The organism is Paraburkholderia sp. FW306-2-2C-D06C, assembly GCF_058781505.1.
Genome location: NZ_JBYSWU010000012.1, coordinates 115,344 through 164,608, shown reverse-complemented (window position 1 = coordinate 164,608; position 49,265 = coordinate 115,344). Strand labels below are relative to the sequence as shown.

Sequence of the window (49,265 nt, the reverse complement as noted above, 5' to 3'; positions counted from 1 at the left end):
GCTGGAAAACTCGACTTCTCACGCTTTAATGAGCATGCCCGATGAGCCCCGTTACCCACTCCGTTTTCAAAAGAGCCAGAAAAGCTCGCGTCCCTCCACGGGGGCCACGCCGTCGCGATTCCACTGCACCAATGCAAGAAAACCGCGTGCCGTTCCGTCGACGGTATAGCAGTCCCGGTAGTCCAGCGCGAATTCCTTCCTGAGAAATCCATACTGCAGCGCCTGATAGAACTCCAGTCCGCGCTCAGCGCGTTCAGACAGTTCTGGCGTATATAGATGGCACGCGCTGATATCCTTGCCTTTACCAACTGCTTTGGCCGCATACATCGCGAGGTCAGCACGTGTAAGAAGATCGAATGCGTTGTCTCCGTGCTGCACGTGCTCGACCACTCCAATGCTTGCCCGCATCCGATAGCTATTCGCGCGCAGCACGTAGGCGAGATCAAAGTCTTCTATGACGCGGTTTGCCAGTTCCTGCGCTGTGAAGCGGGCAAAGTCACCGCTAACGACGATCACGAATTCGTCGCCGCTAACGCGAATGACCTGCGGCTCATCTCCGGCGACGCGCTGCAGGCGTTTCGCCACCTGCTTGAGCAGTTGATCCCCGTCCCTGTGCCCGAGGGAGTCATTGATTCGCTTGAAGTTGTCGAGATCGATAAAGAGAAGCGCGAGTCGACCAACGCATTTCGGACTCGCCATCAGATGGTCGAGGCGGTCCATTAGGTAGTTCCGATTCCTCAAACCGGTCAACGTATCGGTATTCGCCAACTCGGCCAGGCGATCGCGAGCCTGTCGTTCTTCTGTGATGTCGATGCCCGAACAGATCAGAAACGTCTCGTCAGGGCGATCTCCCGTTCTGGCGAACTTGTTGCGGAACTGGAACAGTCGCGGACCCCTGATCGTTTTTACCGTCCGTTCCACCTCGTACGCCTCGCCGCGCAGGAAAAAACTTTCTATGTTCTGACGGGACTCACTTCCGTCCTCGTGGGACATGAACAGGTCCCACGCATTTTTCCCGATTACGTCAGCTTCCCTGAGGCCGGAAAGTTCTTCGGCGAACCGGTTGAACCGTTGAATAGAGCCGTCGCGATTCAGGATCACAACCAGTGAATTGACTTCCGACAGGACCGTCTCTGCAAATGACAGCCCGCGCGCCAGATCACCCGCGACAGCTTCAGCATTGATGCTCGGAGAGGCCGTTCCGGCCCACCTCGTTCGATCGATTTTCCGTCCGACCAGGTGAAGACGAAACTTCTTTTCAAACAGCAGCGCGTCGACAGTCACGCTCGAGGTGACACCGGCAAGTGTGCGGATCTGTGTGGCCTGCTCGGATGACAGCTTCACAGCTGCGGCGACCGGCCCGGTAATCGGGCTCAGTTCGAGGGCATTGCTATCGTGAGATAACTGCCAGCGGGGACTCAGCGTTTCAAACGTTGCCCGGAACAGATCTATCGCTTCGTGTTCGTACATGTCCATCCGAAGAACCATAAATCGTCTAACGAATCGGACAGGACGTTTTTACAAAACGTTACATGCTAGGCAATCATTTTTATGCGGCTCGCATGCGGAAAAAGGTGATGTGTGCTTCATCGCCGTTGCGGGCATGCGTCTCCGAACGAACCGACGTGCAATGCTTTCCGAAGCTCTCCTACAGAAAGGATCGCTTCTGAACGCATCGCGGACAGCTAACGTGCGAGATTTGCAGGGACATAGTGGCTGGCGAGTTTTTCGCGCATCGCTGCATGAGGTCCGCGACGCCATTGACTGATTTCGGGCCGAGCACCATAACGATCAAGATCGCTGTCGATGATTCGCCCGACTTGAACTCCGACACGTGCTTACAGATCTCCTACTGTTGTTTGGAATCCTTATTATATACGAGATGATCGACGGCACCGATATTGCCTGCGACCCAATGACCTTCTCGAGATCGGAGCCCCGGTCGACCAGAAGGTGTTTGCTCTGCGGAAAGGAACAACACCGCTTTCTCTCGACCGGCAGACAAAAGTGGCCGGCAGATCAGGCGCTGAATTAGCGAGGATGCCGGCATTCCCAATTCGGCGTGGACGCTGCTTTGCGATGCGGCTGGGCTTGGCCGAATATCGCGGATGCGTAACCACATCTGTCGCGAAAGAAAATGGAAGACCGGCTTGGCACCTCAGAGTTGGGTTCCTTCCCAGACGGACTTTTTTCTTTATCGAACTACCTTGACCAGCGCTCCCCCGTCGTTTACACGGAGCACATTGCCTTCGGGCGTCATTATTCGGGGAAGGTCTGCCGCGCGCGGCACCGCAACCTTCTTAAGGCCATTCCCCGCGTGCTTGTTCGCTAACGATTTCACTACCGGGTCTGCGCCCTGGCGCGGTGTAGCGTTGGATGTGTGACGTGAGAGAACCGCAACCTTGCCTAGTTTCGGCTTGCCGTTTCCGGACGGCTGCATCCGCGCCTCAGGCGGGTTCCAGATTTCAACGTAGTGTTCGCCTGCGACTCCGGTCGATGCAACAGCAAGCAGCATTACCCCCGCGCTCAAAAATCGAAACATGTTCTCTCCGTATGTTCTGGTGCCGTTCACGCCCGGCACGATTTCGCGGTGCCCACACATAAACCGTCGCAGCCAGCACAGTAATGACGGTTACGCACCGCCCCGTCAACACGCCAGACGTTGGTTTGCGTCGGCGTAGGGGTGCCAACAGTACGGCCATTTTCGCACGCGTAAAACGTCGGTTCCCCCGCCTTGCTGCGGCGGATGGCTTCATCGATTTCCTGCTCGCCGAACACTGCTTTCATGTCTGCAACAAACGCCGCGATTTCCGGCATCGGATGGCTGGCGGCCTTGCGAACGCCTGTATCCATCTAGCCTCTCCCCAAAAAAGTGTCCGTTCGTCGCCACGAATTTCCGTGTAGGATACTGTACATCCATACAGGTATTTGCGCAATTCAATGACCGTCCCGTCCCCCATTCCGGAAGCAATCCACCCGTCCCTATGGCGCGCTTCGCAGCTGGCCGCCGGCTTCGATCGGGTGGTGTCGTGCGGCCACGTCGCGCTGGCCGCCGAACTGCCGGGCAGCGGCTGGCCCGCGGGCGCGCTCACCGAACTACTCACGCCGCAGGCTGGCTGCGGTGAACTGCGTCTGCTGCAGCCCGCACTGGCGACCGTCGGATCCCGCCCCTTGCTCCTGCTGCAGCCGCCGCATCGGCTACAACCCGCCGGACTGGCGTGGCTGGGCGTTCCCGCAGGACAGGCCTGCGTGTTGCGCGCACCACGCACGGCTGATGCGCTGTGGGCCGCCGAGCAGATCCTGCGTGCCGGCACCTGCGGCGCCCTGCTCTTCTGGCAGGCCGAAGTGCGGCAGGAAGCGCTCCGGCGCCTGCATCTGGCCGCACAGGCCTCGGACACGCTGCTGTTCCTGTTTCGCCCACTCGCGGCCGCCCAGGCGACGTCGCCAGCGCCGCTGAGGCTTGCGCTGCGAGCCGCCAGGGGCGGTATTGAAGTGACCTTCGTCAAGCGCCGCGGACCGCAGCGCGACGAACCCGTTTTCGTTCCTCTCGTACCTTCACCTGCCCTGTTGAGCCGATATGCAACTCTGGATCGGCGTACATCTGCCGCACCTCGCCCTCGAGTCGTTTCTCCCGCGCTGGTCGATGCCACGCCATGAGGCCGGGTTTGTCGTGCTGGAGAAGGACCGCGTTGTCGCGCTCGACCGCACGGCGCACTCGGCCGGCATCGTGCCCGGCATGCGCCGCGGTGGCGTATTGACGCTCGTCCCCGACGCGGTCATCCGGGAACGTGATCTCACCCGTGAAGCGGAGCTGGTTCGTGGCGTGGCGTTCGCCCTGCTGCAGTTCACCCCCCACGTGGTGCTGGCGGAGGAATCGGTCGTACTGGCCGACGTCTCGGCGAGCCTGCGCCTCTTCGGCGGCATCCGGGCACTGCGCCGGCGGGCGGGTGAAACGGTGAGCGCGTTCGGCGTGACCGCGACACTTGCCATTGCCCCTACGGGGCAGGCCGCGTGGCTCTTCGCCCGGTCATCGGCTGGCATCGCGCTCACGTTGCGCTCCGTCGACCGTACGCTGCGTCGCGTGCCGTTACCTGCCCTGCCGCCGGCGCGCCCCTACGCCGAATGGTTCGACGGACTGGGATGCGAAACGGTCGACGACATCCGGCGACTACCCCGCGCAGGCCTCAAGAAACGCTGCGGCACGGCCCTGCTGGATGCGCTTGATCGCGCGACGGGCGCGGCGCCGGAAGTGTACGAATGGCTGGAGTTGCCCCCCGCCTTCAGCGCGCGGCTCGAGCTGCCCGACCGGATCGAGCATGCGGAAGCCGTGCTGTTCGCGGCGCGGCGGCTGATCCTGCAGATGACCGGCTGGCTGTCGGCGCGACAGCTGGCGATCGCGCGGTTTGTACTTGAGCTCGAGCATGAACGCGGCCGCGCGGCGGTGCCGCCGACGGCAATCGAAATCGCGCTTGGCGAACCGACGTCACGCGAGGAACACCTCGTGCGCCTGCTGAAAGAACGGCTGGGCCGCGTCGAACTGGCCGCGCCGGTCATCGCCGTTGGCCTCGATGCAAAGGACGTTCGCGAAGCGGACGCACCCAGCGAGTCACTGTTTCCGGAGCCCGGCGGCTCGCCGCAGGATCACGCGCGCCTGATGGAGCTGCTCGTCGCCCGGCTCGGCGCGCAGAACGTGCTCAAGGCGGCGCCGGTTGCCGACCACCGCCCGGAAGTCGCCGCACGCTGGCTTCCCATCGGCGAGACCGTCAGGTCCACGCTGCTGCCGCCGAACCTTCCGCGGCCCACGTGGCTGCTCGACAAGCCGGTGCAGCTCATCATGCGTGGCCACCGCCCGTTCTACGGCACGCCGCTGCGCATGGTCTCGCCGGGCGAACGGATCGAGGTCGGCTGGCAGGATGGGCACCCGGTGACGCGAGACTATTTTGTCGCGGAGTCCGAAGACGCGCTGCACTACTGGGTCTTCCGGGAGCGCGTAAGCGCCGTCGAGGAACGCGAGCCGCGCTGGTTCCTGCACGGCCTGTTCGGGTGATCGCCCATGGCGCCGACCTACGGCGCACTGCCCGACTATGCGGAGCTGCAGTGCGCGTCCAACTTTTCCTTTCTGCACGGCGCATCGCACGCCGAGGATCTCGCCGCTCGCGCCGCACAGCTCGGGTATGCCGCGCTGGCCGTGACGGACGAATGCTCGCTTGCCGGCGTCGTGCGCGCACACGTCGAGGCGAAGAAGGCCGGGCTGCCTTTCATCGTCGGGTCGCACTTCCACCTGAGCAGTGCCGACGGCTCGCCGGCCCTGTCATTCACCGCCCTGGCGATGACGCGCGAAGGCTATGGCAACCTGTCCGAGCTGATTACGCTCGGCCGCATGCGCGCGCACAAGGGCAGTTACCGGCTCGCGCCGCTGGATCTCGCACACCCGGAGAAGCCCTTTGGACACCTGCGGGGACTGCCCGAATGCGTCGCGATCCTGTCACCGGACTACCCCGCCGATGAAGACAGACTGGATACGCAGGTCGAGTGGTTCGTCCAGACCTTCGGCGATCGCGCATGGGTCGCACTGACATTGCACGCGCGTGCAATGGACGATATTCACCGCGGCGCCGTCGAACACGTCGCGGCGCGCCACGGCGTTCCCGTCGTCGCGACCGGTGCGCCCGTCATGCACGTGCGTTCGCGCAAACCGCTGCAGGATGTGCTGACGGCGATCCGGGTCGGCAGACCGGTCGCCGAATGCGGCTATGATCTCGCGCCCAACGCTGAGCGGCACCTGCGATCGCGTCTGCGGCTCGCCAACCTGTATTCGCAGCGCACGCTCGAGGAGACGCTGCGGATTGCGCGACTGTGCACGTTTTCACTCGACGAGCTGCGCTATGAGTATCCCGACGAGCTGGTGCCTGCCGGCCATACGCCGACCAGCTACCTGAGACAGGAGACCTACATCGGCGCACATCGCCGCTGGCCGGAAGGCGTCCCGCATCAGGTGCAACTGCAGATCGAACACGAGCTCGCGCTGATCGGGGATCTGCGCTACGAGCCGTACTTTCTGACGGTCTACGACATTGTCCGGTTCGCGCGCAGCGAAGGCATCCTGTGCCAGGGGCGCGGCTCGGCGGCCAACTCGGCCGTTTGCTTTGCGCTTGGCGTGACCGAGGTGGATCCCGCGCGCTCGTCGATGCTGTTCGAACGGTTCATCAGCAAGGAGCGCGGTGAGCCGCCCGATATCGACGTGGATTTCGAGCATCAGCGCCGCGAGGAAGTCGTCCAGTACATCTATCGCAAGTACGGGCGCGATCGCGCGGCGCTGACGGCCGCCGTGACGACGTACCGCCCACGCAGCGCGCTTCGCGAATCGGGCAAGGCACTCGGCGTGGATCCGGCAATCGTTGATCGCGTCGCGAAGGCCTATCAGTGGTTCGATTCGAGCGGCGATCTGCTCAACCGCTTCGCCGAGGCGGGGCTCGACGCCGGGTCTCCGCTGATCATGCAGTGGGCAAATTTCGCGGCGCTGCTGGTGGGCTTTCCACGACATCTGTCGCAGCACAGCGGTGGCTTCGTGATCAGTCGCGGCAAGCTGTCGAGGCTGGTGCCAATCGAGAACGCCGCGATGGCCGACCGCTCGATCATCCAGTGGGACAAGGACGACATCGAGGCACTTGGCCTGCTGAAGATCGACGTGCTCGCACTCGGTATGCTGTCGGCCATCCGCCGCGCGCTCGACGTCATTTCGGAAAAGCGTGGCGAGCCGTTCGAACTGCAGGACATTCCTGCCGAAGATTCCGAGACCTACAAGATGATCTGTCGAGCCGATACCGTTGGCGTATTCCAGATCGAGTCGCGCGCGCAGATGAGCATGCTGCCCCGCCTGCAACCGCGCTGCTTTTACGATCTCGTGATTGAGGTGGCGATCGTACGTCCGGGCCCGGTACAGGGCGGCATGGTGCATCCCTACCTGCGCCGGCGGCAGGGACTGGAGCCCGTCAGCTATCCAAGCCCGCAGATGGAGCAGGCGCTCTCGCGCACACTCGGTGTGCCGATCTTCCAGGAGCAGGTGATGCAGGTCGCGATGCTCGCGGCCGGTTTTACCGCCGGCGAGGCCGACCAGTTGCGTCGCGCGATGGCTGCATGGCGTCGCAAGGGCGGACTCGAAGCCTACTACGACCGCATCGTGAACGGGATGCTCGAGCGCGGTTACGACCGCGAGTTTGCCGAGGCCATCTTTGCGCAGATTCAGGGCTTCGGCGAATACGGCTTTCCGGAGAGCCACGCGGCCAGCTTCGCGCTGCTGGTCTATGCGAGTGCTTGGCTGAAGCGTCATGAGCCGGTCGCGTTCCTCGTCGCGATGCTCAACAGCCAGCCGATGGGATTCTATTCACCCTCACAGCTCGTGCAGGATGCGAAGCGCCACGGCGTAAAGGTGCTGCCCGTCGACGTGACGCTGAGCAACTGGGATTCGGAGGTTGAAGGCCAGACAACTTCTTCCCCGGTACGCCTCGGCATGTCGCTCGTGCGTGGCCTGAAGGAGGAGGCCGCTGCGCGCATCGAGCTCGCGCGCGCCGTGCGACCCTTTACCGATGTCTCCGATCTTGCACGACGCGCGCAGCTCGATCGCAAGGATCTGCAGGCGCTCGCGGCGGCCGACGCGTTACGCTCGCTCGCCGGCGACCGGCGCGCGGCACTCTGGCATGCGGTGGCTGCGGTACCTGACCGGGATCTGCTGCGCGGCGCGACTGATGACGACGCGACGCCGGTCCTCGCGCCGATGACGGAAGGCCAGCAGATCGCCAGTGATTACCGGACCCTCGGTCTGACACTCGGCCGGCACCCGCTGGAACTGCTGCGCCCTCGCCTGCTTGCCCAGCGCCTGCTGCCGGCGTCGACGCTGGCCGGATTCCGGAACGGGCAGCTCGCACGTGCCTGCGGCATCGTGACGGTCCGGCAGCGGCCGGGCACGGCCAAGGGTGTGATGTTTGTCACGCTGGAGGATGAGACCGGGCAGGTCAACGTCATCATCTGGCCGTCCCTGCTCGAAAAGCAGCGACGCGAAGCGCTTGGCTCGTCACTACTTGCAGTGTACGGCGTCTGGCAGCGTGAGGGTGAAGTGCGCCACCTCGTCGCGCACCGACTGGTCGACGTGTCCCCGCTGCTCGGCTCGCTCGTCACGTCGACGCGAAATTTCCACTAGGAACCGGCGTACCATATTGGCGCACCGTCCTTCAAGGAGAGCGAGCATGTGCTATTCAGCCCAGATCCAGGCGGACTACCGCAAGTACGTCAGGATGTTTGGCGCGCACATGAGCATCCGGGAATTCGCCCAGCTGTACTGGGAACGCGCCGAGGGCAGCAACATCAAGATTCCGAAGGCGATGGACGCCGCGTTTTCGGTTCCCCAGACGGATGAGGAACGCCGGATCAGGGAAGCGATCGACCGGTTCAACGGCGACCAGGCCACAAAGCTGGAGCAGGAACTGTTCAAGCAGCGCGCGCGACTCGCCGACGCGGAACGCACCCTTCAAAGCAAAACGACGAAAGCGGCCACCGAAAGCAAGCGGATCGCAACCAGCAAGATCGAGTCGGCGCTGCGCGGGCTCGACGATCTCCGGCGCACCGAACTGGAAGATCGCGATTCGCGAATTTTCCCCGGTAACTATGCTCCGGTGATGGTCATGGAAGACGGCAAGCGCGTCATCAAGCCGATGCGATATCACTGTCGCCCGGCTGGCAAGCCTGCGTTCTACGACAAGAAATATCCCGGACTATACAATGCCAGGTTTGACAACCTTGAAGGCTTCTGGAAGGGAGTTTTTGGGTATTCGCACGGACTTATCGTCGCGAATGCCTTCTATGAAAACGTCAAACGACATCGCCTTGAAGGGCGAGACCTCGCTGAAGGCGAACTGGAGGAAAACATGGTCCTGGAGTTCAAGCCACAGCCCGCTCAGGACATGCTCGTCGCCTGCCTGTGGTCGCACTGGCAAAGCCCTGGCGAGCCCAATCTGCTCTCGTTCGCGGCCATCACTGATGAGCCACCGCCTGAAGTTGCCGCCGCCGGCCACGATCGCTGCATCATCCCGATCAAGCCGGAGCATATCGACGCGTGGCTCAATCCCGATCCGCGCGATCTTGCGGCACAGTACGCGATCCTCGACGACCGCCAGCGCCCGTACTACGAGCATCGGATGGCCGCATGAACCGTAGGGCCGGCGTCCGAATGCCGAAATAAATCGTTATCTACGGCGAACGTCGCAACCCACTTTCGACTGCGTCGCAAGCGAAGTAAAGATAGCGGCACCTATCGCCGACGTCGGCGGCGACGTCCTGCGGTCGGTTTGAACGGCCGTTATCGGGCGGATCGAAAGTCCCATGAGGTCGCGTGCTGCCGTTCGTGGCAAGGCACAAGTCGATCGCACGACGATCGGCAAGGTTCGGCCAGGAGGAGACTGTCGACGTAGCGATTCGAATCGTCAACAATGCCATTTTTCGATTTCGGGCATGCTGGAAGTCCGGTAGCTTTTCGAGGTAATACGATAAACGAAGTTTTGACATGATTGTCTGAAATCAGTCCGCTAGCCTTGGTGGCCAACACGCCCTATCAAGCCAGGGGCTGTTCCTGTAGATTGCCACCTGCCAACCTGACGCACAGCCCAGCTAAAATACCTGGAACGCAAAAAACACACGATCGGGGCTCCCCCATGACACCATCAGACGCGTCGGACTGGCAGAAATTGCCCGTCCGGATCCAACACGCATTGTTAGCAGGGTGGAATGCTGGCGCAATGCCCGCCTCAGCTTCAGCGCTGTACAGCCGCTGGTGGCAGCTGGAAACGTGGCTGCGCTCGCTGATCTACGTGGAATTGCGCAGCGCGCTTGGTGCCAAGTGGGCGGACCTTTTGCCGTCTAATTCGGCGAATCGTCAGCAGCAGGACGAAGCGTACCACTACATGCAAACGCCCGATGCGCAGGATCAACTCGCGTATTTGGATGCATCGCTGCTTCTGCAACTGACACACGATCAGTGGCAGTTGTTCGGTTTGTATTTGCCGGCTCAAAAAATCTGGGCAGGCCGAATCGAGGAGCTCAAACAGATCAGAAATCGTATTGGCCATTGTCGACGGCCCCACGACGACGATCTTGATCGCGTGGAGCAGACACTGCGTGATCTCGACCGCGGCGCCGTCCGAGCAACGTCATCCTTCAACGATCAATCACGGCCAAACGTGGCATGGTCGGATGTCCTGGTCCGGGATTGGGTGCACAAAGGCCACCCCTACGCGCATCTGATTGACCATGCGACTAGACAGTACGACACGAGCTTCCGCCTCGCGGTCTCAACCCGTCCATGGGCACAGTCTCCTGCAACCCACGACACTCAGCTTGGCGCCCGGGCGGGCTTTGTGTGGCACGCCTGTTGGTATTTCCGGGGGGGACGCTTCTTCGATCTTAACCAGTTCTGGCGTGAGATCGAAGACGATAAGGACTGCATCATGCTCGTTTGCGCCGATTCCCCGTCGAGTCTTCAGGTTTCGTTTTCGGCAGTTGAAGATCAGAGTCAGGTCAGCGATGTAATCGGCCGAAGCTTCGATTCTGCGCTGGCAAACCTCCGCTTCACTCACTACGACGAGGATCCCGTCACATGGGCGAAGCGGTTCGCCAATATTGATCCGCGTGTGCACGCGGGGACGCCTTGGGCGGCAATGGATCCCGCGATGCGAGGCGTCAGCCTATTTTCCGCTTGAGCGAATGCTCAGCATAGCGACCGTTCGGCGATAGCAGACTTAATGGAGGCGCTCGGCGGCCTTGTGTTCTGAACGTCCGTTTTGAAGGAGCTCGACCGGCCGCTTCACGCCATGAAGCGGCCTATCGCAGTCGAGAATTTTGCTTTTCACCGTGCTACTTCCACATCTTTAAATTTAGCCCGCATCAGACGAGGGGAGAATTAACTCGTAGCCTCACTATAATCAGCCATCTGGATCATTTGTGTTATCCAGTCGTTAAAGGATCGTCGGAGTATGGCAAGAAATAACCGTGACGACTTCACCCTTGCCACTAAGCACGCGTTATGTCTGCGCGTAGGCACCCATTGTTCAAATCCAGAGTGTAGGAAGCCGACGACCGGTCCGACGACAGTCAAAACCAAAGTCAACAACATTGGTCAGGCCGCGCACATCGCTGCAGCAGCTTCGGGACCCGGAGCCGCGCGCTACGACCCAGCTATGACATCGGCTGAGCGCAAAAGCATCGATAACGGAATTTGGCTTTGTCAGAACTGCGCGACAAAGATCGATCGCGACCCTGAGCGCTATCCGGTTACGCTGCTGAAAGAGTGGAAACGCCAAGCTGAAGAAGCCGCTGACGCAGAGCATGGACAGCCTCCCGTCTCCAAAGCGGAATTCGAACTCATGAAAGCGGCAGTTTTCAAGACGCCGCTGAGTCGTACCGTTTCAACCGCTGTCGCAGAGATCACACGTTTGGCGAAGGAGGAGCTGGAAAGGGCGGATCCTAGATTCGCCGTCCAGGTGAACAAGTTTGGAAACACTACGCAGATAATTTTTAGCGCGAAGGAGCCGGTCCAGTTTCGGGCCAAGGTCGCCCCGGACGCTCAGACCGAGTTTCGAACGAAGATGCGGGCATTAGCCGAACATGGATTGCCAGTTGAAATGGATGCTTCAACCATTCGGTTGGAGGGTTCGGCGCTGCTGGACATAATTCCACAGGGAACAGGAACGATCAAGATCGACACGCAGCTTCGCAAAAAAGCCGTGCAAAAAATGCTGTTACACGATCCCGCAACCAACGCAGTGTTCGTAATGGATGATTTCGTAGGCGAAATTGTCGCTGGCACTCAGTCGCTTACCTTCGAAGGGCACGCATTCGATGGTCTATATGGTCTGCGCTATCGGTTTGAACACGCGTCCGGACCTGTGCAGCAGGATCAATCCGTAGACTTCACGTTCAGCTACAACAGTTGGAGAGGGAGAACGGTCCGTGGGCTCCCGTATTTTGACAAGCTGTATCGATACTTCGATGCCCTACATAAGGGATGGACAGTCTCCTGGGCTTTGGAGGTGGAGGGAGTCGAGCTACTAACCGGAAGTAGCCCAAGGCTTACGACGCCAGAATTCATCAAAGAGGAACACTTGATGCTGACGTACATTAAGTGTGCGCGAGAGCTCCTCGTATTGTGGAACTTCGACGTGCCGTTCAATGACACGCCGATTTCGTCGGCGCACATTGACGACGTCTACGCGCTTTGGTCCCTACTGTGCAAAGCCCCGAAACAACCGAGCGCGGAACTTGGTCGGGTGCATTGTCGAATCGTGCCTCAAAATGAGGAAGAAGCGACGGCTTTGCGAAATTCGGTGTTGGCTGGTCAACCCCTAGCAACCGCGTTTAGCCGGGAATTTCCTGAAGCGTTCAACTTGGTGGGGAGCTTTATAGCGGTTAATCCAGTTCGTCTTAATTACTCTCAAGTCTACTTGAGGAAAGGCGTCCGAACGAACGACATCAAAGCGGGGAAATCTCTTCGATTGGAGATTGTGCCAACCAAAGATTGCATCTTCTCGATTGAACAGCAGGAGCCCGCATGTGTAAGTGTGGTCGGCCCAGGAAAGAAAGTTGATCACACGGGTGAAATCGAGACGACCGCGCGGTAAGCACCTTCTTCTGAGCACACGTGTTTCTGAAACGGTCGCGGTTTCTCGTACTGAACGGCCGCTAAATCCAGAAAATCGGTCGTTCTGGGTCCTGCAGCAAAGGTCGGCGTCCTATGGAATGATCATCGGCCACCACGCCGGCATGTTTTCGTGTTGGGCCAGCACCGCACCATTCTTTACGATGGCTACGGGACGATGAGTATTCTGCCCGTCGTCCCGATCCCGTGAGTTATCGAAGAACATTGCAAGCGGTACGATCTGTAGGGCCTTTTGTGCGTTGGCAAAGACGCGCGGGAACCGAGTGTGCTGCACGTCGGAGGGCACATCATGCCCTCCCGACGCAACCCGACCGTGGACGCGCTCTTGGGCAAGATCGACGTCATTGAGCCCAACGAACAACATCACAACGTAGTAGCCTGCTTCCACTCCACGTTGCAACTCCGCGAGCTTGTAACCATAGGGGTCGGAAAAGACGGTCTCGAAGACGAAATGACATTGAGCGCCAGAGGACGCGGACAACATCAGTTCACGACGACGCGTTGCTTCGGATTGCGCCTGAAGGGCAGTCTCCTGAGTCTGCGGCGCGTCCGGATATTCCTGAGCCGCCTCGTTCAGCTCACGCTCAATCTCGTCGGCGTTGATGTACTCAGCCCCCAACGCATCCTCGAGCATCGGTTCGAGCAATTGACGCCATAGCGTGCTCTTGCCCGCCCCATTGGGGCCGGCGATCATGACCATCAGGGATTTGTTCCCCGCGCCTGCGCCGAGCTCGTCAAGGAACGCGTCGAAAAGCTGCTCACCTGTCAATCCAGATCCATCCCGAACTTGTTCGCGTTCTTCCGCAGGTTTCCGATGCCCTTCTTCAATGCGACGTGCTGCTCAGTGCGATGTCGTTGGGTACGCGCAGTCGGGCTGGTGGCTCTCGCCAGCAGCTCATATACCTGCGCGAACTCGCCAGGATCCAGCTGCGGTGCGCAGAGTATCTGTAAAAGCGTCGTGCTTCGCTCTGGGACGGGTTCGACCAGGTATTTCCCGGCAAGCGGCGCGTAACTGCCCCATTGCTTGGCCAACTGATACAAGCGCCACAAGCGGTTGCGGTTGGACAGATTGAGTTTTTCCATCCGTTCGGTACGTAACCATGCGTACACCGTGATGCGCTCGATGTGCAAGACTTGTGCGAGCTGCGTGACGTTGAGTCCGAATGCCTCGCGCAATTCTTCCACCATCTCTGCTGGCGTAGTCAGCTTCGGTTCGGACTGACGCTGCGACGAACCGAGTTTGAAGGGTAGCGGCACCGCAGTGTTGACGCTCGTCCCAAGGTATTGCCAGAGGTCGCTAAGGCCGATCACTATTGTCGGCACGGCCGTGCCACAGTCGACCGACTCGGCCGTCACCGGCCGAACACTGGTGGCTCCGGATTGACGCCACATTGCATTTGATCCGATCGTCCAGCCCAACTTCGCATCACGCTCGGAAGCGTAGATCATGTGTTGTCTCCTGTTGCTGCTTCGGGATCCCATTCGCGCCGCGCCAGCGGAGTAATCATGGTGCGAAACGCCGACGATACGTCGGTGTGCATTTGGGTGAACAGTTGGCTCAGTGTCGCACGATCGGCGCGGTGCTCGCCGTCTACCCATCGGTCGCTGTCGATTACGCCGCACTCTCCAGGCGAAGCTTGTGCTGACTGTTGGCGAGGACTCAGCATTCCCTGGAGGTCCATCGGCAACGAGGGCACGCCGAATCCACGCATGAATTGCAGGCGCATCCTGCCAACGTGATAAGCGACATCCACCATGGAGACGTGTAGATCTGGTCCACGCATGGCGCCGGGCAGCGTTGGCATGCCGGTTAGGTTCCACGGTGCGTTGACATAGTCCTCTGGCCGCCGGCCATGCGGAGGCACCAAGAAATCGACATAGCGTAGGCCAAGTCGCGTTACGGTAGTGACGTGCACATCCGCGAGTGCTTCGCTGATGTCGAGCCAGGCCTCCCGGAAGTGAGACGAGTCGACGTACGACGTAACGGCATACGTGAGAGCCCCTTGCTGGACACGCACCATTGCGTTGACGTCGTTGTTGACAAGGTCATAAGCAACCGCAGGGGTAGTCCGTGGCGCGTTAGGAGCGGCGTCAAGATTAATCTCAATGCTCACGCTATTGGTCTGACTAATTGTCGGAAACCGCGCTCCGAGTCTCGTCACGATGGCGTCGCGCAGATGCTCCGGAGCTGCTGTCGCACTCGGCAGAAATCGAACCTGGGCGAGTACAAAAACCAAGGGCGCGTGCGCCCACTGCCCCCTCTGGGGGACGGTATCCCTAGTCAAGCAACCTCCTTTCTCAATTGTCCATAAAAAGATTTTACACCAGACTTTACACCTTACACAAAATCTGACACACTGATTCCATCTTACACAAGATCTAACAGTTGATCTGTTGATAGGAGTCGACACCATGTCTAATGCCGCGCAACCCACGACGAAAATCGTCCTCAATCTCGACGAGATCGAGGTGCACCAAGAGAAGCTGACGTATGCGCAGCTCGTGCACCTGGCCTACCCGCAGGACCCGCCAGCGGATACATCGGATTTCATCTACACAATCACGATCACCTACCCGGACGGGGAAAGCCTCTCGCTGGCGCGGGGGGATAAGCCGGTGCCGGTCAAGGAAGGGATGGTGTGCCATGTCCGCAAAACCGGCCGTTCTTGATTCAGTGCTCGCCCCGTTCCTTGCGGCGGGGCTGCGAGTAACGGTGCAGGGGGCCCACCTGCTTCTGCACGACGTGCCCGTGGTCGACAACCAGAGGCAACTGCGGCTAGGCACCCTCGTCGCCACGCTCGTCTATACCGACAGCCAGGTGACACCACCGGCGACCCATCAAGCGTGGTTCGATGGCCCGTTCCCCTGCTTCGCGAACGGTTCCATGATGGAGCAGTTGCGACACACGGACGTGGCGGGGGGAATAGTGGCTCCTGGCGTTCCGGCCACGTTCTTCTTCTCAAACAAGGATGACGGCTGGACGGGTTACGCCACCCACTTCGACCAACTGATGCACTACTGGCGGATCATTACGGACCAGGCGCGAGTAATTGATCCAAACTGCACCCGGGCCTTGGGTCCTGGATCGTCGCTGGTGGCACCTCGAACTGACCCATTCCGCTATCCGGACGCCTGCTCAGCGCGCGGAAACTTCGTGATGGTCTCAGAGCGGTTAGCGAATCTCCGCATTGCAATCGTGGGACTAGGCGGGACCGGGTCCTATGTGCTCGACCAAGTAGCCAAGACACCGGTTCGCGAGATCCATCTGTTCGACGGCGACATCTTCGAGGTCCACAACGCCTTCCGGGCGCCCGCGGCAGCCAGTGAATCTGATTTCGGCAAGACCAAGGTCGCGCACTTCTCCGCTCTGTATGAACCGATGCGGACAGGCATCATCGAACATCCGGCGTACGTGACGGAAGTCAACGTCGGACTGCTCGGGCAGTTTGACTTCGTCTTCGTCTGTGTAGACAAGGGGCCCGCGCGGAGATTGATTTGCTCCCATCTCATCGACCAGGGCGTGCCCTTTATCGACTGTGGCATGGACATGTCGCTTTCCACCGCACAGCAGATCTTTGGCACGTGTCGGGTCACGATAGCTACGCCGGCCAAGAGCAAGCATTTCTTCGATCGAGCCCCAACGATGGAAGATGCTGGCGATGCTCTATATGAACAGAATATTCAGATCGCCGATGCAAATGCCCTCAACGCCATCCTCGCCGTCATGCGCTGGAAGCAGCACTTCGGCTTCTATGCGATGAATTGGGACTGGCATCACCTCGAATTTGCTATCAGTGCGATGGCTCTGGCGAGGGCCGAAAGATCGGAGGGAACGGATGCGAATTGACCGGATCACGCCGGAACTGGTCGAACTTGCTCCCCGCGTGTTGCAGCCGGGGCGACTCTACATCAGTGAGAAATATCGTGCGGTCGTGCACCTTTGCTGTTGCGGATGCGGGGAAAAGGTAGTGACACCCCTCTCCCCTGCAGAATGGCAAATTCAGTTGGCGCAGGGGCGCGCTACGCTACATCCCTCGATCGGGAATTGGTCGATGGCCTGCCAGTCGCATTACTTAATTCGCGACAACCGAGTGATCTGGAGCGGGCAACTGTCGAAGAGGCAGATCAAGGCTGTCTTCGAGCGCGACCAGCGGGATCTGCAGGCGATGCATCGCGGCACCCAAGAGCAGCCGACGGTGGAGCAGAGTACCCCAAGTCCCTCCCCATCTGGAGGGGAACGAGCGGACGCAGGTTGGCGCGCACGGCTGAAAGCGTTCTGGCAATGGCTGACTCGCTGACCTCTTGGGGACGCAGCGTAAACTAGCGACGGGACAACTGACAGTGATGGCGAAAAATTGCCATTTTCCGAAGCCTGTTCACGTCCGTGCGTATGTCCGCTTCCGTCAAGGCCGCCTTGAGACGGTTTGAGAACATTGCCGGTCGTGGCCGTCCGCTTAACAGCGGAGTTGTTTAGAAAAGCTGGAGTACATATTGCCCCAGCTTGTTTTCCACATCGCAATACGGAAGTAGGGAAGAAAATCCATGAGCACAAGCAACACGACGTTCAAATGCGTGGCCAGAAGGATGGAAGGGGGACAGGGCCATGAGCACATTACCTTTCTGTGGTGGATTAAAGTAATTGACGGCAAGGAAACCACGGAGCAGGGCCACTCAACCCGAGAACAAATGGTGGCATTCATCGAAGCACAAGGTAACAACTCGGTTTGGTGCCCTGACCGGAATCCGAACGTCACGGGAGCCTGGGTGCACACGCATAGCAATGGGCGGATTAAATACGTCCAGACAGTTGCGGACAGCCGTAAGACCGATAACCTGCTTTCGCTTCCACTTCGATAGTCAGGCCCGCGGTCTGGGTGACATCAGCAGCGCCGGCATCTTGCCCACCACGCCCGTACCGCCTTGGCTTCATCGAGCGTGCGGCACAGTGAAAATGCCTTGCTCATCGCGAGCGCGTGATCGGCGAAGCGCTTCTTGCCATCCCTCTCGCCAAGCACGAAGTTTGCCGCGTCGCTCCTATGCGGGGGAGTACCATTTTCATTACGCTCTACAACGGCCACGCCGAGTCGACATGCGCTCATGGCTTTCTGCCTGCGAAAGTTATTCAGCAGCTTCGTTGCCAGTAACAGAAGTGATGAGGCGCACGCTCAGGATGCAGAAGTCCCTGTGGAGCGCCTCATCGGACACAGCACATGGCTCCCGTGTTGACGTAATAGAAGTGATCTCCGCTATACAGGTGCGGCCGGTATACCTCGACATCGAAAACTCGTACTCCCGCAGTTCAAGCAGATCCCCGACCTGAAAATCGCGATCATTTCGGCGCAATTCGTGGGTCCGCGTGCCGAGTCGAATAGCATCAAAGAAACGAGGCCAACTCTTAAGGACGTGTGTTGTTTTCGACATCAGTCTTCCTGAACGACGAATTCGGAGTAATCAAAATTCAGTTGAAACGGACCGGCTGTGACGGGAGGCTCCACCGTACCAACCTCCTCAAGGACCTCACGGGCGGCGGCGTCGAAGGGGTCGCGCTCGATAGATGAAGTCTCCACCTGGCTGGAGGATCGGACAGGTGGCGCCAAGTTGCTTAAACGTTCAAGCGGTGTTTTTCCGAGTGCCTGAAGACCATCCAAGAAGCCCTTCGCCATCCACACGATGCCCTTAAGGCTTCCATCATCTATAAAAAAATCGTCCGCTTCGCTATCGATATAGATCACGCCTGCGACCGCGCTTGGGGGGCTGTGTAGCCCGGGATCCGTGGGCTCAAGAATTGGAATCGCAATGACGAATCTGACCTTCGTCGACATCAAGCGTGTTGACTCCCTTAGCCGTCTTGACGGCGAAGACATATAGGCGTGGAGCTTCCCAGGGTCAACAGACGGCAAGGAGCGGATAACTCGCCTAGTATAAAACGCTAAGCCAATGGTCCCCATATGGATGGGGAAGGTTCTTCCAATCCCAGACTCGTCTTTCCTCTCTAAGGCGACACCCTGATAGTTACACGCTTGCTGTAAAACTTCCTGGCCGCCAAACGACGCAACTCGATGCAATGTCACTCGTAGCCGCCGGCTTGGGTTGTGACCGTGACGCAACGCGCCCGCAAGACTCGCGCAAAATGCCGTTGCCATAAGAGCGGTTGGGCCCGGCAAGTATTCCTTTTTCCAAGCGGATTTGGTGCCTTCAGGCAGCCGCTTGGCGTCGTCAGCCCGACCCGGAAAGCCGAAATAGCCTCCGGTCCAATTTGGTATGTGCGGTTGAAGGAAATACCCTCCATCATGCTTCGCCTGCATTTGTTCTATTACGTCATACAGGTGCGGTGACAAGACGCTTTTCAGAACTTCGTCTCGCCGGGTCCCATGGCGACGCACCACACGTTCTTCGCTGACCTCGTTCTCTTTCTCGAGGCAATCGGTGCCGCGCGATGACGGGAAGAAGCCGCCGCATTTATAAAGGAGGTACACAAGCACCCGGTTTTGGAATGAGATTCTTCGGGTCGCCGGGTCAAAAAGCTCGGAGAATTTCTTTACCTGCAAGCTTAAAATTACCTCTGTGTCTCGCCTCAATCGCTGCGACATGCGCGCGCGCACCGCCTCAAACGCGACTCGGTGGCTAGAACTGACAGTTTCGAGCGCATCGAATAAGCCCTGTTTGGCATCGGGGCCAGTATGCTCGCTCTGAACTCTTCTGAGTTCATCGATCAACGCACGCTCGCCAGAAAAGAGCTCGCCCAAGATGCGATCCTGGCGAAACTGGGAAACACGGAGGCGCAACAGATCCATCATGGCGCCATCGCCTTGCCCGGAAACGACAAATGTATGTCGTTGGCTATCTAGACTGGGTTGAGCGTAAGTCTCGTTTCGCCAGTAGGACTGTGGCGTGTCACGCTCGGTACCAAAACCAACGGCGAGAATGACGATGTCGAATGACTCTGAGCTGCCAGTGTTGACCGATTGATGCCTAGGGACGCCGTGTCTCGCGTCAGGAGCGTAGGCCGCAATGCCATCTTGCGGATCGCGTTGCTCGCCGACCCATTCAATGCGTAGGCCGTCCCTGTCGCTACCGATTTCATGCACTTGGACGTGCCGCGCATTGCAGTACAAACGCAACTTACGCTTCGACTGCTCATGCCAGTCGTGATATGCCTTTTTCCACTCACCGAGGATCTGAACGACCACATCGGAGGCGCGCGCCGCAGTCCAGTTAAGCACTGGGAGCAGAGCTGCACCCGATAGGCTGCCAACTGCAGGCCAATCGTAGATGTGTGGATGCAGCCATCGCGAATCACTGCCTTGCTGTAGCGGTAGCAACGTATCGCGCTGCTCAAAAATAGTTATGTCCGCTTCAACATCCTTTCGAAGAAGACCTGCAGCAGCAGTAAGGCCAGCGAAGCCGCCGCCGATGATGGCAATTCGTTCCGCACGTGGCTTCGCCAAATCCTTGCGTGGTGCGACTCGCGAGAGGACCGTACGCTCTTCAACAAGAGACCATATTAAATTCAACGCCCTCGCCTGCTGGTCCAACACCGTCACGCCCGCATCGAACGTACCGAGAACATAAATCTGGTGACCCGGAACCTTGTAGCGCGCAAGCAACTCTTTGGAAGTAGAATTTTTAACGCTCACTGGTCCTCCCGCGAAGCCAGTGTTCAAACAAATTCCGAATGTTCACAAGGTCTGCGTCGTCTTCCACGCGCATTACCTTTGCACTGGGTAGTTGCTGTACAAGCTCGTCCAAGCGATCGGCTGCATCGCTTATTTCAGCTGTTGAAATATTTTCGCCCGCTCGATTGCGCAGTCGGAGTCGCTCCGCGATCGTGCGCTCTGGCGGCCGCAAATGGATGTATCCAAGCGGAGGCCCGACCGACTTCAACAACGCGCTGTGCACCGTTCGATAAGCGTCAAGGTCATCGTCATTTAGACGCATAGATGCCCAGAGGTCATCAGACGCAAATGACCAATCGCATAAGGCGACGCCATTGTGCGAAGCCGAAGGGCACGATGCTGCCAAATAGTGGTGCTGTAGCAAGAACGACAAGTCGTACGCCAAAAAGCCCGTGGCAGCGTTTGCCCCAGGAGTATTCCAGTAGACGTTATGCTCGTGCCGCTCTAGCATCAGCGGCTCGCGGCCATTAGATAAGTGCTGTGCGAGGGTCGTCTTTCCCGAACCGAACACGCCGAGAATTTCGATTCGCGAGCACAGCATTGCTTGCCTCTGCGGATGTCGCAGCAGTGTCACCATTTGAGATCGAACCTTCTAGGCTGCATGCGCAGTAAGTTGCGGGTGCGTTTAAGTTGACGCCGTCGCGACAATCAGCCCGCTGTTGAAGGCCGCCTTAGTGGCTGACTGACGCTATGTGCCATGGTACCAAATAGATCACCAACCCCAAGGCGGTGCCGAGATGATCCGGCGGGTTTTCCAATGGCACCCAGCTCAAACCGCGCGTTTTCAATGGGCCGCCTGATGTTTTACCGTCGAGAGGCCGCGAGCCCATAGTTTGACTGTCGGTTGCTCGAGCAAACGGTTGACTCTGTGGATGTAGGCCGCGACTTCGTTGCGCGGCGGCGCCGAACGATTGGTTTGTCTGGCGATGAGGCCGTCCGCCGCGGCGCGGACGTAGGATGCCTCGGGGATAGTCCGGATATGGTGTGTTAATTCCGCTTCGATGAACGGCCCTCAGTGAAGCGAAATACAAGCGGGAGCCGTTCAGCACCAGCGTCGACAGCCCTAACCTTCAAGCGTCCGAAGTTGTCCGGTCGACTACGCTCGCCATCGCGTCAAGAAAGTGTTAGAGAGCTGAGTTGACGACGACAGCAGCCGGGCGACGACTGCTGATGACGCTGCGCTACCAATCTAACATTCTTGCCTTGGCCCATATAAGCAGCGCAATTTCTTCTGGATTCGGATCCATCAAGCCGGCGGTGGCGCCTGCCGAACCAGTCACCCTGTTCACGCCCCAGATTCTCTGATGGGTCACAGTCGTCGAAACAACTGGTCAGCAGGCTGAGGCGGTCGCTGGTCCGCAACCGCATCGCACGGCTCACAGACAAACCCGAGGCGAACCCCGCGCTGGCCGACGCCAGCGCCCTGCCTGCTCTTGCCTGCAAGATCCCGGGTCGCCGGCGACGACCGGAACGCGCTATGCAGCAAAATCGCTACATCTGATAACTGGAGTTATCACGAGTGGCGAATTTGCTTGGCAGATTTTGCGTGCTCCGCCATACTTCGCTGGAAGGCCCGCCCGGCAAGGCTTTGCCGGAACCTGTTTTTTCTGGACAGCGACTTAACCCGGAGACCGCCCGATGACGCAGCCCGAAATCGACCTGACGCAGCCCGACGCCGTCAGGCGCGAACTGCTCGACGACGACCGTGCCGTCAAAGACGAATTCGCGCGGCACCTCGACGGCGAGCTGAACGAGCTTGCCGAGGTCCTGGCCGCCTGCTTTCGCCTGCTGCCCGCGATCAACGAGGCGGCCAACCGGCTTCAGACGCAACGCAGTGCGCTCGTCGCCGGCTTCGCGTTCGGCGTGCTGGACGACCTCGTGATCTCTACCAAACTCATGCTGTCCGGCAAGGCGCCTGCCGCAGGCAATGTCATGCGTCAAGCGGTCGAAGGCATCGCCATGTCCATGCTCTGCTCGACGGACGAACTGCTGGTGGTCGAAATGAAGAAGAAACAAACGCCCGTCCGGGCGCGCTATTGGGAGAAGGTCTGGAGCGGCGACAGCCGGACACAGGGACACCTCGCAGTCACGCAGCTGGACTGGAACGCCGCCACACTGAAGCTGAACGGCGACGGGGTCGCACGTCTGCGTCACGCCAGGAATCACTACAACACGTTCAGCCACTGCGGCACGCTGACGATCGCGAGCCGGGTCGCGCTCGACGTGCCCGGGATGGTCTACGTCGGCGGCCACTTCGATCCCGCGAAACTGGACGCATATCGCGTCGAGATGAATGAGCGGATCGGCCTGTGTCGCGTGCTGCCGCCGTTCATGGACCGCCTGCTTGCCACGATGCCGCGGCCGGCCGGTCGCCCGCTCGCGGCGGCACAGCCAGCGGAGCCGGCATGAAGCCCGCTGCGCGCCGGCTCACGCGTCAGCACTTCGCGCTGTATCGCGGCTGGTTGGAAGGCGCCGCGATCGAGGGGCTGCACTCGGCCTACGGTGAGGCGGGCAGTGACGTGCGCCTCACGCGCCGGCTCATCACCACGATGCGAGACGCGCTGGCCGTGGCGGCCCGTCGCGCGCGCGACATCGAGGCGGCCCACCTGCTGCGCCTGAAGCCCGGCAGCATCCCCCTCGTTGAACTGCACGGCCGCGACGACGTGCCGACGCTCGAGGACTACCGCGCGCAGGTCGATCCGGACGGGGTCTACGGCGAAGCGGAGCTCATCGAGCTCTACCGGGGGGATTTTCCGCCGCCGCCTTCGCCCACCCTTGACCGGAAAATCGCCCGCAATGCGCGGCTGCGCGCCCGCCAGGCCGCAGCGCTCGAGCGCATGGAACGCGCGCTGGTTCAAGACCCTGCGCCAGAGCACCCGCTCGACGGCTGGTTCGAGCCGGCGGTCGCGGCGCGCCTCGCCGCTGCGGGGCTGACCACCCTCGCCGACCTGCTCGCGCTGATCCAGCGCCGCCGGCAGCGCTGGTACACCGCCGTGCCCCGGCTCGGTCCGAAGGGCGCGCAGCGCATCACCGACTGGCTGGATCTGCACGCGCGTTCGCTGCACTGCATCCTCTCCCCGCTTGCGACCACGCCGCGCAGGCAGTTCGCGGTGGGCCATCCGGTGCTCACGCGACCGGCCGTCAGCGCTGACGTGGCGCCACTGGAGTCGCTGCGCGTGCCGCCCGAACTGGATGGATCGCAGGGCCTGAACCGGGCGCCCGTGCCCGCCCACCAGGCGGAACTCGCCACCGACCTGGACGCCGTCAACGCGTGGATCGCGATCCGCGGCGAGCGCAGCGCGCACACCGCCCGCGCCTACCGGCGCGAAGCCGAGCGGCTGCTGCTGTGGGCGATCATCGTGCGGCGCAAACCGCTGTCGTCGCTCAACACGCTGGACTGCCGCGAGTACATCAACGGCTTTCTGGCCGACCCGCAGCCGGCCGAGCGGTGGATCGGCAACGGCAAGGCCGAGCGGTTCGACCCGGCCTGGCGGCCGTTCGCGAAGAAACTGCCGCCGGCAAGCCGGGAGACTGCCCGCAAGATCCTGTCGGCCCTGTGCAGCTGGCTGGTTGAGGAACAGTACCTGCTGGTCAACCCGTTTCACGGGCTGCAGAAGGTGGACAGTGCGAAGCCGCTGGTCGACGTGACCGGGCGCACGCTCACGCACGCCCAGTGGCGGTTTGTGCTGCAGACCGTCAGCCGGCCGCTGAACCTGCCCGGCGGCTCGCCCGCCGACCAGCGCGACTATTTCGCGCTGCTGCTGGCGTATGCGACGGGCCTGCGCCGGGCCGAGCTGGCCACCGCCACCACCGGCGCGCTATCGCGCAAGGCACTGGATGCGGCCCTCGAGGACGCCTGGACCCTGCGGGTTATGGGCAAGGGCCGGCGGGAGCGGCAGGTGCCGATGCCGCACCGGCTGATGGAGGCGCTCGCGGCGTCGCTGCTGCTGCGGCCGACGGCCTGCACGTTCGAGACCGCGCCCGCCGGCACGCCGCTGATCGCTCACCTGAAAACCGGCAAGCCCCTGTCGCCCGATGCGCTGGCCCGGCTGTACAAAGCCATCTTCAAGCGGGCCGCGGACGCACTCGCGTCCACATACCCCGGTGCCGCGGCGGATCTGAAACGGGCCAGCACACACTGGCTGCGCCACACGCATGCGAATCACGCGCTCGACGCCGGCAGTGACCTGCGGGACGTGCAGACGGGCCTGGGCCACGCCAGTCTCGGCACGACGACCCTTTACACCAAAGGCGACGCGGCCCGGCAGTACCGCGCGGTGGAACGGTTTTTTGATGCGGCGCTGGAGGATGCTGCCGCCGCGTCGCCAGTCTGATCCGGCCGAATTCTGGCCAGCAGGCTCGAACTTTGAGAAATCTACATGACTGGCCGCGTGCGCTGTCGTAAGGTCCGAGGCGGGGCGTAGCTGACCAGCGGATCCGTGGACACTTCTGGGGCAGTTGTCGGCACATCTCGGCCCCATATGCGGCCCCAAGTGGCCTGTGCTGCCACGTCCAATCGGCACTCGCGGTAGCAGCCATAATCCGTTCCGAATAGCGTTCGGATCGCGACACTCCACCCATGGCATGCGGCCGCGGAGCATTTTCGCCGCGGTACATGACTCGGGGCCCCTCGCAAGCAGGGCCTCCTCCGGCGAGTGTGCCTAGTAGCACACTCTTCCTACGCCCCGCCGCTAAGGAGGCGCCGTCGGGGGTGGGCTAACTCCAGCCGTACGGCCCCAAGGATTTCACGGCTATTCATTCGACTCGGGTGAGTCGCCTCGGAAGCGGGGCTCGTCCAAAAAGTGTGCCTAGTAGCACACTTCCGTTCGTCACCCTGCGCCTCCGGTGGACGGCGAACCGCGCCTGCCACCGAGGAACCACGCGGGTGAGCGCACATCGGCATCGCGTGCGCCGGCAGTTGTATAAGCACCCTGAATCTTGCAGCCGAAAAAAAGCCCGCACCGGAGGCGGGCTCCACACCTAATGGCAATGCCTCCACTCAAGAGGGGTCGCCGTTAAACAACTCGCTTATGACCTGGCGGATCCGGGTCTCCTGTGCATCTGACAGGACACCCGTTTTGATTTTTACGGTGAAGCTGTTCACGTCCTTGGTAATGCTGCCTGCGTGATTTTTCCCCGCAAAAAATTTTTCAATTGAGCGCTCGCGAGCCGTCTTGCTAGATGCGCGACGACCGACCAGGGCAGCAATCGCCGGCGCGTACTTACCTTGGTCTAGGTTTCCCGATACGACGTCCGGCCAAAGTTCGAGGGCAGCGGCCACCGCTTTCTCACCATGCTTCTTGATCACGTTCGCAATCGCATCGGCGGCATTGCCACCAATAAGCGTCGGATTGATATCGAGGTCGCTGGTGATGAACGCGGGTAGGCTGTCGAATGCAAGGTATCTATACAGCCCGCGCCGACTCATGCCGACAGCTTCGGCCAAACGCGTGCGATTTGGAAATTCCTTTTCGGTGCGGCGAATGGAGATGGAAATCTCATAGTCGGCCAGGTCATCCCGGCCGATGTTTTCCACCAGCGCCAGCACCGCCATATCCTGGTCCGTACAATCAACGACGAGGACTTTGATCTCCTCAGATCCGACCAGTTTGTGTGCGCGCCAACGCCGCTCGCCAGCAACGATCTGATAGGCAGACTCCGCTCGACGAACGACGATCGGTTGTAACAGCCCAACCTCGCGAATCGACTCCGCGAGTTCAGCTAACTTCGCCTCGTTGAAGACCCTCCGGGGCTGCCAAGGGTTCGGCACTATCTCTGACACGGGCAGCACTGATTGCGCGCCGCGCGTTTCCAGTTCCTGAATTTTGATATTGGCCGCAGCCAGGGCAGCAGCCATCCCCGGCCCGGTCTTCGGCTTATCGTTCGTTTGTCTAGAGGCTGTAACTTCGTCTTTCGGGATATCTGAAGCAGCGCGCAGATTGGCAGTCTGCTCGGCCATTCGAGCACGGATATTCATTTGCCGAGTCTCCACTGTTCGACATACATATCGTCAATCCACTTGCAGTATTCCCTGAGCGGCTGACGAACCCGCTCGACAGTTTTCGAACTCGCGTCCTTCTTGCTCAGGTCAAACACCGTCGACAATGCAAGCGCGCCGCTACTCATTGCCGAGCTTGCCGGAATTTCGGTTGTCGTAAGCCAGTCGCCATAGGCCCGTTGTGTCCATGGACGAACCACAGAAGCCGACGAAGTAGGGCTGTTATCGACCTTTGAAAGGATGATCGAAATGAAGTCGTACGCCTTGTTGGCCTCCCTCTCCATGAAGTTACTCGCGATGTCGGAGAACAGCCCCCAGAACGACACAGAACTGATGAAGTCGAGACTTTCCGGAACCAGCGGCATGACCATCGAATCCGCAGCCATCAACGCATTGAGCGTCAGGTAGGACAATGAAGGCGCCGTATCGAGGATGATGTAGTCGTACTGGCTGCGTAGCGACGCGAGACCTTCCCGGAGGATTGCCCAGAATTGAAAACTGGGCTTAGCCTTGAGCATCGACGGGATGTAGAACTCCGCGCTGAACAAGGAGGGGTGGGCTGCGATGACGTCCAGACCGTCCCAGTAGGTCTGCTTGATGAATGATGACAGTCCGCCTTCGATCGTCTGGTCATAGATGAACGGCAAAACAGTTGAATCTTCATCAACCTCCTTCTCTGCATACAGGCCGCAAAGCTCGGAAAGTGATGCCTGCGGGTCCAAGTCGATGGCGAGCACTCGCCGACCGCGGAGCGACAATCCTTGCGCGAGACACATTGATGTCGTCGTTTTGGTCGAACCGCCTTTGAAGTTGGCGACGAGGATGACCTTCCCGTCCGCACCGCGCGACCCGGTGACTAGCGGCGACTGATATATTTCGGATAGCTGCTGCACATACGTCCGCGCCTCGGCCAGTGTGAAATGGCGGCTACGACCAGTACCCGATGCCTCACCCGCAGGCAGCGTGCTTCCTTCCCTTGTGGCCTGGTAATGAATCTTCGTACGGTCCATTCCGCAAAGTTCGGCGACTTCCGCCGTAGTAAATGACGGAGCCGATTTTCGCGGTTTCGGCGTGAGGATACTATTACGCAAGTCTTCCGTGAGCGTGTTGAGCGTCTCCGCGAAACCCGCAAGTTCACCCAAGGTCACTCTTCGCGTAATTGCCGGGAATTCTGCTTTGGACATGGTTTTTAAGGTTTAGCCCGAAATCGATACGAAGCGTAGAATACTAGAAAAATACAAAAATGTGCCCGTGACTTAGCCCCGTTTCCTAGAAACCGACGTTAAGTGGCTATTCCGCAACCAAAAACGCGTGCTAATTTCATAATATGGAATAACGCCGGCCCCGTGAGGCGTTCTACACATGTTTTTCCGAATGAATTTTGAAAGGTCATGGTGAGGGAAATTGTTGGATTAGTGACGGCTCGGTCACGAAGGTGGGTGAGAAGTTTTGTTGAATACATACCGAGAAGAGGCGAGCGGGTTCAATTTGAAACGGGCGCGATCCGTCTTGCAGAGAATCACTGCGCAAAACCGGGCGCCCCACAATATTCCTCACCATCATCGCTCGCTTTGTCGGTCCGCCCTCCCAAGCCCGCTCACCATGAGTGAGCAGCGTCGACAGCGATCCAACAAAACTTCTCACCATGCGATCACGGGAGTGCAACTCGGCACCCGCCACAATTCTCCTCACCATCGCGCCGGCAAAGTCGGGTTCTGCCTGGATACTCCCTAACTAGCGAGGCCATAACGCTTTTTTCCTTCTCCTCGTTTCGCCGTAGATAGCGCTGGCCAATACAAATTTGTTCACCGTCGCCAACAAAAAGCCTCCACCACCGTCGCGGGTTAGGTCGCAGGAGCCCCCGCAACATCAGGCTTTGTCGGCAGATCAGACGATCTTCAACAATTCATCTCACCATCGTCCCGCCCGCAGGAGAAGATCTCACCCTGAACGGGTAAACACTTCACTTTCATAGAGGAATTTCATCCACCTTTGCCTACAAAAGGCCTCACCTTTTAAACAAAATCACTCACCTTTGTAGGGCTAATTCGTTGTATTTGTTCGAGTTTGATAGGCCCTGTAAGTTGGTAAGTTTGTTTTTTCTAAGACTTTAAAAAACACAAAACAAACAACTCGAGCCTCCCAGACAGAGCAACTTACCGACGCCATGGAGGTTCTGTTCTTGATCAATCAAGTTGCGAGGGTGGGTGAGCCGATTTGTTGAAACAGTATTTTCATGGTGAGCCTTTTTGTTTTGACATCTCACCTACGCGTGCTAGAGTTTCCGCGGCTAACAACTAAGAAGAGAGGGCCACGATGTCAACCGCCGTATCGACAAGCGCAACATCGCGGCAGATGTCGCTCGAACTGTTTGAGGAGATGCTGGCGTCCGACACGCCGATCCATAAATCAACCAAGGAAATCGGCTATCAGCGGAACAACGTTTTCGTTGATGTCACCGACGTCGGAGTCACGGCGCGTCGCCTGCTCGATGCAGCGCACTTCATTGTGGCGCAGGAGCCGACCACTCCGAAATATTACGACGTCGAGCTGAGCTACTTCAGGTGGCTCATGCGTTATGACAGCTACAACTATAAGCATCTGAGAACAGTCGTATCCGAAGCACAGAAGGCACTCATCCAGGTTTCCGCGGCGCCGCACGGTAGCACCTCACCTGAAAACGAAAAATGGGTATCCGTGCAACTGCTCGGCATTGTCGGTATCGACAAGGGACGCATAACGTTTGAAGTCCCGCAACCGCTCATCCGCCACATCAAGGACCCAGAAAAGTCGCACTGGTTGAGCCTTCGCATCACGTCGGCCTTCACCCTCACTTACGCACGTGCAATCTATGACCACGTCATTGCGTACGTGACGGACGGCATCACGGATTGGTTTGAACTCGATGTGATCCGAAACTGGCCCGGCAAAGCGGGCTCCAGCGCAACAGTCTTCAAGTATTTCAAGCGGGACAGTCTCGAGCCTGCGGTAAAGCAAATCAACGAAGTCTCTGACATCGAGCTCAGCTACGAGACGCGCACCGAAAGCCCGAAGTCCAAGAAGATTGACCGGATACGTTTCAGGCTTTCCAGGAAAGAAGGGGCCGACACCGTCCGCGCGAGCTTGATTGGGTTGAAGGAAACCTACACCACGTTGAAAAACGAATTCGCCTTCACCGAAAAGCAGTTCAGTGTCATCTCGCAGAACCGCGCCATCTGGTCCGATGAACGCATCCTTGATGCAATCGAATACACCCGCGCAAAGATTGATGACGCGAAGGTGACAAAGAGTCCTGCGGGCTATCTGATGAAGGCCATCACTGAGGGCTACAAGCTTTCAGAGGCTGAGCGCCGGATGAAAACGGTACTGGCCCAGAAAGCTACGGAAGAGCAGGCTGAGGTGACTGCCAGAGCCTCCACGAGAATCGCGGTTGAAGCGAACAGTGCCGCTCGTGAGGAAGAAGCCAAGCTGCGATTGGCCGACGAGGTTCGCGCTGGTCGCGAAGCTTTCGACCACGCCGACGCGCGGGCAAAGAAAGACTTCATGCGCGCGTACATAGCGTCTCCTTCTGGCAAGCTGGCCATCAAACGTCTCAAGTTCGACATAGCCACCATCGGCGAAGCAGATGTCCTCAACCACGCGGACCTTTCCTTTGCCTTCTACCATTTCGTGTACCTGCGCAACAAACCCAAGGCAGCCCGAGCGCGCGCCTGACCGGCAGAAAACTAACGGGAGCGTTGCCAACCTGAGGAAAAACGCGCACACGTTGGTCAACTACAGCGCCCGGCATCGCAAGGGCCTGCCGATCAGCAGCAGCATCGCCGAGTCCGCGATGAATCAGGTCATCAGCCACCGCATGGCCAAGAAGCGAAAGATGCGCTGGACTGACGAAGGGGCGCACTGCATGGCGCAGGTCAGGGTCGCGGTTTTGAACGGGAAATTCTTGCCCCACCGCATCTCGGCGCTCGAGATAGCCGCCCCGCGTCACGGCAAATGCATCGGCGCAGCATCGCCTGGCCGGCACCGACCAACGAACAGAACAGACCGTGCAACCATGCCGCACGCCAAGGCGGCCTGACGAAATCGGCCTCCCCAACTTTTGCACACTCCCGCCTGCGCGGGTCGTCGATCTCCCCCAAAGGGGGTTTGGGGGCGATCATTCGCTGAAAGTAACCAGCAGTCCGGCCCGGACCGGCGATGCCCTGGCAGCAACTACCGTCTCCGCCATTTTGGTATAAAATAAATGCCAAATGGCAGGAGGTGAAACCGTGAACGTCATCGAGAAGGTATCAGCCGATTCATTACTGGGAGGCCGGTCGGTATTTCCGCGTTCTCCCCGATCCGGCCTTGAATGGGTGGAGGTCGTCCGCCACGGCATTTCGTCGCGGGCGCTGGACGCGATGCTCAAATCTATCGGACTTTCGCAAGCAGAACTGGCGCAGGCGCTCGATATCCCGGAGCGTACCTTGGCGCGTCGCAAGCGGGAAGGGGTGTTGAGCCGTGAGGAGTCAGCCAAGCTGCTGCGACTCGCGCGTGTCGCCGCGCGCGCTGCCGAGGTGTTTGATGATCTCGACCTGGCACTCGCCTGGCTTAAGATGCCGGTTGCTGCCCTGGAAGACGCCACGCCACTGAGTCTTGTCGATACCGACATTGGCACCGATAGCGTGATGGATACGCTGGGACGCATCGAGCATGGCGTGTTTGCGTGATGTTCACGGCATGGCGGGTAGTGACTGAACGATATGCGGATACCGCTTTTTCTGGGGAAGGAGCGCGATTGTACGGTGGCCGGTGGAACCCCAAAGGCGTCGCGATGGTGTATACGGCGCAGACGCAATCGCTCGCTCTGCTCGAGATGTTGGTCCAGGATTCACCGCTGCGCGCCCGCTATGTGATGATCCCGGTCAGTATCCCGGAGAAAATCGTCGAACGTATCGATCCCGCCAGTTTGCCTCGCGACTGGCGGGACACTTCAGCGCGGGCCGAACTGCAGCAACTAGGATCGGCGTGGGAGCGGAAGCGAACCAGCGCCGTGCTGGCTGTTCCCAGTGCGGTCGTTCCTGCGGAATCCAATTATTTGCTCAATCCCAATCATCCGGACTTTGCGCTCGTCCTGGTTGGAACGCATGATGAGTGGTTGACCGACCCTCGGTTATTGCGGCGCGCGGCTGCAAAGGGATCGTGACGAGCACCTCGTGTGGCGTTGGCAAGCGGACGATAGCGTGTGATCAACCAATCCGCCGGTCATGCTTCGCTGGATGCCGCCATTCAAGGTGCCTGTGTGTTGTCAAAACCGGTTACATCATGCGTTCAGGGACGTAGCCAGTCAGGGACCACTGACGGAACCGGTCCTGCAGGATCTTGAACTGACTCGTGCCGATCCAGTCAGTGGGAGGTTATTTTTCGTTACGGTCACGGTCGATGTAACGGTTAAATGCGGCTTCGTCGTCGTAAAGTGACCTCGAAAACGTGTCGTCGGCCCAGTCGATCAGGCGCTCGATCACCGCGCGCCGGGACAGGCCGAAGTGCGCGCCCAGCCGCTCCAGCGCGAAAAACTGGGTGCCAGTCATCGTCAGGTTCAGACGCCGCTCGCCAGAATCGGCGTCTTCCTGACGCGGAAGCCGTCCGAGGACCGCCGCCGCATCGGAAGGGGCCCGGGCGGACGGCTTCGCCCGTGACACAGTCTCAAGCTCGCGCCGCGCCTGTACCAGTTCACCACGCAGCTGCTCGCACTCCCGCATCAGGGCGTTATGGGCGTCGGCAGGCGGAGGGATATTTTTCGTTACAGTAACGGATTTTGTGCGCGCGCCATGTCGGGCTCGCCACGCTGCCTGACGCTCGGCGTTCGACATCGCATCCGGCTTCCGTGGCCGGCCACGGCCACGCTTTTCAGTGGTGCCGGTTACCTTGTCGTTTGCCGGTGAAGGCATGATCCATCCTGGTGCGGTTGACCACATCTATTTTACGTTATTCATAACGATAAATGTGGCATCCCGTTACGCGTAACGTAAATGTGCACAAGCTGCCTTGCACGGCATGTATTCATCCGGGCAGATGGTTGCAGGTGTCGGGTCCCAGCCCGGGTGTCGTTCCTCGGAGAGGATCGATCACGGCGCAAAGCCGATTGCAGCCCGACATGACATCGCTTTATCTTTTTTCGTTTTGTTACGTGACACACTCGGGGAGGCCGTCAGGGAAGAGGGCATCTGAAGATTCGGACATACTGGGACGGCCCCAGCCTCACGTACGTAAATGTCCGAATCTAGAAGGGGCACCCCGATCAGTCGCGACCCCGGCGTGATACGGGAACCGCAGGATTGCGAATCATCAGCGTATCGAGGCTATTTTTCTGTCTCCCAGATGTGGCCAAATCCGGCGGCATGGCAGAGTAGCGCCCATGCGGAATAGGGGATTTCATTTTCGCCGCTGATCCAACGACGTATCTGCCGCCCGCTCTTGTCAGCGAGGTCCAGAAATTCCGCTGCACTACGTCCGGTAAAACCGGCCAGCCGGACTACCTCCTGGATTTCAGCCCCGGTCGGTTTGGCCCAATAGATCGCGGGCTGCAAGCATTCGCGTCGGATTGTCGTGGTTGTATCAACTGCCATATGCTTTTCCCCTGGTACTCTTACGTTCGTCTCAACTACTGGCGCATAAGGCGTGCGCCCGGAATCTAAAGCCACTGCGGCGGGAGCTCGCCTTCCTTCATGTCGAGTGTGGCCCTTCGTGCCACTCACGCGGCCGCCACGCCCCGCGATGCAGGTCGATAAGATCGCGGCTATACGCTCCGAGTCGCCAGCTGAAAAGTGTAGTTCGATCGGCAGCTGGCGTGCAGAGTCCCCGTCAATCGCCACCGCGAGCGTCATATCGCAATAACCTGGTGCTTCCTGATTCGTCACGGAGCGGGCCTGATAGCGTTCGCCATGAACCGGCGCCGGCTCCGGCGCGGGGCGTTTGTCCAGATTCCAGCGCGTGATTATCTGCTGCCAGCGCTGCTCACCGCCAGGAAAATAGCCGTGCACTTCAACAGTCGGGCGGTGGTCGAGTCGCAGCACGGCGAGACAGTGCTCGAACAGATCGTCGTCTAACGCCCGCAGCGCCGTGAGGTCGAAACGGTAATCGGTGCCGTTGTACAGGCCCGCGAGAAATTCGGCGACGGTCTCCGCCTGTTCGGTGGCGCCTTCGGCCACGTCAACGAGCTGCAGGAGCGAATCGAGGCCGCGGTCACGATCGCCAACGCGGATCTCCGCTGCGCGCTGCGCTGGCGTCTGGCCGCCGTGCGCGTTCGCAAAAGACTCCGTGATGGTGTTCCGGAACGCCTCGAGGAGGTGCTCGGGCACGTCGCTGGTAATCCGGTGCGTTTTCGGGCGGGGCGGAATGTTCATGGTGTTACCTTGATGGTCCGAAGTAGGAGGCTTCGGCCTCGTACCCGCGTTCGGTAATAAAAGCGGCGATGCTGAACGACACTGTTGCATCGAGGGCATCGGCCAATGCAAGCCCGGAAACCATCCCGCGGAAATATTCGCTACTGTACCCAACGCCAGTTCCTTGCTGCCGTTCGCGCCAGGTCACAACCATGTGTGCCTTGAGACGTTTCAGTTCGTCGGCGCGAGCGTAGATCGTTCTGCCTTCCATGTCAGGTCCTGTTGATTCAATCCGTATAAGGGATCGTACGACAGCGCTGGCCTCAGCGGGCCGCAAGCCGATCCAGGATCCAGCCCCCACGGCTTCGCCGCGGAGGAAACACGCAGCCTCCGGCTGCTTGACGACCCCGGCCGCGGTTCGCTTGCGCTGTACCGGATCGTCCCGGCGCTAATGCGCCGCGCCGGCGCTCTCCCCACGCCTACTGGCGCGGGTCCCCGTGCGCCTCGATCCGGGCGCGTCGGCGCGCGCGTGACGCCTGCGGTTATCCGGGCTCAAGGTTTGGCAGGAAGGGGGTGCCCTTTCCGGACGGCTGGGACGCCCATGTCGCTGAGGCTATTTCGGGCAGGCATGAGCCGGAAGGAACCACCGCAGCCCAGGGTCTCAGCGTCAACTCCTGTATTGGTCAACAGCCCCGGCATGAACCGGGGCCGACATGCATCATTCCTGACGCCGCGCGAGTTGCGCCCGCTTGAGTTCGCCAGGCGCGCCGAAGTCGAAGTTATCGACCGTGAAGTTATATCCGTAACGCTCGATGCCTTCACCGTCCGTGAAATCGTTGTTCGACAGCTTCGCCTCAACGATCAGTTGATCGCCCTTCAGAACGTTTCTGGCGATGGCCTCACCACGCGAACCAAAGGCGGTGAACTGGATTTTCACCTGACGCTCTTTCGCTTCACCGCTGCCTTCGTCGCGACCGGCGTACTCGTTGGAAATCAGGGTGAATTTCGTCACCTTCGAATCACCGTGATTCGCAAGCACAGGGGCGGCGACAACACGGCCAGTAAAGAAAAGCTTGTTCATGATTGGTACTCCTTAAAGTTTGAATGAAACAGAGGACAACTTTCGTTCAAAATCCTGACTCGGGTAGGGCAGGCTGCGGGGCACGGGGTGGCACACGATGAAACTCGGAGAGAGCGTTGCGGGCTATCGCGCGCAACTCTTCCCGGTGCATGTCGATTGGGTGCCCGTCGCGGTCCAGCATGTTGGCAATCCGGTCGAGTGCTTCGGCGGAGCGCGCTGCGGCATCGGCGGACAAGGCCATGCGGAACAGTTCCGCGCGGACCAGAGAACGATCGCCGTATTGATAGACGGCCAGCAGCGGAAGGAGGGCGGACAGCCACGTTGGGCGGATGTGAGCGGTATCCATGTCGGTTTCCATAGTTGAGGTCATGCCCGGCCCGAAGGCCGGGCGCACCTGTCAGCCGCGCAGGCGGCACAGTTCGTCGGCGAGCACCCAGAGGGCGCGGTTAAGCCTGATGTTCCGGTCAATGCCGGTCACGGCGCGGGTTGTGGTCGCCCGCCCATTCGCATTACGACCGCGCAGGCCGCCGTTGATCATTTTCTCCTGCACTCGATTGAATGTTGTCCACAGGTCTGGTGCGCGATCCTCCATGCGATGCGGTGTCAGAAGTTGCTGTTCAGTGATCGGCGCGGGCCTGTCGTCGTCGTACCGCAGCGTAAGCGCGGACCGCGCGAAAGCGGTCTGTTCGCCGTCGGTCAACGCGAGACCAGCCATCTTCTCGCGCTGCTGGGTCGCCGCCTCGAAGCTGTCGAGCACCTTGAACGCTCCCTCGATCACCTCGCCGACCACGTCGCCCTTATGAGGCACGCGGATATCACCAATGGTGTCTCCGCAGACCATACCGTTCTGGCACACAAACCGGAACATCCCGGCGAGCATCTGGTAGCTGCTGCTGCCGTCGTGGCTGTTCAGAAGGATGATTTCGTTGGCTTCGCGGCCCGCGATCTGGTCGGCGTGGCGCAGGCGGACCATATGTTTCGTGTGCGCGCTTGTCGTCGGCGCGTACGCGGGTCTGACAGGCCATGAAAGGCTGAAAACCTTCCTTGCGCAGGCCGTCTAGTACGTCGCTGGTTGGAATGTAGGTGTACCGTTCCGAGCGGCTTTCGTGCGCGGACAGCGCGAAGATCGACGGGGCAACCTCTGCAATCTCGTCATTCGTCAGCGGGCGATCCGAACGTGTGCCAACTGCGTTGCGTCCGAAGCGGCTTGTCAGGTAAGTGGTGTCCATGCTGTTCCCCAATATCAGGATCAGCCCCAGCCCACAGGCCGGAGCCGTGAGTGGTCAATGCGTCAGTCGATGGCGCGCAGAATGTTGGCGGCCTCTACGTGCTGCGCCGCGTAGGCCCGCAGCGCGTGGTAGTGGTCAATGATCCTGTCATCGCCGCACTTTTCCGCCAGATGACACAGGGCAAACAGCGTGACGACGATGCCGAACGCGTCAGCGCCCATCGTGTCGCTGTAGCCGTTCATGTGCCACCGCACATGCACCCGTCCGCAGTTCGCTGGAGCCATATAGAAGCCGCTGTTCGACAACTGGAAGAAGTCCCACGAACCGCCCTTGTAGGCACTCGAAAGGCGGGCAGCCCAGTCGTACACCAATGCCTCGCCCCGAAGGTATTGCGCGCCCAGGTAGTGAGGAAGGAAATTCAGACGCAACTCATCGACGACGACTGCCGACGAGATTCTGGTTTCATTGTCAATCACGGTTATCTCCGGAAATGGGCCGCAGCGGAATGCCGGGCCACGCTTTTATATTAGGTCGTATTGACCGTTATATCAAGATTTTAACGATCTTGTTTTTCAATCATAAATATAAATCTATTTAAAATATAAATCTAATAATTGCGTTCTATAAGGGCAATTTGACCTATCATATCCATGTGGCCCGGCATTCCGCTGCGGCCCATTTCCGGAGGCATCCATAATGGAAGTCGTTGAAATCCGTGTAACTGAATCCGTTCTCGAAGCTAACTTCGGCAACGAAGCGCAGATCGAATACGTCCCGTACGGACGGCTGTGCCGCTCACCGCTGAATGTCCGCAAAAAGGCACCCACCGGCATCGAGGCGCTGGCCGGGACGATTGTGGGGAGTGGACTGATTCAGAATCTCGTCGTGCATCCCGTCAAAGGGTCGCGCGCGAAGCAGCCGAAGCTTGGGGTCTGCGCCGGTCAGCGGCGTCTCGCCGCGCTCGATCTGCTGTTCTCGCAGGGCAAAATCACTAAGGACTTCAAGGTGCCGGTGCTGATCGTCAGTGAGGGCGAAGCCGTCGCCGCGTCGCTGATCGAAAACCGCGAACGCGAGACGATGCATATCGCGGACGAATGTGGCGCGTTCCGGCTGCTGACCGAGGAAGGCAAGAGCATTGCGCACATTTCGGCACTGTTCAAGGTGTCGGAAATGGTCGTGCGCCGTGCGCTCAAGATCGCAAACCTGTCGCCGGTGCTGCTCGATCTTCTGCGCGATGACAAGCTGGACTACGAGCAGGCAAAGGTGCTTGCGCTGGCCGACGATTACGCGACGCAGGAGCGCGTGTGGAATGACGCCCAGACGCCCTGGCTGCGTCGTCCCGCGGAACTTCGCGCAGCGCTGACGAAAGCGGAACTCGACGCCAGGGAGAATCCGCTCGCAAAATTTGTCGGGCTGGACGCTTACCAGGCCGCAGGCGGTTATGTGCGTCGCGATCTGTTTTCCGACGACCAGAACGCCGGATACATCGCGGATGCGGACCTGCTGCATCGCCTTGCGACTGACCGCCTGATCGAGCTATCCCAGGCCGTGGCCGCTGAGGGCTGGTGTTTCGTGGAGACGCGGACCCGCCGTGACCAGGCCGAGCTGTTCCAGTTCGACCGGATTGCGTCGACGACACGCAAGCCGACCAAAGCGGAAAAGGCCGAGCTTGCGAAACTTGTTGCCACGCGCGACGAGGCGAAGGCCGCGCTCGATGCGTATTACGCCGATCAGGACAGCGAGGAAGACGAGGTGCTTTGGGAAAAGCTGGACAACGCGCTCAACGATGCTTCGGCTGCTGTTGACGCTTATGCGGAGCGCTTCGAAACGTTCACCGCCGACGACATGAAGCAGGCCGGTGCGTTCGTCGCCATTGACGAGGACGGGAAGGTGCAGATCACGCGTGGCCTGTGCTGCCGGGAAATCAACGCCGCAGACGCGGGCAGTATCGCTCACTTCACGCATGCGCAGCGAAATCGCGACCTGCCCGCGAAGGCCAGGCCCCTGCACGGCGAAAAGCTGTGCAAACGGCTTACCGCGCACCGCACGGCTGCGGTACAGATCGAGCTTGCGCGGCAACCGACCGTTGCGCTGGCCGTGCTGATGTACCGCATGATTCCGGCTGTGTTCGATGACGTGTACGGACAGTCATATATCGATCATGCGGTGCGGATCGACGTACATACGTCGCGCAATGCGCTGGTGTCGAACGCCGACGACATGGCCGACAGCGCCGCGTGGAAGGCGCTTGAAGATGAGCGGGCGAAGTGGAGTCGGATGCTGCCGAAGCGCACCGATGAACTGCTCGCGTGGCTGCTGCAACAGGACGTGGACGTGATGTCGAACCTGTTTGCATTCTGCGTGGCCGCGACGGTAGACAGCATCAGTCCCGTTGACCGGGCGCACCCGGTCAACGAAGTGGCGAACACGCTGGAACTGGACCTCACGCGTTACTGGAAGCCAACGCGTGGAGGGTATTTCGAGCACGTCCCGAAAGATCGTATCGTGACGTTGTCGGCGAGACGGTTTCGCCGCAGGCCGTAAGCGATCTGCGCGGGATGAAAAAGGGAGATGCCGCCGCTGCCGCCGAGCTTCGCATGACGGACTCGGGCTGGTTGCCGGAAGTGCTGCGCAACCGTGAGGTGCCGAAACATGTCACGTACGGCCATTGGGAGGATGACGAGGAAAGCGACGTCGACAGCACGCAGGATGAGTGCAACGACGGGGATGCGGAGGAAGCCGAAGCCGCCTGAGCCCTGATGCACTTTGCGTAAGTGCAGGCATGTCACATGCCGCCGTCCGGGTGAAAGTCCGGGCGGTTTTTTGCTTTACGAGTACTGCATAGGAAAAAAAGAAGCCGGTACGCAGACCGGCTTTCCGAGGCTCCTACCGCGTGCCTTTGGGGACCAGGCAGCGGCACGACGATTATGCCAGGCCGAGCGCCTGATGAGACCGCGATTTGCGAAAAAGAATGTAACTACGCGGTGCGAGCCAGGGCGGCATCGCGCGCGCCGCGCGCCCGTATCGAGGGCCACGGGGACCCATGCAGAATGCATGGGGAGCGGCCCGACCCGGCGCAGAGCGGCGGGGCGATGCGGTTCAGGGTTTCGTGTGCTGAGGATATTTTTTCTTGAGCGCATCAATATCGGCATTGCTCACGCGAGGTTCGCCGTACTGTTCGGCGTAGAGGCGGTTTAACTGCATGCTTGAGAGGTGGGGATTCTCGGACTGCAATTGCTCGAAGGTTTTGATGCGAGTCTGGGCCGGTGCCGGTGCCGGTGCATCGGTCGTGGGAGGCGCAGGCTTGTGCGCTTCGAGAGGGGGCGTTGCTCGGGAGGCAGTCACGGGGGCCGGGGCGCTGGGGCGGGCTGCCGCAGCGCCGGATTTGCGTCCGGAACCGGGCGTAGAGGCGGTCTTTCGAAGCCTGTACAGGGTTCCGTGAAACGTCCGAAGGGAGATATCGAGTCCCTGTTCGCGCAAGGTATTCAGGATTTCAACGGCGGGAACGCGAGCGGCGAGCGCCGCCTCGATGTCCGGAAGGAGGGTCTTGAGATGGGAAGCCTTGCTGCGTTTCGGGCTTGTGCTGGCAAGGCGGCGCAGCGCGGAAGCAAGCTGTTCGTGATCCATTGGGCAAATGGCGAATAAACGTAGTATGGGCGTAGTATGAATGACGACAGCGTGTAGGGGCAAGCTTGTATTGTGTAGTATTCCGATGCAATGCGTGATGTATTGGTGTAGTAGGGCTGTAGAATATGCGTAGGAAATAATGTGTGGCGAAAGCGGGGCGAGGCACGTCGAATATGTTTACGCAACGCTACGCGTTCCGTAAAATATTTCGTGCCAAAGGGGCGAGCCCCTTTGAAACCCCGACGCGGTCTATTGCCGCGTCAGACTGGTCGGTGGCTCCGCCACCGACATTAAGCACTGCCTGGTATGCGTAATGAATACGGAGGTGCGGTCAATGATTCCGAGCAGCGAATGGGTGATCCAGCTTGTAGTGGGAGCGCGTGTTGATGAGCACGGCAGCGAGCCGCGCTATCTGCCGTGGGCAGGCTATACGCGGCCAATCACGGGCGACCAGGCAATGCGTGCGTTGCGCGAGTGCGAGTTGCGCTGGCCGGAATACGAGTTTCGCGCGCACCCGATCGATGACGACGGCAGGCAGTTCGCGACGGTCGGCGCTGACATCGACCGTAGTCGCTCGACGGGGCTCTGGTGATGCCAAAGCAAAAAAGCAATGGCGGGGCAGGGCTGGGCAAGCCGATCGCGTTCCGTCTGTCGGATGCGGATCGCGATGCGTACCTTGCAAAGGTGGCGCAAAGCGGGATGACGCAATCGGAGTTCTTCCGGCACGCGGTGCTGACCAACCGTACGCGAGTGATCGCGCGGCCGGTGGCCAGCGGGGACCGCAAGCGGCTGCTGTACATCTTCAACAAGACCAGTAACAACCTGAACCAGATTGCACACCGCGCCAACTCCGAACACGTTCGTGGGAAGCTTTCGGAAGCGACTTACGAGCAGTTGCTCACGCAGCTGCAGCTGATCGGGCAGTACCTCAGGGCAACCCTGAACAAGGTCGACTGATAGCGATGGGAATGGATCAAAAGCAGGCGGCCATCATGGCGGTGATCGAGTTGGAGACGAAGCTGCACTTCGATCGCGACCATGCCGGTGCGCATACGCTGACGCAGACGGACTGCGACAGCGCCCGGGCGTCGGTCTCCGCTGCCGGCCATCTGTTGCCGTCGATCGTGCACAGCACGCTGCTGTTCCGAATCGAAGGGGCGCAGCGCTGGCTTGCCGAGCGCAAGGCGCAGGGGTAGGGCGATGCTCATACGCGTACGCGGCTATCACGACGGGATCAAGGACTATCTGGAGAAGGGCCAGAAGCAGGGTCGCGAGATGGAGCGCGACGAGATGGATGAGCGCGTGATCCTTGCCGGCGATCTCGATCTGACGAACGACATCATCCAGTCGATCGACACGGACGCCGAGCGCTACCTGAATGTCACGATGTCATTCAAGGAAGACGAGGTTGACCGCGATCTGTTAGGTGAGATTGTTCGGGAGTTCGAGGCGTTTGCGTTTGCCGCGTACCGTCGGGACGAATACAACTTCTACGCTGAAGCGCATGTGCCGCGGATCAAGAGCTATGCGGACCGCAAGACGGGGGAGCCTGTCGAGCGCAAGGTGCACGTGCATATCGTGATTCCGGAAATGAATCTTGTGACAGGCCGACGGCTCGATCCGTTCGGGAAGGTTGACCATAACGAGCGCTACCTCGAGGCCTTTCAGGAGCACATTAACGCGAAGTACGGGCTCGCGAGCCCGAAGGACAACCGGCGTGTGCAGTTCACGGACGCGTCCGAAATGATCAGCCGGTACAAGGGCGATGTGTTCGAGGGCGCTAACCGCGAGCTGAAGGCCTCGATTCTTGAGGCGGTGATGACGCGTGATGTGACCCGGTATGACGACTTCAGGGCCTTGATCACGGAGTACGGCGAGACGCGCACACGCAATGCCGGCAGGGAGTCGGAGTACGAGAACGTCAAACCGGCCGGTGCCGCGAAGGGTGTGAACCTGAAGGAGTTCGTGTTTTCGCGCGAGTTCATCGAGCTCGATGCTACGGCCAAGCGTGAGTCGCTCGAATCGAATGTGCATGCGCAGTACGTCGAGCCAGGCGTATCGCGCGATACGCGGCAGATCTATCTCGATGCGCTCGGTGCGTGGCACGACACGCGCGCGCGCGAGATCAAGTATCTGAACAGCGGCAGCGGTTTTTACAAAACGTATCAGGCAGCGTCGCCGGCGGAGCAGCGGCGCATTCTCGATCACCGCGAACAGCGGTTCTATGACGCAACAGGAGGGCTTAATGAGCGCACACGACAATCCCACGATCGATCCGGACACTGGCGAGATTGGCGGCGAATCGGAGCCGCCGGAGCAGGAGGGCGGGCGCGAGAGCGCGGCGCCGGGCGGGAGCCGGAAGGGGCAGGGCAGTCGCAGCAATGGTGGAACGAGCTCGAACGCGCGCACCGGGAAATCACGGGGCGATGGCGAGCCGGAGCGGATCACGACTTTGACGCTCGCTTCGATCGATCCGGCGCGCCGTCCCAATCCGCCCACCGTGTGCATGGCGTGTCCGGCCGCGGTGTGGATGGCGACGCCGCGCGACGTCAAGTGCTTCTGCCGCCTGATGCACTACTGGAGCTGGGAAACCAGCAAGCCGAACGAATTGACGCATTGCGATGGTCTGGCGATCGCGAGCGAGGGGGAAGAGAACAGCTAGGCATTTCGGTGCCGCGGCTGCGATGGCGCGAAGGTGCCGACCGCGACTTCGAACCCGGCGGAAGTTACGACGAGAGGGAGGATCGTTGGCAATGGTCCGGCGAGCGCGATGCGGTTGACAGGTCCGCCGGCGAGCCTGAATGGAAAGCGATGGTCGATCGCATGTTTGTCGCGTGGGACCAGGCAGACGAGGCAGGGCGGACGCGTCTTGCGCGAACCGGTGCCGAGAAATTCATGCGGGCTGGAGGCCCGTTCGGCGCACGCGAGCCTTTTGGTCTGAGCGGCGGCCGCCTGCCTGCAGGGTTCGGACCACGTGAGGAAATCCGCAGCCTCGCGGATGTGCAATCGTTCGATGCGATCGATTCGTTGCCGTTCGAGGTCCGGCCAACTGATTCGCCGCCGACGACGGACGCTGCGTCGGTCGATTTCAATGCGAGTGCGCACGCGTCGACGGGCCGGGCAGCCGATACCGTTCGCGACCAGTTCGCACGTGACCTGTCCGAGGCTCGCACGGCGCGACGTGCCCGGGAGCGGGATGAATTCACCGAGATCCGTGCGACGCTAGACGCGGGCCGGCTGCTGGCCGCGCTTGCGCACTCGCACGGACTGATCGTCGAAAAGTATGCGATCGGTAAAGGCGCGGATGGCGGTGACAGAATCCGCGCCGGTTCGCGCAATCTGAATGTGTCTGACTTCCTCACCAAAGAGATGAACCTGTCATGGGAGGAGGCTGCGCAGCTGCTGCGCGAGACCTATCGTGCACAGACAGGACGTGATCCGGAGCATGCACCGAGGCGTACGCCTGAACGGGACCTATGGGGCGAGTTCCAGCAATGGCGATCGGCATACCGGAACGAGCTCCGTCGCGCGTGGGATGCGCAGGCCGATCATGAGAGTGAGCGGCGAAAGGCGGTCAAATCGGAGTTCTACAGTGCCCGCAGCGCGCTTGTCGACCGCATCGACCTGTCAGGCGCGCAGCGCCGCGAGCAACTGTCTGCAGCACGTGTTGCGCGCCTTGAGGCAGAGGCCGCGCTGCGTGTGCAGATTGCGAAAGAGCGGGATGCGCTGAAGGGCGCCGCAAGCCGGCCGTTGAGCGAGCAGTATCGTGACTTCCTGCAGGAGCGCGCTCAGAAAGGCGACGAACGGGCGCTGCGTGAGTTGCGCCGGATGCAGCAGATCCGCCTGCGGACGAAACGTGCAGACGACGCACGCGCGGTCATTTTCAGTGCGCTGTCTCATGCGGTGAAGCCACCTGCAGCCCACGACCGCAACGAGATCATCTACGCGGGCCCGGCGATCACGTACGAGGTGCGGGCCGGCGGCGAGGTCGACTACCGGAAGGAAGGCGTGGCGTTCCTCGTCGACGAGGGTCGCACGCTAAGGCTGTGGGATAGCGAGCGCGAGGCGATCGAGATTGCGCTGCGCTTCGCACAGCAGAAGTTCGGCTCCACGCTGTCGCTGTCCGGACCCGAGCCCTTCCAGGCGGCCGCCGCGCGCGTAGCAGCCGACACGCGCATGCGCATCGTGTTCGATCAGCCGGAGCTGGAGAGTATCCGGCAGGTCCGGCTTGCGGAGCTCGATGCCGAGGCGCTGGAACGTCGGGCAGCGCAGCGTCAGCGCGAGACATGGGAACGCGACGAGTTGCGCGATGCTGTGCGCCATCCGACGCCACCCACTCCGGAAGATCCGTCCAATCCAGATCAGGATGCGGCATCGCCTGCTGATCCCGATGCACCCGGCAACGGGCCAGATATTGACCGATGAATCGTCAAACTGAGAGAAGAAAATGAACCAGCTTGCACACCTCGACCGCGACGGCCTGGTTGCGGTCGTGCCCGGCGTAATATTCAGCGGCACGCCGTCGCAGATCGTGAATCTGCCAACCTACATCAAGGGCGGCGTCGGCGCGATCGCTGTTTTTGCCGCCTAAGATCCTCATCGCGGATGACCACTCGCTAGTGCGAGACGGATTGCGTCATGTCCTTCAGGAAGCGAGCGAGTTTGAAGTCGTAGGCGAGGCCGGCGATGGAGCTGGCACGATTGCGCTGAGCCGCTAAACCGACGCACACGTGCTGGTGCTCGACCTTTCAATGCCGGGTCGCAATGGTGTCGAACTGCTGCTTCCCGGCTTTTTTATCTATTGGGCCCTTCGGGCCCGACGCTGACCTCAGCCTGCGCCGGGCGGTTGAACAGATTAGTAGCTGTAACCGGGCATTTTAATCAGCGAGTCCAGTCGTGGAGAAATCGTTCTGTCGTAGATCTCGGGCTTCCACTGAGCTTTGGCGAACTCAGTAATGCCGACCGAAAGAGAGCCATCTGTTGAACCGAGGTGTCGTTTTAACACCTCGGTGAGCTCCGAAGCGATAGTCTGCCGGGCTTCGGCAGTCAGTTCCGGACGTTCGACAAACAGCAGCTCGATTTGTGGCATGGTCTATTCATCCTCAAGATCAAGAAACGTCAGGGCTAGGCTGGTGTGCCAAGGAACTGCCTACGCATATGTAACGCGCCGTCTACAACAAGTAGCCCGACAGCGGTCCAGATTGGAAGGTATGTCAGCATTTCGTCCGGCTTTATCCGCTCGCCGACTGCGAGCGCCACAAAAACGATCAGTACCGGCTCAAGGTATCCGAGAAGGCCAAACAGGCTGAAGGGTAGCTTGCGACTCGCGAGAATGTAGGACATGAACGCAGCCGCAGTAAGCATTCCCAGTAGCGGTACAAGGACGTAAAGACCGGGCGCGCGCTCGAAGGCTGCACCGACATTGGGATCCTTGAAGATGAAGTAAATCGCCACAGGAAACATGAGGAGCATGTCGAACCAGAGACCGCCGAGATTGTCGGTTCCCAGGTTCTTGCGCAGGGCAAAATAGACCGGGAAACCTGAAGCCACGAAAAGGGCGACCCACGAGAAGTGGCCGACAACGTAAAATTGATGCAGGACGCCTAGCGCGGCGCTTGCCGTAGCCATATTCTGCAGAAGCGAAAGCCTTTCACGGTAAAAGACCCGTCCCACAAGCAGGAGGGTCAAAGGGAGCATGAAATACCCCAACGACAGGTCGAGGCCGCGATCATTGATGGGAGCCCAGAGGAAAAGCCATTGTTGAGAGCCGAGGAGTGCGCTGCTTGCGCAGAGTCCTATTACGAGCTGGGGCTCTTTTCTGATTCGCGCGAACAGAGCCGTGACGTGCCGTGACTCTTTTCCTGCCACCATCAGAATCGTGAGGAACGGTAGCGTGAGAAGCATGCGCCAGGCAAAGATCTCTTTCCCATCAAGGGGAGCAAGAAGCGTTGCATAAAAGTAAAGGCCAGCAAAGAGGGTTGATGAAGCTAATGAAGAAGCGATACCGAAGTTAAGCAAAACAACACCGTACAAGTTTTGGGAGTACTGGATGAGCCGTTGGAAAACGCACTCAGGAAGCTGAATGGTTCCAGATCGGACCATTTTCAAATTTGGACACCAGCCAGTCCTTGAACGCTACTGTCTTGGCCGGTGAAAAACGTGCAGAGGGCCTTACAAGATAGACCGCTCCGGAGCCATCGAGCTGCCACTCTGGAAGAATCCGGACGAGCTTGCCGCTATTCAGGTCTCGGCTCATGAGCCACTCGCCCGCGCCGAGGATGCCGACTCCGTCGCGTGCCGCGGCCAGCAATGTTTCGCTATCGTTAGCGGTCAGCGCCCCTTTCGGCACGATTGTTTCATGCAGGTCTCCCTTGACCAGACGCCATTCCGGGAAGGTTGCGAGTCGCGTAAACCTCAGACAGCTGTGCCGGAGGAGGTCCTTGGGGGCGTCAGGCAAACCATGTCGTTCCACGTATTCGGGTGAAGCGCACAGAATACGATGGTGGTCACACAGTTTTCTCGCAATCAACCGGTTGTCACTGAGTTCACCGATTCGGATGGCGGCATCAAAACCCTCTGCGATGATGTCAACGAATCGCTCGCTGTAATCGGCAATGATGGAGACTTGGGAGTGCTTCTCAAGAAACTCAGGCAGCATCGGACCGATCCAGAGGCGTCCCATCGCGGCCGGAAGAGCGAGACGCAGGACGCCTCGAACTTCGGCAGCGCCGGACGAGGCCTCCTGTTCCGCCTCTATGATCGAGCCGATGGCGGACCTTAGGCGCTCGACAAGCTTCACGCCGGCATCCGTCATCCTGACATGCCGTGTAGAGCGCTCGATCAACCGCACACCCAGCCGTTTTTCCATTGCGGCAACCCGCTTCGAAACCACGGTTGGATGACGCTCAAGGTGCCGCCCGGCCGCGACGAAGGAACCTTCGGAAGCGACGGCAAGTAAGGCGGCAATCTCGTCTGTGTGCGTTGTATCGAGCGCTGTTTGATTCATGGTGTCAGAATGATCGCTCCTGCTGACTTACCGTTTTCAAGGTCCGAGTGCGCCGTTACTGCATCTGCCAGCGCGTAAGTACGCCAGATATGTGCCGAAATCGTACCTGCTGCCAGCGCGGACAGAACGTCCTTGGCGCGCTGCTGGTACTCGGCCGCGGTGCTCGTGTGGGCCACGATCGAAGGGCGCGTCAGGAAGAGTGAGCCTTTTGCATTCAACGTCGAGAGTTCCACAGGGCCAGGAGCGCCGCTCGACGCTCCAAACGACACGAGAAGACCGCGCGGTCGCAGACTGTTCAGTGACGCTTCAAAGGAGATCCGGCCAACCGGGTCGTAAACGACGTCGACTTTGCGGCCATCAGTTACCTTTGCCACCTCGTCAGCGAGCGTGGTGGGATTAAAAACAATCACGTGGTCGCAGCCTGCGTTCTTGGCGATCGGAACACTCGCGGGCTTCGATACGACGCCAATGACGGTTGCTCCCAGCGCTTTTGCCCACGGCGCCATAATCTGGCCTACGCCGCCGGCAACACCGTAAAGAAGTACGGTCGCTCCCTGTGCGACTTGAAACGTTGACTTCAGAAGATATTGTGCAGTAATACCCTTGAACAGAACTGCTGCTGCATCTTCGCAGGATACGTTGTCGGGAAGAGGCACGAGTCTTTCGGCAGGGAACAGACGTGCGCTTGCGTATGCGCCAATTGGACCTGTCGCATACGCGACCCGCTGCCCGACCTTGACGTTGTCGACGCCTTCGCCGACTGCGGCGACGCGACCCGCACCCTCAAGCCCCAGCCCGGAAGGCAGCGGGATTCGCACGGCTCCATTTCGCTGAGTGACATCAAGATAGTTCACGCCGATCGCTTCCTGCTCGAGCCAAACCTGACCTGCTGCCGGGTCGGTTTTTTCGCCGGTAATGACTTTCATCACATCTGGCGATCCTGCTTCGGTAATCCTGATTACGCTAATCATCGCGACTCGACTCCTGAGTGGACCAGTGGTTTTCCCTACGGAAACCATTCTGATAGCTGCATCAGATAAAAGCAATTATTGTAATTTGCATTTCAATGCTGCATCAGGCGCAGCAATATGAGCTATTTTCGTTGAAATGGTAAAAATTACCAATGAAGATCGGCCTCGCCACGCCAAAACTGCCAGCGTCTTTGGGGGAAACCCTAGATAGCAAAATGATATCGGTAGTGGGTACTACCAAAAACACCAACTCGGTAGCGAGAATTTTAATGGACCCAACTTCGACCTTCTCCGAGTACATCGAGGAAAGCTTCGCCAGACTTACTCCCGCCCAGCAACAGATGGCGCGATACATCCTTGATCACAAGGAGCAGGTTGCTTTCCGCACTGCCAAGCAACTGGCTGAGGACACCGGCCAGAGTGATGCGGCGGTCATCCGCTTTGCGCAGGCGATCGGATACGGCGGGTATATGGCGTTGCGGGAGTCGCTTCGCGAGAGCCTGCTTCAGCGGGTCGGAGAAAGCGGTATCCCCGAGCAAAGCGGACTAAAAAACGAGCAGGAGCTCAAATGCGCCGTCTTCGAGACTGACGCTGCTCTTGTTCAGCAGACCGCTCGACGCAATGCCGACGAGACTGTCTCGCATGTTGCGAACATGATCGTTGGCGCGCGGCGCGTCTACATTAGCGCACACGGGACTTCCTACTCCCTCGCCTTTTCCGATGCAGTTGAATCACTGCATCGGAAAAGGCGAGGTCTTCAACATGGGCAATGGCGACCTAGCCGACCGGCTTCGCGGCGTTGGCAAGGAGGATGTGTTCATCCGGATAGGGTATCTGCGCTACTTGCCGTACACGATAGATCTCATGAAGGCGGCCCGCGATGTGGGCGCGCAGACTGTAGCAATCACCGATCGCGCTTCGTCTCCGCTCGCCGAAATAGCCGACAAAACGCTCTTTGTAGCGCGCTCGGTCAGCTCGCCAGCCTGGTGGTCGCAAGCGGGCACGCTCACCTTGACTAACTGGCTCATTGCACTGGTGCTGGAGCGCGACGCAGCAAATGCAAATGCCCAACTGACGGCTTCCGACGAGCACCTCAAGCAGCTGGGTCATTGGCAGAGCGCTGGCAACGATAAGGACGAGTTTTCGTTGGCGAACCGGGCGAAGCCCTAAAACTGACCGGACAGCAGCATCCGACCATATCAATCAACCTGCAGGTTAAGTACTCCTATTGGACAATCATGAAGAAAACTGACCTAATTCGGAATGAAACAAGTTTCACCAGTCGTATTGATCGGCGCACGTTTCTTAAACAAACAGCAGCGGCCGGCGCGGCACTTGCGGCACGTCCGTTGTTTGCCAGGGATGCAGGCCAGGTGGTTGTGCGCGGACTGGGCGGAGCCTATCAGGACGCGATGGACGCGGCGGTCTACAAACCATTTACCGCTGCGACTGGCATCGAAGTGATCGTACAGCCTTTGACCGCCGGGCAGATCCTCGCGATGGTAGAGGCTGGTCGTGTGCAGGTAGATGTGGCGGATCTTGGTGATCTGCACCTGCTGACGCTCGAAAAAGCCGGCGCACTGGACCCGATCGACTACGACGGCATGAAG

48 protein-coding genes and 4 pseudogenes (1 of these 52 only partly in view) are annotated in these 49,265 nt (G+C 59.8%); 27 read left to right on the top strand and 25 right to left on the bottom strand.

The features are described from left to right. Positions 1-66: 66 nt before the first annotated feature. The 3 genes from AC3WLT_RS12150 to AC3WLT_RS12140 all read right to left on the bottom strand — a co-directional run bounded on the left by AC3WLT_RS12150 (position 67) and on the right by AC3WLT_RS12140 (position 2,853). Positions 67-1,470, bottom strand: a complete 1,404-nt coding sequence (locus AC3WLT_RS12150) for a diguanylate cyclase domain-containing protein (RefSeq protein ID WP_492591998.1) — start codon at positions 1,468-1,470, stop codon at positions 67-69. A gap of 724 nt (positions 1,471-2,194) precedes the next feature. Beyond that, on the bottom strand, positions 2,195-2,542 hold the full coding sequence (locus tag AC3WLT_RS12145; RefSeq protein WP_154564466.1) for a hypothetical protein: 348 nt from the start codon (positions 2,540-2,542) through the stop codon (positions 2,195-2,197). Between the two features lie 26 nt (positions 2,543-2,568). Beyond that, entirely contained in the window at positions 2,569-2,853 is a 285-nt protein-coding gene (locus AC3WLT_RS12140; protein ID WP_154564468.1) for a hypothetical protein, read from the bottom strand. A gap of 87 nt (positions 2,854-2,940) precedes the next feature. Between AC3WLT_RS12140 and imuA the strand changes: the two genes are divergently transcribed. The 6 genes from imuA (at position 2,941) to AC3WLT_RS12110 (ending at position 12,665) form a co-directional block, all read left to right on the top strand. Further along, positions 2,941-3,657, top strand: a complete 717-nt coding sequence (imuA, locus tag AC3WLT_RS12135; protein ID WP_154564470.1) for a translesion DNA synthesis-associated protein ImuA — start codon at positions 2,941-2,943, stop codon at positions 3,655-3,657. Beyond that, positions 3,578-5,047, top strand: a complete 1,470-nt coding sequence (locus tag AC3WLT_RS12130; RefSeq protein WP_154564472.1) for a Y-family DNA polymerase — start codon at positions 3,578-3,580, stop codon at positions 5,045-5,047. Before imuA ends, AC3WLT_RS12130 begins: the two co-directional genes overlap by 80 nt. 6 nt (positions 5,048-5,053) lie before the next feature. Next, on the top strand, positions 5,054-8,197 hold the full coding sequence (locus tag AC3WLT_RS12125; RefSeq protein WP_154564474.1) for an error-prone DNA polymerase: 3,144 nt from the start codon (positions 5,054-5,056) through the stop codon (positions 8,195-8,197). A gap of 46 nt (positions 8,198-8,243) precedes the next feature. Then, a complete protein-coding gene (locus tag AC3WLT_RS12120) occupies positions 8,244-9,203 on the top strand; it encodes an SOS response-associated peptidase family protein (protein WP_154564516.1) in 960 nt (319 codons plus the stop codon). Between the two features lie 501 nt (positions 9,204-9,704). Continuing rightward, positions 9,705-10,748 (top strand): Swt1 family HEPN domain-containing protein, encoded by a 1,044-nt coding sequence (locus AC3WLT_RS12115; RefSeq protein WP_166618258.1) that lies wholly within the window; start codon positions 9,705-9,707, stop codon positions 10,746-10,748. A 273-nt stretch (positions 10,749-11,021) separates the two neighbouring features. Then, the gene (locus AC3WLT_RS12110) at positions 11,022-12,665 is read left to right on the top strand and encodes a hypothetical protein (RefSeq protein WP_154564476.1); all 1,644 of its coding nucleotides are present in this window, start codon (positions 11,022-11,024) and stop codon (positions 12,663-12,665) included. A gap of 111 nt (positions 12,666-12,776) precedes the next feature. Here AC3WLT_RS12110 and AC3WLT_RS12105 read toward each other — a convergent pair whose 3' ends face one another. From AC3WLT_RS12105 to AC3WLT_RS12095, 3 genes are read right to left on the bottom strand one after another with little or no spacing between them, the layout of a single operon-like run. After that, entirely contained in the window at positions 12,777-13,472 is a 696-nt protein-coding gene (locus AC3WLT_RS12105) for an ATPase (protein WP_233464997.1), read from the bottom strand. Continuing rightward, complete coding sequence (locus AC3WLT_RS12100; protein ID WP_174825316.1) at positions 13,469-14,152, bottom strand: helix-turn-helix transcriptional regulator; 684 nt, start codon at positions 14,150-14,152, stop codon at positions 13,469-13,471. The genes AC3WLT_RS12105 and AC3WLT_RS12100 overlap by 4 nt, the downstream gene beginning before the upstream one ends. Further along, entirely contained in the window at positions 14,149-15,117 is a 969-nt protein-coding gene (locus AC3WLT_RS12095; protein ID WP_166618259.1) for a TIGR04255 family protein, read from the bottom strand. The genes AC3WLT_RS12100 and AC3WLT_RS12095 overlap by 4 nt, the downstream gene beginning before the upstream one ends. Here AC3WLT_RS12095 and AC3WLT_RS12090 point away from each other — a divergent pair. The 4 genes from AC3WLT_RS12090 to AC3WLT_RS12075 all read left to right on the top strand — a co-directional run bounded on the left by AC3WLT_RS12090 (position 15,116) and on the right by AC3WLT_RS12075 (position 17,560). Then, positions 15,116-15,373 carry a multiubiquitin domain-containing protein gene (locus AC3WLT_RS12090; protein ID WP_154564480.1) on the top strand — a complete coding sequence of 86 codons (258 nt, stop codon included), beginning with the start codon at positions 15,116-15,118 and terminating at the stop codon, positions 15,371-15,373. The two genes, AC3WLT_RS12095 and AC3WLT_RS12090, sit on opposite strands and share 2 nt — an antisense overlap. After that, complete coding sequence (locus tag AC3WLT_RS12085; RefSeq protein WP_492591997.1) at positions 15,348-16,550, top strand: ThiF family adenylyltransferase; 1,203 nt, start codon at positions 15,348-15,350, stop codon at positions 16,548-16,550. The genes AC3WLT_RS12090 and AC3WLT_RS12085 overlap by 26 nt, the downstream gene beginning before the upstream one ends. Beyond that, positions 16,540-17,001, top strand: a complete 462-nt coding sequence (locus AC3WLT_RS12080; RefSeq protein ID WP_154564484.1) for a ubiquitination-like system serine protease family protein — start codon at positions 16,540-16,542, stop codon at positions 16,999-17,001. The genes AC3WLT_RS12085 and AC3WLT_RS12080 overlap by 11 nt, the downstream gene beginning before the upstream one ends. 244 nt (positions 17,002-17,245) lie before the next feature. Next, positions 17,246-17,560, top strand: a complete 315-nt coding sequence (locus AC3WLT_RS12075; RefSeq protein ID WP_233464998.1) for a DUF3892 domain-containing protein — start codon at positions 17,246-17,248, stop codon at positions 17,558-17,560. A 53-nt stretch (positions 17,561-17,613) separates the two neighbouring features. Here AC3WLT_RS12075 and AC3WLT_RS12070 read toward each other — a convergent pair. The 4 genes and pseudogenes from AC3WLT_RS12070 to AC3WLT_RS12055 form a co-directional block, all read right to left on the bottom strand. Beyond that, positions 17,614-17,730: pseudogene (locus tag AC3WLT_RS12070) on the bottom strand (type I restriction enzyme endonuclease domain-containing protein); the annotation flags it as partial. Positions 17,731-17,821: 91 nt separating this feature from the next. After that, a complete protein-coding gene (locus tag AC3WLT_RS12065) occupies positions 17,822-18,124 on the bottom strand; it encodes a DUF3850 domain-containing protein (protein ID WP_154564486.1) in 303 nt (100 codons plus the stop codon). Continuing rightward, positions 18,124-20,340, bottom strand: a complete 2,217-nt coding sequence (locus AC3WLT_RS12060; RefSeq protein WP_166618260.1) for an NAD(P)-binding protein — start codon at positions 20,338-20,340, stop codon at positions 18,124-18,126. The genes AC3WLT_RS12065 and AC3WLT_RS12060 overlap by 1 nt, the downstream gene beginning before the upstream one ends. Further along, complete coding sequence (locus AC3WLT_RS12055) at positions 20,330-20,956, bottom strand: deoxynucleoside kinase (RefSeq protein ID WP_154564490.1); 627 nt, start codon at positions 20,954-20,956, stop codon at positions 20,330-20,332. The genes AC3WLT_RS12060 and AC3WLT_RS12055 overlap by 11 nt, the downstream gene beginning before the upstream one ends. 1,061 nt (positions 20,957-22,017) lie before the next feature. Between AC3WLT_RS12055 and AC3WLT_RS12050 the strand changes: the two genes are divergently transcribed. Then, entirely contained in the window at positions 22,018-22,788 is a 771-nt protein-coding gene (locus AC3WLT_RS12050) for a hypothetical protein (RefSeq protein ID WP_154564492.1), read from the top strand. Continuing rightward, positions 22,785-24,713 carry a site-specific integrase gene (locus AC3WLT_RS12045; RefSeq protein WP_154564494.1) on the top strand — a complete coding sequence of 643 codons (1,929 nt, stop codon included), beginning with the start codon at positions 22,785-22,787 and terminating at the stop codon, positions 24,711-24,713. Before AC3WLT_RS12050 ends, AC3WLT_RS12045 begins: the two co-directional genes overlap by 4 nt. 665 nt (positions 24,714-25,378) lie before the next feature. Here the strand turns inward: AC3WLT_RS12045 and AC3WLT_RS12040 are convergent. Then, complete coding sequence (locus AC3WLT_RS12040; protein ID WP_233465000.1) at positions 25,379-26,356, bottom strand: ParB/RepB/Spo0J family partition protein; 978 nt, start codon at positions 26,354-26,356, stop codon at positions 25,379-25,381. Beyond that, on the bottom strand, positions 26,353-27,561 hold the full coding sequence (locus tag AC3WLT_RS12035) for a ParA family protein (RefSeq protein ID WP_154564496.1): 1,209 nt from the start codon (positions 27,559-27,561) through the stop codon (positions 26,353-26,355). Before AC3WLT_RS12035 ends, AC3WLT_RS12040 begins: the two co-directional genes overlap by 4 nt. Positions 27,562-28,693: 1,132 nt before the next feature. On the opposite strand from AC3WLT_RS12035, the gene AC3WLT_RS12030 reads away from it, so the two are divergent. The 4 genes from AC3WLT_RS12030 (at position 28,694) to AC3WLT_RS12015 (ending at position 31,562) form a co-directional block, all read left to right on the top strand. Continuing rightward, positions 28,694-30,091 carry a replication initiation protein gene (locus tag AC3WLT_RS12030; RefSeq protein ID WP_154564498.1) on the top strand — a complete coding sequence of 466 codons (1,398 nt, stop codon included), beginning with the start codon at positions 28,694-28,696 and terminating at the stop codon, positions 30,089-30,091. 52 nt (positions 30,092-30,143) lie between these two features. Continuing rightward, entirely contained in the window at positions 30,144-30,455 is a 312-nt protein-coding gene (locus AC3WLT_RS12025; RefSeq protein WP_492591996.1) for a hypothetical protein, read from the top strand. A 190-nt stretch (positions 30,456-30,645) separates the two neighbouring features. Next, a complete protein-coding gene (locus AC3WLT_RS12020; protein ID WP_007731380.1) occupies positions 30,646-31,086 on the top strand; it encodes an Xre family toxin-antitoxin system antitoxin in 441 nt (146 codons plus the stop codon). Further along, on the top strand, positions 31,086-31,562 hold the full coding sequence (locus AC3WLT_RS12015) for an RES family NAD+ phosphorylase (RefSeq protein ID WP_154564502.1): 477 nt from the start codon (positions 31,086-31,088) through the stop codon (positions 31,560-31,562). The genes AC3WLT_RS12020 and AC3WLT_RS12015 overlap by 1 nt, the downstream gene beginning before the upstream one ends. A gap of 211 nt (positions 31,563-31,773) precedes the next feature. On the opposite strand, the gene AC3WLT_RS12010 is transcribed toward AC3WLT_RS12015, so the two are convergent. From AC3WLT_RS12010 to AC3WLT_RS11980, 7 genes and pseudogenes are all read right to left on the bottom strand, one after another. Further along, positions 31,774-32,229 carry a hypothetical protein gene (locus AC3WLT_RS12010; RefSeq protein ID WP_233465002.1) on the bottom strand — a complete coding sequence of 152 codons (456 nt, stop codon included), beginning with the start codon at positions 32,227-32,229 and terminating at the stop codon, positions 31,774-31,776. A gap of 489 nt (positions 32,230-32,718) precedes the next feature. Then, positions 32,719-33,762 (bottom strand): DUF7673 family protein, encoded by a 1,044-nt coding sequence (locus AC3WLT_RS12005; RefSeq protein WP_414693472.1) that lies wholly within the window; start codon positions 33,760-33,762, stop codon positions 32,719-32,721. Between the two features lie 4 nt (positions 33,763-33,766). Next, the gene (locus tag AC3WLT_RS12000) at positions 33,767-34,012 is read right to left on the bottom strand and encodes a hypothetical protein (protein ID WP_154564506.1); all 246 of its coding nucleotides are present in this window, start codon (positions 34,010-34,012) and stop codon (positions 33,767-33,769) included. Positions 34,013-34,459: 447 nt separating this feature from the next. Further along, on the bottom strand, positions 34,460-34,822 hold the full coding sequence (locus AC3WLT_RS11995) for a single-stranded DNA-binding protein (protein ID WP_154564508.1): 363 nt from the start codon (positions 34,820-34,822) through the stop codon (positions 34,460-34,462). Positions 34,823-34,868: 46 nt separating this feature from the next. Further along, complete coding sequence (locus AC3WLT_RS11990; protein WP_154564510.1) at positions 34,869-35,168, bottom strand: hypothetical protein; 300 nt, start codon at positions 35,166-35,168, stop codon at positions 34,869-34,871. Positions 35,169-35,219: 51 nt separating this feature from the next. Next, a pseudogene (locus AC3WLT_RS11985) lies at positions 35,220-36,051 on the bottom strand (DUF932 domain-containing protein). A gap of 62 nt (positions 36,052-36,113) precedes the next feature. Next, the gene (locus tag AC3WLT_RS11980; RefSeq protein WP_168435869.1) at positions 36,114-36,527 is read right to left on the bottom strand and encodes an antirestriction protein; all 414 of its coding nucleotides are present in this window, start codon (positions 36,525-36,527) and stop codon (positions 36,114-36,116) included. A gap of 220 nt (positions 36,528-36,747) precedes the next feature. Between AC3WLT_RS11980 and AC3WLT_RS11975 the strand changes: the two genes are divergently transcribed. After that, positions 36,748-38,595: a ParB/RepB/Spo0J family partition protein gene (locus AC3WLT_RS11975; protein WP_233465462.1), complete on the top strand. Its 1,848-nt coding sequence runs from the start codon at positions 36,748-36,750 to the stop codon at positions 38,593-38,595. A 14-nt stretch (positions 38,596-38,609) separates the two neighbouring features. Next, entirely contained in the window at positions 38,610-38,804 is a 195-nt protein-coding gene (locus tag AC3WLT_RS11970; protein WP_233465463.1) for a hypothetical protein, read from the top strand. A 346-nt stretch (positions 38,805-39,150) separates the two neighbouring features. Here the strand turns inward: AC3WLT_RS11970 and AC3WLT_RS11965 are convergent, their stop codons facing one another. Beyond that, positions 39,151-39,678: a hypothetical protein gene (locus AC3WLT_RS11965; RefSeq protein ID WP_492591995.1), complete on the bottom strand. Its 528-nt coding sequence runs from the start codon at positions 39,676-39,678 to the stop codon at positions 39,151-39,153. 334 nt (positions 39,679-40,012) lie between these two features. Here AC3WLT_RS11965 and AC3WLT_RS11960 point away from each other — a divergent pair, with 334 nt between their 5' ends. From AC3WLT_RS11960 to AC3WLT_RS11935, 6 genes and pseudogenes are all read left to right on the top strand, one after another. Continuing rightward, positions 40,013-40,270 (top strand): hypothetical protein, encoded by a 258-nt coding sequence (locus AC3WLT_RS11960; RefSeq protein WP_154567069.1) that lies wholly within the window; start codon positions 40,013-40,015, stop codon positions 40,268-40,270. Continuing rightward, positions 40,270-40,635 carry a plasmid mobilization protein gene (locus AC3WLT_RS11955; protein WP_154567068.1) on the top strand — a complete coding sequence of 122 codons (366 nt, stop codon included), beginning with the start codon at positions 40,270-40,272 and terminating at the stop codon, positions 40,633-40,635. Before AC3WLT_RS11960 ends, AC3WLT_RS11955 begins: the two co-directional genes overlap by 1 nt. A gap of 11 nt (positions 40,636-40,646) precedes the next feature. Further along, positions 40,647-40,874 carry a hypothetical protein gene (locus AC3WLT_RS11950; RefSeq protein WP_201141618.1) on the top strand — a complete coding sequence of 76 codons (228 nt, stop codon included), beginning with the start codon at positions 40,647-40,649 and terminating at the stop codon, positions 40,872-40,874. Positions 40,875-40,878: 4 nt separating this feature from the next. Next, entirely contained in the window at positions 40,879-44,103 is a 3,225-nt protein-coding gene (locus AC3WLT_RS11945) for an LPD7 domain-containing protein (RefSeq protein ID WP_154567066.1), read from the top strand. A gap of 22 nt (positions 44,104-44,125) precedes the next feature. After that, positions 44,126-44,269 carry a hypothetical protein gene (locus tag AC3WLT_RS11940; RefSeq protein WP_174825340.1) on the top strand — a complete coding sequence of 48 codons (144 nt, stop codon included), beginning with the start codon at positions 44,126-44,128 and terminating at the stop codon, positions 44,267-44,269. Continuing rightward, positions 44,259-44,459: pseudogene (locus tag AC3WLT_RS11935) on the top strand (response regulator); the annotation flags it as partial. The gene AC3WLT_RS11940 and the pseudogene AC3WLT_RS11935, both read left to right, overlap by 11 nt. 74 nt (positions 44,460-44,533) lie before the next feature. Here AC3WLT_RS11935 and AC3WLT_RS11930 read toward each other — a convergent pair. From AC3WLT_RS11930 to AC3WLT_RS11915, 4 genes are read right to left on the bottom strand one after another with little or no spacing between them, the layout of a single operon-like run. Next, on the bottom strand, positions 44,534-44,767 hold the full coding sequence (locus AC3WLT_RS11930; protein ID WP_154567065.1) for a tautomerase family protein: 234 nt from the start codon (positions 44,765-44,767) through the stop codon (positions 44,534-44,536). A 35-nt stretch (positions 44,768-44,802) separates the two neighbouring features. Then, the gene (rarD, locus tag AC3WLT_RS11925) at positions 44,803-45,780 is read right to left on the bottom strand and encodes an EamA family transporter RarD (protein WP_492591999.1); all 978 of its coding nucleotides are present in this window, start codon (positions 45,778-45,780) and stop codon (positions 44,803-44,805) included. Continuing rightward, entirely contained in the window at positions 45,749-46,684 is a 936-nt protein-coding gene (locus AC3WLT_RS11920; protein ID WP_154567064.1) for a LysR family transcriptional regulator, read from the bottom strand. Before AC3WLT_RS11920 ends, rarD begins: the two co-directional genes overlap by 32 nt. Beyond that, a complete protein-coding gene (locus AC3WLT_RS11915; RefSeq protein ID WP_154567063.1) occupies positions 46,681-47,655 on the bottom strand; it encodes a quinone oxidoreductase family protein in 975 nt (324 codons plus the stop codon). The genes AC3WLT_RS11920 and AC3WLT_RS11915 overlap by 4 nt, the downstream gene beginning before the upstream one ends. A 152-nt stretch (positions 47,656-47,807) precedes the next feature. Between AC3WLT_RS11915 and AC3WLT_RS11910 the strand changes: the two are divergent. Then, a pseudogene (locus AC3WLT_RS11910) lies at positions 47,808-48,146 on the top strand (MurR/RpiR family transcriptional regulator); the annotation flags it as partial. Between the two features lie 54 nt (positions 48,147-48,200). Here AC3WLT_RS11910 and AC3WLT_RS11905 read toward each other — a convergent pair. Further along, a complete protein-coding gene (locus AC3WLT_RS11905) occupies positions 48,201-48,347 on the bottom strand; it encodes a hypothetical protein (RefSeq protein WP_166618359.1) in 147 nt (48 codons plus the stop codon). A gap of 28 nt (positions 48,348-48,375) precedes the next feature. On the opposite strand from AC3WLT_RS11905, the gene AC3WLT_RS11900 reads away from it, so the two are divergent. Then, a complete protein-coding gene (locus AC3WLT_RS11900) occupies positions 48,376-48,825 on the top strand; it encodes a MurR/RpiR family transcriptional regulator (protein WP_154567061.1) in 450 nt (149 codons plus the stop codon). A 68-nt stretch (positions 48,826-48,893) separates the two neighbouring features. Then, positions 48,894-49,265 carry the 5' portion of a twin-arginine translocation signal domain-containing protein gene (locus AC3WLT_RS11895; RefSeq protein WP_154567060.1) on the top strand. It continues 105 nt past the right edge of the window, so the window shows 372 of its 477 coding nt (coding positions 1-372); it begins with the start codon at positions 48,894-48,896; the stop codon falls past the right edge of the window.

Coding starts and splice junctions, on each gene's coding strand:
- AC3WLT_RS11970 (WP_233465463.1), top strand. CDS start 38,610: ATGAAAAAGGGAGATGCCGCCGCTGCCGCCGAGCTTCGCATGACGGAC.
- AC3WLT_RS12000 (WP_154564506.1), bottom strand. CDS start 34,012: ATGGAAGGCAGAACGATCTACGCTCGCGCCGACGAACTGAAACGTCTC.
- AC3WLT_RS12140 (WP_154564468.1), bottom strand. CDS start 2,853: ATGGATACAGGCGTTCGCAAGGCCGCCAGCCATCCGATGCCGGAAATC.
- AC3WLT_RS11950 (WP_201141618.1), top strand. CDS start 40,647: ATGGATCAAAAGCAGGCGGCCATCATGGCGGTGATCGAGTTGGAGACG.
- AC3WLT_RS12035 (WP_154564496.1), bottom strand. CDS start 27,561: ATGTCCAAAGCAGAATTCCCGGCAATTACGCGAAGAGTGACCTTGGGT.
- AC3WLT_RS12095 (WP_166618259.1), bottom strand. CDS start 15,117: ATGGTGTCGACTCCTATCAACAGATCAACTGTTAGATCTTGTGTAAGA.
- AC3WLT_RS12090 (WP_154564480.1), top strand. CDS start 15,116: ATGTCTAATGCCGCGCAACCCACGACGAAAATCGTCCTCAATCTCGAC.
- AC3WLT_RS12080 (WP_154564484.1), top strand. CDS start 16,540: ATGCGAATTGACCGGATCACGCCGGAACTGGTCGAACTTGCTCCCCGC.
- imuA (WP_154564470.1), top strand. CDS start 2,941: ATGACCGTCCCGTCCCCCATTCCGGAAGCAATCCACCCGTCCCTATGG.
- AC3WLT_RS12085 (WP_492591997.1), top strand. CDS start 15,348: ATGTCCGCAAAACCGGCCGTTCTTGATTCAGTGCTCGCCCCGTTCCTT.
- AC3WLT_RS12150 (WP_492591998.1), bottom strand. CDS start 1,470: ATGTACGAACACGAAGCGATAGATCTGTTCCGGGCAACGTTTGAAACG.
- AC3WLT_RS12055 (WP_154564490.1), bottom strand. CDS start 20,956: ATGGTGACACTGCTGCGACATCCGCAGAGGCAAGCAATGCTGTGCTCG.
- AC3WLT_RS11990 (WP_154564510.1), bottom strand. CDS start 35,168: ATGGATACCGCTCACATCCGCCCAACGTGGCTGTCCGCCCTCCTTCCG.
- AC3WLT_RS12100 (WP_174825316.1), bottom strand. CDS start 14,152: ATGATCTACGCTTCCGAGCGTGATGCGAAGTTGGGCTGGACGATCGGA.
- AC3WLT_RS11915 (WP_154567063.1), bottom strand. CDS start 47,655: ATGATTAGCGTAATCAGGATTACCGAAGCAGGATCGCCAGATGTGATG.
- AC3WLT_RS12040 (WP_233465000.1), bottom strand. CDS start 26,356: ATGAATATCCGTGCTCGAATGGCCGAGCAGACTGCCAATCTGCGCGCT.
- AC3WLT_RS11955 (WP_154567068.1), top strand. CDS start 40,270: ATGCCAAAGCAAAAAAGCAATGGCGGGGCAGGGCTGGGCAAGCCGATC.
- AC3WLT_RS12030 (WP_154564498.1), top strand. CDS start 28,694: ATGTCAACCGCCGTATCGACAAGCGCAACATCGCGGCAGATGTCGCTC.
- AC3WLT_RS12015 (WP_154564502.1), top strand. CDS start 31,086: ATGTTCACGGCATGGCGGGTAGTGACTGAACGATATGCGGATACCGCT.
- AC3WLT_RS12075 (WP_233464998.1), top strand. CDS start 17,246: ATGAGCACAAGCAACACGACGTTCAAATGCGTGGCCAGAAGGATGGAA.
- AC3WLT_RS12045 (WP_154564494.1), top strand. CDS start 22,785: ATGAAGCCCGCTGCGCGCCGGCTCACGCGTCAGCACTTCGCGCTGTAT.
- AC3WLT_RS11945 (WP_154567066.1), top strand. CDS start 40,879: ATGCTCATACGCGTACGCGGCTATCACGACGGGATCAAGGACTATCTG.
- AC3WLT_RS11900 (WP_154567061.1), top strand. CDS start 48,376: ATGCAGTTGAATCACTGCATCGGAAAAGGCGAGGTCTTCAACATGGGC.
- AC3WLT_RS12110 (WP_154564476.1), top strand. CDS start 11,022: ATGGCAAGAAATAACCGTGACGACTTCACCCTTGCCACTAAGCACGCG.
- AC3WLT_RS11930 (WP_154567065.1), bottom strand. CDS start 44,767: ATGCCACAAATCGAGCTGCTGTTTGTCGAACGTCCGGAACTGACTGCC.
- AC3WLT_RS11975 (WP_233465462.1), top strand. CDS start 36,748: ATGGAAGTCGTTGAAATCCGTGTAACTGAATCCGTTCTCGAAGCTAAC.
- AC3WLT_RS11965 (WP_492591995.1), bottom strand. CDS start 39,678: ATGGATCACGAACAGCTTGCTTCCGCGCTGCGCCGCCTTGCCAGCACA.
- AC3WLT_RS12125 (WP_154564474.1), top strand. CDS start 5,054: ATGGCGCCGACCTACGGCGCACTGCCCGACTATGCGGAGCTGCAGTGC.
- AC3WLT_RS12130 (WP_154564472.1), top strand. CDS start 3,578: ATGCAACTCTGGATCGGCGTACATCTGCCGCACCTCGCCCTCGAGTCG.
- AC3WLT_RS12145 (WP_154564466.1), bottom strand. CDS start 2,542: ATGTTTCGATTTTTGAGCGCGGGGGTAATGCTGCTTGCTGTTGCATCG.
- AC3WLT_RS12050 (WP_154564492.1), top strand. CDS start 22,018: ATGACGCAGCCCGAAATCGACCTGACGCAGCCCGACGCCGTCAGGCGC.
- AC3WLT_RS12010 (WP_233465002.1), bottom strand. CDS start 32,229: ATGTCGAACGCCGAGCGTCAGGCAGCGTGGCGAGCCCGACATGGCGCG.
- AC3WLT_RS11920 (WP_154567064.1), bottom strand. CDS start 46,684: ATGAATCAAACAGCGCTCGATACAACGCACACAGACGAGATTGCCGCC.
- AC3WLT_RS11940 (WP_174825340.1), top strand. CDS start 44,126: ATGAACCAGCTTGCACACCTCGACCGCGACGGCCTGGTTGCGGTCGTG.
- AC3WLT_RS11995 (WP_154564508.1), bottom strand. CDS start 34,822: ATGAACAAGCTTTTCTTTACTGGCCGTGTTGTCGCCGCCCCTGTGCTT.
- AC3WLT_RS12120 (WP_154564516.1), top strand. CDS start 8,244: ATGTGCTATTCAGCCCAGATCCAGGCGGACTACCGCAAGTACGTCAGG.
- AC3WLT_RS12005 (WP_414693472.1), bottom strand. CDS start 33,762: ATGAACATTCCGCCCCGCCCGAAAACGCACCGGATTACCAGCGACGTG.
- AC3WLT_RS12065 (WP_154564486.1), bottom strand. CDS start 18,124: ATGTCGAAAACAACACACGTCCTTAAGAGTTGGCCTCGTTTCTTTGAT.
- AC3WLT_RS11960 (WP_154567069.1), top strand. CDS start 40,013: ATGATTCCGAGCAGCGAATGGGTGATCCAGCTTGTAGTGGGAGCGCGT.
- rarD (WP_492591999.1), bottom strand. CDS start 45,780: ATGGTCCGATCTGGAACCATTCAGCTTCCTGAGTGCGTTTTCCAACGG.
- AC3WLT_RS12115 (WP_166618258.1), top strand. CDS start 9,705: ATGACACCATCAGACGCGTCGGACTGGCAGAAATTGCCCGTCCGGATC.